This is a genomic window from Kitasatospora sp. NPDC004669, from assembly GCF_040609455.1.
Classification (GTDB): Bacteria; Actinomycetota; Actinomycetes; order Streptomycetales; family Streptomycetaceae; genus Kitasatospora.
Map to the genome: position 1 here is coordinate 1 of NZ_JBEXKB010000014.1, position 57,671 is coordinate 57,671.

Annotated in this window: 42 protein-coding genes (1 of these 42 running past the window's edge); 24 read left to right on the forward strand and 18 right to left on the reverse strand. The window is 71.5% G+C overall.

Annotated features, from left to right (window positions below; all coding sequences use genetic code 11):
• Nucleotides 1-113: 113 nt before the first annotated feature.
• Together ABZW30_RS14425 and ABZW30_RS14430 are read right to left on the reverse strand one after the other, a co-directional pair.
• A complete protein-coding gene (locus ABZW30_RS14425) occupies nt 114-2,114 on the reverse strand; it encodes a ricin-type beta-trefoil lectin domain protein (RefSeq protein WP_355671412.1) in 2,001 nt (666 codons plus the stop codon).
• Between the two features lie 144 nt (nt 2,115-2,258).
• Complete coding sequence (locus ABZW30_RS14430; protein WP_355671413.1) at nt 2,259-2,708, reverse strand: ATP-binding protein; 450 nt, start codon at nt 2,706-2,708, stop codon at nt 2,259-2,261.
• Between the two features lie 164 nt (nt 2,709-2,872).
• Between ABZW30_RS14430 and ABZW30_RS14435 the strand changes: the two genes are divergently transcribed.
• The 3 genes from ABZW30_RS14435 to ABZW30_RS14445 all read left to right on the forward strand — a co-directional run bounded on the left by ABZW30_RS14435 (nt 2,873) and on the right by ABZW30_RS14445 (nt 4,920).
• A complete protein-coding gene (locus ABZW30_RS14435) occupies nt 2,873-3,685 on the forward strand; it encodes a helix-turn-helix transcriptional regulator (protein WP_355671414.1) in 813 nt (270 codons plus the stop codon).
• The gene (locus tag ABZW30_RS14440) at nt 3,682-3,870 is read left to right on the forward strand and encodes a DUF397 domain-containing protein (protein WP_355671415.1); all 189 of its coding nucleotides are present in this window, start codon (nt 3,682-3,684) and stop codon (nt 3,868-3,870) included. The genes ABZW30_RS14435 and ABZW30_RS14440 overlap by 4 nt, the downstream gene beginning before the upstream one ends.
• A 210-nt stretch (nt 3,871-4,080) precedes the next feature.
• Entirely contained in the window at nt 4,081-4,920 is an 840-nt protein-coding gene (locus tag ABZW30_RS14445; protein ID WP_355671416.1) for a hypothetical protein, read from the forward strand.
• 296 nt (nt 4,921-5,216) lie between these two features.
• On the opposite strand, the gene ABZW30_RS14450 is transcribed toward ABZW30_RS14445, so the two are convergent.
• From ABZW30_RS14450 to ABZW30_RS14470, 5 genes are all read right to left on the reverse strand, one after another.
• Nucleotides 5,217-5,693 carry an ATP-binding protein gene (locus tag ABZW30_RS14450; RefSeq protein ID WP_355671417.1) on the reverse strand — a complete coding sequence of 159 codons (477 nt, stop codon included), beginning with the start codon at nt 5,691-5,693 and terminating at the stop codon, nt 5,217-5,219.
• A 220-nt stretch (nt 5,694-5,913) separates the two neighbouring features.
• Nucleotides 5,914-7,128 carry an Ig-like domain-containing protein gene (locus tag ABZW30_RS14455; protein ID WP_355671418.1) on the reverse strand — a complete coding sequence of 405 codons (1,215 nt, stop codon included), beginning with the start codon at nt 7,126-7,128 and terminating at the stop codon, nt 5,914-5,916.
• Between the two features lie 184 nt (nt 7,129-7,312).
• Nucleotides 7,313-8,572, reverse strand: a complete 1,260-nt coding sequence (locus ABZW30_RS14460; protein WP_355671419.1) for an Ig-like domain-containing protein — start codon at nt 8,570-8,572, stop codon at nt 7,313-7,315.
• Between the two features lie 185 nt (nt 8,573-8,757).
• The gene (locus tag ABZW30_RS14465) at nt 8,758-10,011 is read right to left on the reverse strand and encodes an RNA-guided endonuclease TnpB family protein (RefSeq protein ID WP_355671420.1); all 1,254 of its coding nucleotides are present in this window, start codon (nt 10,009-10,011) and stop codon (nt 8,758-8,760) included.
• A 177-nt stretch (nt 10,012-10,188) separates the two neighbouring features.
• Nucleotides 10,189-11,424 carry an Ig-like domain-containing protein gene (locus tag ABZW30_RS14470; RefSeq protein ID WP_355671421.1) on the reverse strand — a complete coding sequence of 412 codons (1,236 nt, stop codon included), beginning with the start codon at nt 11,422-11,424 and terminating at the stop codon, nt 10,189-10,191.
• A gap of 242 nt (nt 11,425-11,666) precedes the next feature.
• Here ABZW30_RS14470 and glgX point away from each other — a divergent pair, with 242 nt between their 5' ends.
• The 3 genes from glgX to ABZW30_RS14485 all read left to right on the forward strand — a co-directional run bounded on the left by glgX (nt 11,667) and on the right by ABZW30_RS14485 (nt 17,700).
• A complete protein-coding gene (gene glgX / locus ABZW30_RS14475) occupies nt 11,667-13,895 on the forward strand; it encodes a glycogen debranching protein GlgX (protein WP_355671422.1) in 2,229 nt (742 codons plus the stop codon).
• 122 nt (nt 13,896-14,017) lie between these two features.
• Entirely contained in the window at nt 14,018-15,856 is a 1,839-nt protein-coding gene (locus ABZW30_RS14480; RefSeq protein ID WP_355671423.1) for an ABC transporter ATP-binding protein, read from the forward strand.
• Nucleotides 15,853-17,700 carry an ABC transporter ATP-binding protein gene (locus ABZW30_RS14485; protein WP_355671424.1) on the forward strand — a complete coding sequence of 616 codons (1,848 nt, stop codon included), beginning with the start codon at nt 15,853-15,855 and terminating at the stop codon, nt 17,698-17,700. The genes ABZW30_RS14480 and ABZW30_RS14485 overlap by 4 nt, the downstream gene beginning before the upstream one ends.
• 135 nt (nt 17,701-17,835) lie before the next feature.
• Here the strand turns inward: ABZW30_RS14485 and glgP are convergent, their stop codons facing one another.
• Nucleotides 17,836-20,577, reverse strand: a complete 2,742-nt coding sequence (glgP, locus tag ABZW30_RS14490; protein ID WP_355671425.1) for an alpha-glucan family phosphorylase — start codon at nt 20,575-20,577, stop codon at nt 17,836-17,838.
• A 1,067-nt stretch (nt 20,578-21,644) separates the two neighbouring features.
• Between glgP and ABZW30_RS14495 the strand changes: the two genes are divergently transcribed.
• The 8 genes from ABZW30_RS14495 (at nt 21,645) to pyk (ending at nt 35,339) form a co-directional block, all read left to right on the forward strand.
• Nucleotides 21,645-23,600, forward strand: a complete 1,956-nt coding sequence (locus ABZW30_RS14495) for an alpha-1,4-glucan--maltose-1-phosphate maltosyltransferase (RefSeq protein ID WP_355671527.1) — start codon at nt 21,645-21,647, stop codon at nt 23,598-23,600.
• The gene (gene treS / locus ABZW30_RS14500) at nt 23,597-25,321 is read left to right on the forward strand and encodes a maltose alpha-D-glucosyltransferase (RefSeq protein WP_355671426.1); all 1,725 of its coding nucleotides are present in this window, start codon (nt 23,597-23,599) and stop codon (nt 25,319-25,321) included. The genes ABZW30_RS14495 and treS overlap by 4 nt, the downstream gene beginning before the upstream one ends.
• Nucleotides 25,322-25,575: 254 nt before the next feature.
• The gene (locus ABZW30_RS14505) at nt 25,576-27,066 is read left to right on the forward strand and encodes a phosphotransferase (RefSeq protein WP_355671427.1); all 1,491 of its coding nucleotides are present in this window, start codon (nt 25,576-25,578) and stop codon (nt 27,064-27,066) included.
• Nucleotides 27,067-27,130: 64 nt separating this feature from the next.
• A complete protein-coding gene (glgB, locus tag ABZW30_RS14510; RefSeq protein WP_355671428.1) occupies nt 27,131-29,587 on the forward strand; it encodes a 1,4-alpha-glucan branching enzyme in 2,457 nt (818 codons plus the stop codon).
• A 46-nt stretch (nt 29,588-29,633) separates the two neighbouring features.
• The gene (locus tag ABZW30_RS14515) at nt 29,634-30,317 is read left to right on the forward strand and encodes a hypothetical protein (RefSeq protein ID WP_355671429.1); all 684 of its coding nucleotides are present in this window, start codon (nt 29,634-29,636) and stop codon (nt 30,315-30,317) included.
• Nucleotides 30,318-30,452: 135 nt separating this feature from the next.
• Nucleotides 30,453-32,582: a phosphate acetyltransferase gene (gene pta / locus ABZW30_RS14520; RefSeq protein ID WP_355671430.1), complete on the forward strand. Its 2,130-nt coding sequence runs from the start codon at nt 30,453-30,455 to the stop codon at nt 32,580-32,582.
• Nucleotides 32,579-33,817: an acetate kinase gene (locus ABZW30_RS14525; protein WP_355671431.1), complete on the forward strand. Its 1,239-nt coding sequence runs from the start codon at nt 32,579-32,581 to the stop codon at nt 33,815-33,817. The genes pta and ABZW30_RS14525 overlap by 4 nt, the downstream gene beginning before the upstream one ends.
• A gap of 94 nt (nt 33,818-33,911) precedes the next feature.
• The gene (gene pyk / locus ABZW30_RS14530) at nt 33,912-35,339 is read left to right on the forward strand and encodes a pyruvate kinase (RefSeq protein ID WP_355671432.1); all 1,428 of its coding nucleotides are present in this window, start codon (nt 33,912-33,914) and stop codon (nt 35,337-35,339) included.
• Between the two features lie 75 nt (nt 35,340-35,414).
• Here the strand turns inward: pyk and ABZW30_RS14535 are convergent, their stop codons facing one another.
• From ABZW30_RS14535 to ABZW30_RS14550, 4 genes are all read right to left on the reverse strand, one after another.
• On the reverse strand, nt 35,415-36,893 hold the full coding sequence (locus tag ABZW30_RS14535) for a hypothetical protein (protein ID WP_355671433.1): 1,479 nt from the start codon (nt 36,891-36,893) through the stop codon (nt 35,415-35,417).
• Entirely contained in the window at nt 36,890-37,582 is a 693-nt protein-coding gene (locus tag ABZW30_RS14540) for a DUF6114 domain-containing protein (RefSeq protein ID WP_355671434.1), read from the reverse strand. The genes ABZW30_RS14535 and ABZW30_RS14540 overlap by 4 nt, the downstream gene beginning before the upstream one ends.
• A 154-nt stretch (nt 37,583-37,736) precedes the next feature.
• Complete coding sequence (locus ABZW30_RS14545) at nt 37,737-38,408, reverse strand: DUF6230 family protein (RefSeq protein WP_355671435.1); 672 nt, start codon at nt 38,406-38,408, stop codon at nt 37,737-37,739.
• A 736-nt stretch (nt 38,409-39,144) separates the two neighbouring features.
• Nucleotides 39,145-40,140: a tetratricopeptide repeat protein gene (locus ABZW30_RS14550; protein ID WP_355671436.1), complete on the reverse strand. Its 996-nt coding sequence runs from the start codon at nt 40,138-40,140 to the stop codon at nt 39,145-39,147.
• Between the two features lie 512 nt (nt 40,141-40,652).
• Here ABZW30_RS14550 and ABZW30_RS14555 point away from each other — a divergent pair.
• The gene (locus ABZW30_RS14555) at nt 40,653-41,204 is read left to right on the forward strand and encodes a TetR/AcrR family transcriptional regulator (RefSeq protein WP_355671528.1); all 552 of its coding nucleotides are present in this window, start codon (nt 40,653-40,655) and stop codon (nt 41,202-41,204) included.
• Nucleotides 41,205-41,293: 89 nt separating this feature from the next.
• On the opposite strand, the gene ABZW30_RS14560 is transcribed toward ABZW30_RS14555, so the two are convergent.
• The 3 genes from ABZW30_RS14560 to ABZW30_RS14570 all read right to left on the reverse strand — a co-directional run bounded on the left by ABZW30_RS14560 (nt 41,294) and on the right by ABZW30_RS14570 (nt 44,130).
• Entirely contained in the window at nt 41,294-42,979 is a 1,686-nt protein-coding gene (locus tag ABZW30_RS14560) for a methylmalonyl-CoA mutase family protein (RefSeq protein ID WP_355671437.1), read from the reverse strand.
• 199 nt (nt 42,980-43,178) lie between these two features.
• A complete protein-coding gene (locus ABZW30_RS14565; RefSeq protein WP_355671438.1) occupies nt 43,179-43,517 on the reverse strand; it encodes a DUF3817 domain-containing protein in 339 nt (112 codons plus the stop codon).
• 76 nt (nt 43,518-43,593) lie between these two features.
• Nucleotides 43,594-44,130: a MarR family transcriptional regulator gene (locus ABZW30_RS14570; RefSeq protein ID WP_355671439.1), complete on the reverse strand. Its 537-nt coding sequence runs from the start codon at nt 44,128-44,130 to the stop codon at nt 43,594-43,596.
• A gap of 497 nt (nt 44,131-44,627) precedes the next feature.
• Between ABZW30_RS14570 and ABZW30_RS14575 the strand changes: the two genes are divergently transcribed.
• Together ABZW30_RS14575 and ABZW30_RS14580 are read left to right on the forward strand one after the other, a co-directional pair.
• Nucleotides 44,628-46,256: a M4 family metallopeptidase gene (locus tag ABZW30_RS14575; protein ID WP_355671440.1), complete on the forward strand. Its 1,629-nt coding sequence runs from the start codon at nt 44,628-44,630 to the stop codon at nt 46,254-46,256.
• 471 nt (nt 46,257-46,727) lie between these two features.
• The gene (locus tag ABZW30_RS14580; protein WP_355671441.1) at nt 46,728-48,356 is read left to right on the forward strand and encodes a M4 family metallopeptidase; all 1,629 of its coding nucleotides are present in this window, start codon (nt 46,728-46,730) and stop codon (nt 48,354-48,356) included.
• A 115-nt stretch (nt 48,357-48,471) separates the two neighbouring features.
• Here the strand turns inward: ABZW30_RS14580 and ABZW30_RS14585 are convergent, their stop codons facing one another.
• Nucleotides 48,472-48,792, reverse strand: a complete 321-nt coding sequence (locus ABZW30_RS14585; protein ID WP_355671529.1) for a DUF3817 domain-containing protein — start codon at nt 48,790-48,792, stop codon at nt 48,472-48,474.
• Between the two features lie 287 nt (nt 48,793-49,079).
• Here ABZW30_RS14585 and ABZW30_RS14590 point away from each other — a divergent pair, with 287 nt between their 5' ends.
• The 5 genes from ABZW30_RS14590 (at nt 49,080) to ABZW30_RS14610 (ending at nt 52,789) form a co-directional block, all read left to right on the forward strand.
• Nucleotides 49,080-49,877, forward strand: a complete 798-nt coding sequence (locus ABZW30_RS14590; protein WP_355671442.1) for a DUF2127 domain-containing protein — start codon at nt 49,080-49,082, stop codon at nt 49,875-49,877.
• Between the two features lie 81 nt (nt 49,878-49,958).
• On the forward strand, nt 49,959-50,597 hold the full coding sequence (locus tag ABZW30_RS14595; protein ID WP_355671443.1) for an AIM24 family protein: 639 nt from the start codon (nt 49,959-49,961) through the stop codon (nt 50,595-50,597).
• Entirely contained in the window at nt 50,597-51,247 is a 651-nt protein-coding gene (locus ABZW30_RS14600; RefSeq protein ID WP_355671444.1) for an AIM24 family protein, read from the forward strand. The genes ABZW30_RS14595 and ABZW30_RS14600 overlap by 1 nt, the downstream gene beginning before the upstream one ends.
• Nucleotides 51,247-52,233 carry an AIM24 family protein gene (locus ABZW30_RS14605; protein ID WP_355671445.1) on the forward strand — a complete coding sequence of 329 codons (987 nt, stop codon included), beginning with the start codon at nt 51,247-51,249 and terminating at the stop codon, nt 52,231-52,233. Before ABZW30_RS14600 ends, ABZW30_RS14605 begins: the two co-directional genes overlap by 1 nt.
• Before the next feature lie 40 nt (nt 52,234-52,273).
• The gene (locus tag ABZW30_RS14610; protein WP_355671446.1) at nt 52,274-52,789 is read left to right on the forward strand and encodes a MarR family transcriptional regulator; all 516 of its coding nucleotides are present in this window, start codon (nt 52,274-52,276) and stop codon (nt 52,787-52,789) included.
• Nucleotides 52,790-53,005: 216 nt separating this feature from the next.
• Here ABZW30_RS14610 and meaB read toward each other — a convergent pair whose 3' ends face one another.
• Nucleotides 53,006-53,965, reverse strand: a complete 960-nt coding sequence (gene meaB / locus ABZW30_RS14615; RefSeq protein WP_355671447.1) for a methylmalonyl Co-A mutase-associated GTPase MeaB — start codon at nt 53,963-53,965, stop codon at nt 53,006-53,008.
• 118 nt (nt 53,966-54,083) lie between these two features.
• The gene (locus ABZW30_RS14620; RefSeq protein ID WP_355671448.1) at nt 54,084-55,277 is read right to left on the reverse strand and encodes an acetyl-CoA C-acetyltransferase; all 1,194 of its coding nucleotides are present in this window, start codon (nt 55,275-55,277) and stop codon (nt 54,084-54,086) included.
• A 246-nt stretch (nt 55,278-55,523) separates the two neighbouring features.
• Between ABZW30_RS14620 and mce the strand changes: the two genes are divergently transcribed.
• Nucleotides 55,524-55,967, forward strand: coding sequence for a methylmalonyl-CoA epimerase (mce, locus tag ABZW30_RS14625; protein WP_355671530.1), 444 nt, complete (start codon nt 55,524-55,526; stop codon nt 55,965-55,967).
• A 515-nt stretch (nt 55,968-56,482) separates the two neighbouring features.
• Nucleotides 56,483-57,671: the start of a hypothetical protein gene (locus tag ABZW30_RS14630; protein ID WP_355671449.1), read on the forward strand. 3,638 nt of this gene lie beyond the right edge of the window; the window shows 1,189 of its 4,827 coding nt (coding positions 1-1,189); the start codon lies at nt 56,483-56,485; its stop codon lies off the right edge, out of view.

Consider the following 57,671-nt stretch of genomic DNA (forward strand, 5'->3'; position numbering starts at 1 on the left):
GGGCCCCCCCCCCGCCCCCCGGCGGGGCCCGGGGCCGCGCGGCGGGGGGCGGGGGCCGGGGGGGGGGGGGGGGGGGCGCGGGCCCCCCCCCCCCCCGCGCCAGGAGGGGCCGATCAGCGGAGCTGGAAGGACCACTCCTGCTTCCAGCCGTCCTTGCAGGTCCACACACCGAGCTGCTTGAAGTCGGCGTCGTGGGCGAGGCAGTTGTCGTCGTCGATCTGGACCCGGTACTTACCGTCGCCGAGGCTGACGAACTGCCACTTCTGGTTGGGGGTGTCGCCCCACGCCTGCTGCTCGGCGACGTAGGTGTCGGGGTTCTCGGTGAGGTTGTACCCGAGGTCGTTGACGATCCGGTAGCGGTCCCCGCCCAGCGGCTTGATCGTCCAGGTGGACCCCTTGTAGCCCAGGATCCCGCCCACGATCGGCGAGCCCCAGGTGGCGGTCTCGTTGGGTGCCGTCGCGCCCAGCCCGTTGGACAGCTTCAGGAACAGCGGCCGCTCGGTCGGGACGCTGGCACCGCCACCACCACCGCCACCGCCACCGCCACCGGTCGTCGGGGGCTTCGGCTTCGTCGGCGTGGTCGGGTCGGTCGGCGTGATCACACCGCCGGAGGCACCCTCCAGCACCCACTCCTGCTGCCAGCCCGACTTGCACGTCCACACGCCGAGCTGCTTGAAGTCGGCGTCGTGGGCGAGGCAGTCGTCCTCGGAGATCCGGATCTGGTACTTGCCGTTGCCGACCGGGACGAGCTGCCACTTCTGCTGGGAGGAGTTGCTCCACGGCTGGAGCTCGGCCATGTAGTTGCTGTTCTCGGTGAGTTCCAGCCCGTACGAGCTGGTGATCCGGTAACGACCGCCACCCACCGGGGTGAGCTTCCACTTGGACTCGTTGCCACCCCGGATCCCGGCGACGACCGACGCGCCGGCGGAACCGTTGACCGGGACGGCGCCCAGCCCGTCGTCGAGCTTGAGGGTCACGTCGGCGCCGTTGCTACCGCCGCCACCGCCGGGCGTGGTCGGGTTGGTGGTCGGCGGGGTGCCGCCCCAGGCCCAGTTCTGGTTGGGCGCGTCCCGCTTGTCCTCGGAGCCACAGCCCCAGGCCACCACCGGGCTGCCGTTGGCGGTCTGGCCGCTGAAGTCGTCGATGCAGACGTCCTTGGACCGGTCCTCCTGGTCCACCAGGTGCCGGAAACCGCCGCTGGCCGACATGTTCCAGCGCTGCCCGGGGTTGTCCAGGCAGTCCCAGACCTGGAGCTTGGTCCCGTTCGCGGTGTTGTTGGCCGGCAGGTCCAGGCACTTGCCGTTGGCCGCCTGGAGCCGGTACCCGTTGTAGGTCCACTGCTGCGCGTCGCCGCCGTTGCACTCCCACATCTGCACGGGGGTGCCGTTCGCGGTGCCGTTGCCGCTGACGTCCAGGCAGGCGTGGTAGCCGGGGCGACTGGAGTCGGGGGTCAGGCTGCCGGTCCTGGTGCCGTAGCCGGACCGCCCCGGGAAGTGGATGGTGCGCACGTCACCGTCGCACTTGTAGGGCCGCGCGGTGCCCGACCGGCAGGTCCACGAATCCTTCTTGACGCTGTCGCCGTCGTTGCCGACGAACGCCCAGTTCATGAAGCCGCCGTCGGTCCGGTTGCGGAAGGTCGAGTCCCCCTGGAACACCCAGATCCGGAACACGTCGTAGCCGGACGGCTCCTTCTTCTCCTTGTCCATGAAATGGTTGAGCTTGTAGGTGGTGTCGAGCAGCACCCCCTTCATGTCGGCCTTGTACTCACCCTTGAACCATTCGGTGTCGTACAGGTCGGTGCCCACCGTCTTGTACACCATGACGTTGAACCCCGGGAACTTCTGGCTCAACTTCGTCGCGGTGCTCTGGGTGAACTCCGCGTTGTCCAGCTTGTTGCTGTTCGCGGCAGCGCGCATGCCCCTGATCATGTCGAAGGCCGAACTGATCAGCGCGGTCATGCAGTTGCCGCCACCCGGCGAGGCCGGGGTTCCGCAGGTCGTGTCCACGGGAGGTGCCGCCGACGCCGTCGGGGCCTGAACGACCAGGCCGCCGAGCATGGCGACTGCGGCGACCCCGCAGGCCAGGGCGCGTTTCAGGCGGGACAGGGGTTCCACGTCAAAACCATCCTTCTTCTCGGTAAAGATGGATGTTAGGGCCCGAAATCCCGCCACAGCGCGACCGTTGACGATATCCATATGGCCGGGACGAAACGGGCCCGACGCTTTTCCGTGCACCACCCGGAAAGCGCCTCGCGGTTATCACGAATTGATATCCCCTGAGGCGGGCCCGGCAGGCGCGGGGAGGGCGATTTCGAACCATACGGTTTTGCCGATGTAGCCCTCCCCGCGCGGGTGGGCGCCCCAGGAGGTGGCGAGGGCGGCAACGAGTTCGAGGCCCCGGCCGGACTCGTCGTCGGGGGCCGCGTGGCGGGCGACGGGGAGAGCGGGGCTCGCGTCGGAGACCTCGACGCGGAGGAGGGAGAGAGTGGGGAGGAGGAGGCGGACACCGATCAGGCGGTCGCGCGGGGCACAGGCGTGGTGGCAGGCGTTGGTGACGAGCTCGCTGAGGAGGAGCATGGCGGCCTCGGTGCACTCGTCGTGGATCTGCCAGTCGAAGGCCTGCCGGAGGAGACGGATGCGGGCACGGCCGGGTGTGCGGGGGTGGCGGGGGAGCATCCACTCGATGGCATCGACGGGCCGAGTGATCATCAGAGTCCTTGGGGGTGTTGACTTTCAGGCGTCACTCACAAGGGGCTGAGTTCGGCCATTTCACCCTTCAAGAGCCGGAAGCCAGGCATACCCTCAGTAGTCACACCGTTGGTACAGCGTGAGAGTCGACCGCTGGACGACCAGGGACGATGAGGGGGTTCGGGATGACCACGCCGAAGCAGAACCCGATGGCCTGGAAGTACTGCGGCGATCAGATCAAGCGGTGGCGGGAGCAAGCCGGGGTCACGCGCGAGGAGTTGTGCAAGGCGTCGAGCTACGACTACGAGAGCGTGCGGTCGATGGAGGCGGGGAGGCGGAAGCCGTCGCTCCAACTTCTCACGGTCGCAGATGAACTGTGCGAGGCAAGGGGGATGCTGCTCGGGGCGGTGGACTACTTGAAGCCCGAGAAGTTCCCGTCCTACTCGCAGGGCTACACAGATGCCGAGGTTGAGGCCATTGCGATCCACTCGTACGAAGCCCTGCTCATCCCCGGCCTACTCCAGACCGAGGAATACGCCCGAGAGCAGATCAGCCACTCGTACCCACCGCTGGATGACGAGACTGTCGAGGCTCGCGTGGCCAGTCGAATGCAGCGACAGGAGAAGCTGCGCCGCTCACCTACGGTGATGTTCGGATTCGTCATCTATGAGGCCGCATTCCGCGCACTCGTTGGCGACACCAGCATCATGAAGCGACAGCTTGAGCAGCTGCTTGACATTGGCAAGCTTCGAAATGTCACCATCCAGGTGCTGCCAGCCAACCGCGTGGCCCATGTCGCACTGGAGGGACCGATGGTAGTCCTTGAGACGCCCGAGCACGAGCTACTCGGATACGTGGAAGGACAGTACGCGGGGATCCTGTCTGCCGACCTCTCGCAGGTGAGCATCCTCGTACAACGCCATGGCATGATCCGCTCGCAGGCCCTCAGCATTGAGGAGTCGGCAGCGTTCATCAGAGCATTGGCGGAGGAACTATGAAGTGGTTCAAGTCCAGCTACAGCGATTCGCAGGGCGGCAACTGCATCGAAGTGGCCCCCTGCCTCTCCGCCGTCCACGTCCGCGACTCCAAGGACAAGGCCGGCCCGACCCTCGCCTTCTCCCCCGGCGCCTGGTCCGCCTTCGTCGCCTTCGCGGCCGAAGCTCAAGTCGCCAAGCCCGAGTGACCCCTTAGTGGAACGGGTGGGTAACCACCTTCCAACCACCCCAGTGCGCAGCAGATATGACTTATCGTCATGACTACGCCACAGTCGGTTCCTCCGTGTAGCGTGCGCACTAACGAAACAACCCCCGTCGGTGCTACCAACACCGAACGGGGGTCTGACCATCACGATCGAAGAGGACTCGATCCAGTGGCTACCCACGACTCTACCCCCATGGCCTCCCCCGGATACGGCAAGCAGACCGCCCCGGGGGAACTCCCTCCGGCTGCCGACGACTTCGCGCACCTCCCGGTCCGCGAGGCGTACCTCGCCAGCCTGATCAACCACCTCCCCGACGGCGCCGCGATGGACGTCAAGACCCTCGCCGTCTACCAGCCCCTCTTCGGGCAGATGGCCGTCCGTACGGCCCTCAACAACCTCTCCACCGCAGGTCACCTGCGTCGCGTCCGCGAGCGCGTGAACGCCGACCGGCCCCAGTGGGTGTTCCGCACCTACTTCTCCCGCACGCCCCGCAGCGACGCCTGGTGGAACCACTTCCTCGCCACCGGGGAGGCGCCAGGGGCGTCGGAGGCGTCAACGGATTCGACACCCGATCCCCCGGAGGAGCGAAGGGCCACCCCGCCCTCCTCCGCCTACGCCGCCCTCGCCGGCCTCGGCATCGCGGACACCCGCCTGGCCCTCTCCGCCGCCGACTGCGAGGCCCTCGAACCGCTCGCCGCCGAGTGGCTGGCCCGGGGCACCACCCCCGCCCTCTTCACGGCGGCTCTCACGGCGGGCCTGCCGACCCCGGTCCACAGCCCGGCGGCCTTCACCCGCCGCCGCCTGCTCGACAAGATGCCACCGGAACGCCCCACAGCCTCGCCCGTCACCCGCATCGCCGAGTGCACCGATTGCCGCACCCCCTGCCGCCCGCACGCCCTCCTCGGCGGCCTCTGCCGCACCTGCCGCGGCACCCCCAAGGCCCTACCGCCGCACCAACGCCTCTCCCCCGCCGCCGTTCGCGCACATGCTGCGCGCGCCCGCCAAGCGGTGATCACATCATCGCGATCATGAATATTCACAGGTTGCGGCGTTAACCTATGCAAAATCTAAAGGTGAAGTAGGTTACAAACCTTGCAATCCAAGACGCCTGGTTTGCCCATATGCTGAGATCCGTGCGATAGTCAAGGCATTGAACTTCGGCGGGCCCGACCTGGCACTGCCGACGCCCATCGCGCGGCACGCACCCCCTTGGCCGGCGCGATGACCTGCAGGGGCCCCCATCCGCCGGAACACGGCGAGCCCGGGGGCCCTGCGTGTATCCGGGGCCGAATCCGTCCGCTCGGTACCGTCCGCTCAGTGCCGCTCGCTCAGTGCCGCTCACGCACCCGCAGCTCGAACCAGACGCCCTTGCCGCGCGGCAGCAGGTCCGCACCCCACCGGTCCGCGAGGTCGTCGACGATCTTCAGCCCGCGGCCGCGCTCGTTCACCGGCTTGGCCTCGGCGAGGATCATGCAGGGCAGCGCGCGGGAGGAGTCGCGGACCTCGACCCGCAGCCACCCGGGCTTGCGGCTGACATGGAGTCCGATGGTGCGCCCGGCGGCGTGCCGCACCGCGTTGGAGACCAGCTCACTGGTGAGCAACTCCCCGGCCTCCAGGAGCCGGTGGAGGTCCCAGGACTCCAGGACGTCCAACACCAGCTTGCGGGCCACCGGGCCCGACTCCGGCCGGGAGGGCAACCGCACCTCGTTCGGCGCGGACTGATCGCACAGCCTGCCGGAATACATCGTCTGCAACTCCTCGGAGCTGAGCCGCTCCAGCGCCGAGAGCGCGCTCCGCACGTCCATCCACGACGACTCCGCGACCGCGCCGGCCCCGGGAACCGATGACTGATCTGTTTCGCCCCAACCCGCCATGCGGTCCATCATTGCGGAACGCAAGCGGCCGCGTACGGACAATGAGCAAACGATCTCCCCGGAGTTGGCATATGCCCGGGGCAGGAAAAGGGTCAACCCGGGCCTGCACTCGTCAAGCCCGGGTTGACCTCAAGACGCCGCTACCTGCCGGTTACCACTGGCTCCACGGCACGGTCCAGCCGCTCAGCCCGTTCGACGGGTCGAGCGTCTCCTTCTTGGTGGAGTTCTTCACGATCACCACGTCCCCGACGATCGAGCTGTCGTAGAACTTGCCCATCGAGGTGCCGTCCCCGCCGCCCTTGACGTCCTTGAGGCCCACGCAGCCGTGGCTGACGTTGTCCTCGCCGAAGGCGTCGCTCCAGTAGTTGCCGTGCACGTACGTCCCGCTGGTGGTCAGCCGCATCGAGTGCGGCACCTGCAGGTCGTACGGCGAGCCGGTCATGCCGGGCAGGGTGGTGGACTGCATCCGCACCGTGCCCTCCTTGGACATGACCACCATCGTCCCGTTCCAGGTGGGGTGTTCCTCCGAGCCGGAGGTGATGTCGATGTTGCTCGACTGCCCGTCCCGGACCACCGTCATCTTGTGCGTCGCGGCGTCAACCGTCGAGACCTGGGATCGCCCGATCGTGAAGGGCTCGTCCCGGTCGCTGCCGTACACCCCGGGGGCGATCTCCACGTTCTTCAGCCGGTAGTGCACGGTCACCTTGGTGCCCGGCTTCCAGTAGTTCTCCGGGCGGAAGTCCAGCCGGCGGTCGTCGAACCAGTGGCCCTTGACCGCGGTGCCGTCGCTGGTCTCGAAGGTGATCCCCTTCGCGACCGCGTCCTTGTTCTTGACGTCCTTGCTGAAGTCCACCGAGACGATCATGCCGACGCCGTAGGTGGCGTTGTCGTCCACGTTGTCGGCGGCCTTGGCCAGCGCCTCCGGGGTCAGCGTGGTGAAGCTGCTGTCCGCCGTGGCGACCACGCCGTTGGCGTCCGCGGCCATCGCGCTGACCTGGTAGGCGGTGCCCACCGAGAGACCGGTGGACGGGGTCCAGCTGGCACCGTCCGCGGCGATCGTGCCGGGGACCTCCTCGCCGGTCTTGTCGCTCACCTTGACGGTGGTGAGCTTGCCGCCGGCCGCTCCGATCTTGAGGGCACCCGGAGCCACGTCCACCGCGCCGGTCTTCGGCTCGATGCTCACCGTGGCCGCCGACACCTTCGGCGCCGAACTGGCCGTCGCGGCGCCGGGCTTGGAGGCGGCCGCACCGGCCCCCAGGTCGGCCTTCGCCGCGCTCCCGCCCCCGTCACCGCCGCCACAGGCCGCGGTCAGCGCCATCGCCCCGCCGACCAGACCGACGGCCACCACCCTGCGTATCGACCTCAACGTCGATTCCTCCCTCAGAACTCCCCGTGGCCCCCGACGCACCCGACCGACCGGAGGACCCGACCGCTACACGCGCCCGGCCATCGGAAAGGTTGCGCCATTCGAGGGGCTTCTTGCCCCGAAAACCGGGCGGCCCGACCCCAACGGGTGAGGTTCGGGCCGCTCGGCGATAAACCTGCCGGGCCTACCAGTTGGCCCAGGAGATGTTCCAGCCGCCCATCCCGTTGGAGGGCGCGACGGTCTTCTCCTTGGTGTTCACGATCTTCACGACGTCGCCGACCATCGAGTCGTTGAAGAACTTGCCCGCGACCGAGCTGTCACTGCCACCCTTCTCGTCCGCCATCGAGATGCAGCCGTGACTCTTGTTGACCTTGCCGAAGGGGGCGGGGTCGGCCCAGTAGTTGCCGTGCACGAAGGTGCCGGAGGAGGTCAGCCGCATCGCGTGCGGGACGTCCTTGATGTCGTACTCGCCGCCGAGGCCGACGGTGTGCGAGTCCATGTGGGTGACCTTGTCCTTTTCCATGATCACCATCGTCCCGCCCCAGGACGGCGTCGCGTCCGCGCCCGCGGTGATCGGCACGGTGGTGCTCTTGCCGTCCCGCTCGATGGTCATCTGGTGCGACTTGGCGTCCGCGGTGGAGATCTGTGAGCGGCCGATGGTGAACGGCTCGTCCTTGTCCACGTCCCCGTAGACGCCCGGCGCGATCTCGACGCTCTTCAGCCGGTACTTGAGGGTCACCTTGGTGCCCGGCTTCCAGTAGTTCTCCGGGCGGAAGTCCAGCCGGTTGTCGCCGAACCAGTGGCCCTTGACCGTGGTGCCGTCGCTGGCCTCGAAGGAGATGCCCTTGAGGACGGCGTCCTTGTTCTTGACGTTCTTGCTGAAGTTCACCGAGACGATCATGCCGACGCCGTAGGTGGCGCCGTCGCTGATGTTGTCGTTGGTGGAGACCTTCTTCTCCGGCGTGAGCGTGGTGAACGAGGTGGTCGACGCGGACACCAGCCCGGCGTCGTCCTTGGCCTGCGCGTTCACCTTGTACGCCATGCCGACCGCGAGCCCTGTCGAGGGCTTCCAGCCGGTGCCGTCCGGGGTGATCGCGCCCTCGACCGGCTTGCCGTTCTTGTCGGTCACCTCGACCGTGGTGAGCTTGCCCTTGGAGACGGACACCTGCAGCGCGTTCGGCGCGGCGTCCTGGGCGCCGTCCTTCGGCTCGACCGCGACCACGGCCGCCGAGGCCTTCGGCGCGGCCGCGTTGCCTCCCGGGGCGGCCGTCCCGTTCGCGTCCGCCGACGCCGTCGCGGCGGCGTCGCCCGACGTACCGCCCTTGTCGTCGTTGCACGCCGCGGTGAGCAGCAGCACTCCACCCATGACCAACGCCATCGCACCCCTGCGCCCGTAGCGGTTGCTGGTGCGTATCGCGGCGCCGGCCGCCTTACCCGTCTTCACGGATTCTCCCCTCCCGGTGTCCACTCTCTTGACGCGTTGAGTGCCCCCATGAGTTGCACCGGGCGCCGATCTTTCGCGCCGCTACTCGCCCACCCGCCTCCGGGGCGCTCGGACCCGGCGGCTCGGAGCGACCCCGACGCGCCGGAGCAGGATAACTGGGCCGTCCGATTGACATCCTCCCCGCCCTAATGGATGGGGATTCCTCCCGCGCCTGCGGCACGGGCACCCGTGGTCCGCTGGTCGCCGAGGTGGGTTCCCCGTTCGACGGGCCGTGCCTGGCGTGGGATCGCCACGCCAGGACTTGCCGGCCCTCCAGGGGCGTTTAGCCTGTCCGCCTGCCCGGCGGCCAGGATGTTGCGAGCAGCATTGAGGTCACGGTCATGCAGCACACCGCACGCACCGCAGGCCCACTCGCGGACCGCGAGCGGCTTGGGGCCGTCACGGTGCCCGCACTCCGAACACAGCTGGGAGGACGGGTACGCGCGGTGCACGATGCCGATGGTGCGCCCGTACCGAGCGGCCTTCTCTTCGAGGAGACGCCGGAAGGTGGACCATCCGGCGTCGTGGACGGACTTGGCCAGGCGGCCCCGGGCGAGGCCGCACACGTTCAGGTCCTCCAGGTACACCGCTTGGGTTTCACGGATGATCCTGGTGGTCTGCTTGTGCAGCCAGTCCATGCGGGTGTCGGCCACCTTGGCGTGCGCCTTGGCGACCTTGATGCGGGCCTTGGCCCGGTTCTTCGACCCCTTGGCCTTGCGGGACAGCTCCCGCTGCGCGGCCTTCAGCTTCTTCTCCGCCTTGCGCAGGAAGCGCGGGTTGTCGATCACTGTGCCGTCGGAGAGGACGGCGTAGGTGGTCAGCCCGAGGTCGATGCCGACCTCGGCATCGACCTCGGGCAGGTGGCCCGGTTCCACATCCACGACGAAACTGGCGCTGTAACGCCCGGAGGGGTCCAGCACGACCGTCACGGACGACGGGTCAGCGGGCAGTGCCCGCGACCACTTCACCCGCACATCCCCGATCCTCGCCAGGTTCAGCTTCCCGTTGGACCGGATGCGGAACCCGTTGCGGGTAAAGCGCAGCGACTGCCGGGTGTCACGCTTCGACTTGAACCGGGGCAGCCCAACCGGCCGACCGGCGCGCTTGCCGGACACCGAGTCGAAGAAGTTCCGGTAAGCCGTGTCCAGGTCCCGAAGGGACTGGATCAGCGGGTCCACCCCGACCGAGGCGAGCCAAGCCCGCTCGGCGGTCTTCTTCGCCGCCGTGATCACGACCTTCTGCAAGTCTGCGCTCTTGGGGTAGGGCTGGCCGCCCTTGCGGGCTTCCTTCCGCGCCGCGAGAGCGTCGTTGTACACCACCCGCGCGCACCCGAACGTCCGGGCCAGCAAGGCACGCTGACCCGCCGTCGGGTAGATGCGATAGGAGTACCTCAGGTGCACCCGATCAACCTACCGACAGGCACTGACAACGGCCCACGTCAGAACCTCCGAAGATCACTCCGCCGCTTCGCCGCTCCGCGCCAAGACCCCTCCCCCACCCTCCGGGCGGGGGACCCCCATCTCCCCGGCCTGAAGGCCGAGACATCCTGGGAGAAAACGGGTGAAGACGGCGAGCGGTCAGCGCAGGGCGCTCCCGGCCACCCACTGGTCCCACGGCACGTTCCAGTCGCCCAGCCCGTTCGACGGCGGCACGAAGTCCCCGGCCGAGGCCTTCACCTCCAGCACGTCCCCCGGGAGGGTGTGCTCGAACAGCCAGCCCGCCGGGGTGTCCTTGCTCGTGCCGCCCTTGGTGTCGGCCAGGCCGATGCAGCCGTGGCTGGTGTTGGCGGTGCCGAACACCCCCGGGTCGGCCCAGTAGTTGCCGTGCAGGAAGGTGCCGGAGGTGGTCAGCCGCATCGCGTGCGGGACGTCCTTGATGTCGTACTCGTCGCCCATCCCGACGGTCTGCGAGTTCATCCGGGTCAGCTTGTACTTCTCCGACACCACCATCACCCCCCGGTAGGTGGAGTGGTCGGGGCTGCCGCCGGACACCTTGAGCACCCGCACCACCTTGCCGCCCTGCCCGGCCCGGACGGTCAGGGTGTGCGCGTCCAGGTCGACGGTGGAGACCTGCGCCCGGCCGACGGTGAAGTGCAGGTCCCGACTCTGGGTGCCGAACTCGCCCGGCGCGCCCTGCACGTCCCTGAGCCGCAGCGCCACGGTGACCTTGGTGCCGGCCGCCCAGTACCGCTGCGGGCGGACGTCGAGGCGCTGGTTGCCGAACCAGTGCGCGGCCACCGGCACCGGCGGGTCGGCGGTGACCTGGACGGCCTTCTCCACCGCGGCCCGGTCGGTGATCGGGCGGCTGAAACGCAGCGAGACCGGCATCCCCACGCCGACCGTGGAGCCGTCCTCCGGGGTGAAGAAGGCGACGAAGGTGTGCGCCCGGGCGGCGGTCGAGAACGCCGAGTGCTGGGCCGCCCGCTGTCCCTGGTCGTCCTCGGCGACCGAGTCCAGGGTGAAGGCGGTGCCGAGCGGCAGCGGGCCGTCCGGCGCCCAGGCGGCGCCGTCCGGGCTGATGGTGCCGGGCAGCTCGACGCCCTTGGCGTCGGCCAGCCGGACCGAGACCAGCCGCCCCTGGGTGGCGTTCACCCGCACCGGGCCCTCCGGCGGCACGTCCTGGGCGCCGTCCGCGGGCAGCGCGGTGAGCACCGTCCGGGACGGCGGCGGGGGCGGGGTGTACGACGCGCCGGGCGCGGCCCGGTCCTGCGCCGGGGCGGCCGGGGAACCACCGCCGCGGCACCCCGTGAGCACCGCGAGGCACCAGCCCGCCACCACCGCGCGCCGCGCCCACAACCGAACTCGGCGCCGCATCACGGGGCCTCCCACTACTCGAGTCCGACGCCTGGAGCGTCCGACGCCGGGAACAACGAGGGCGAACCCGGCGGGGACACGCACAGCGGCACGGAATCGGGCCCGCTCCCCCGCCCACCCCGCACGCGACCCCCCGCCCGCCATCCGCCGGTAAGCCCCCGTTCAGCGGCTTCCTCCCCCCTCAATCCGGGAAAGAGAAGGTGAACGGGGTCCGGGACACCCCGTCCAGGGAGGGTGCGGCCATGGCGTCAGGGCAGGAGCTGGAAGCCGGGGTACGGCCGAACGGCGGTCCGGACACCGCCGAGCCACCGTGGCCCGGCAGCTGGCAGCCGCTCGGCGCCCGCTTCCGCACCGACCGAAGCGGCGGCCAGGGCACCAACTTCGCGCTCTGGGCGGGCGGCGCCGAAGCCGTCGACCTGTGCCTGTTCGACGAGGACGGCCGGGAGAACCGGCACCGCCTCACCGAGCAGGACTTCCAGATCTGGCACGGCTTCCTCCCCGGCGTACGCCCCGGCGCCCGCTACGGCTTCCGGGTGCACGGCCGCTGGGACCCGTGGACCGGCGCCCGCTGGAACCCGGCGAAGCTGCTGCTCGACCCGTACGCCCGTGCCGTCGACGGCTGTTACACCTCCCACGACGCCGCCTGCTCCGCCGTCCGCAACTGGCCGGAGGCCGACGTCGCCGACACCGTCCGGGACAACCGCGACTCCGCCCCCTACGTGCCCCGATCCGTGGTCGTCCACGATGACGACGACTGGCACGACGACCACCGTCCGAAGACCCCCTGGGCCGAGACGGTGCTCTACGAACTCCACGTCCGCGGCTTCACCATGCGCCACCCCGACATCCCGCCCCACCTGCGCGGCACCTACGCCGGCCTGGCCCACCCCGCCGCCGTCGCCCACCTCACCCGCCTCGGCGTCACCGCCGTCGAACTGCTGCCGGTGCACCAGTACGCCAGCGAGGACCACCTGCAGGCCCGCGGCCTGGTCAACTACTGGGGCTACAACACGATCGGCTACTTCGCCCCGCACGCCGGCTACTCCGCCTCCGGCTCCCGCGGCGGCCAGGTCGGCGAGTTCAAGCGGATGGTCCGCGCCCTGCACGCCGCCGGGATCGAGGTGATCCTCGACGTGGTGTTCAACCACACCGCCGAGGGCGCCGAACTCGGCCCGGCGCTCTCGCTGCGCGGCATCGACAACGCCGCCTACTACCGCCTCGCCCCGCACCGCCCGCGCGGCTACGCCGACTACACCGGCTGCGGCAACACCCTGGACACCCGCCGCCCGCAGGTGATCCGGCTGATCACCGACTCGCTGCGCTACTGGGTCACCGAGATGGGCGTGGACGGCTTCCGCTTCGACCTCGCCGCCGCCCTGGCCCGGGGCACGGACGGGGTCGACATGGAGCACCCCTTCCTCGCCGCCGTCGCCCAGGACCCCCTCCTCAGCCGGGTGAAGCTGATCGCCGAGCCCTGGGACGTCGGCCCGGGCGGCTACCAGGTCGGCGGTTTCCCCCCGCTGTGGGCCGAATGGAACGACAAGTACCGCGACACCGTACGGGACTTCTGGCGCGGCGCCCGCCCCGACGTACGCGAACTCGGCTACCGGCTCTCCGGCTCCTCCGACCTCTACCAGCGCGGCGGCCGCCGCCCGTACGCCTCCGTCAACTACGTGACCGCGCACGACGGTTTCACCCTACGGGACCTCGTCTCCTACGACCGCAAGCACAACGACGCCAACGGCGAGGCCAACCGGGACGGCACCGACGACAACCGCTCCTGGAACCACGGCGCCGAGGGCGAGACCACCGACCCCGAGGTCAACGCCCTGCGGCTGCGCCAACTGCGCAACCTGACGGCCACGTTGCTGCTCTCGACGGGCGTCCCGATGATCACCGCCGGGGACGAGCTGGGCCGCACCCAGGGCGGCAACAACAACGCCTACTGCCAGGACGGCGAGGTCAGTTGGCTCGACTGGTCACTGCTGGAGCAGCCCGGCTGGCGGGAGCTGTGCGAGCTGACCGCCCGGCTGATCCGCCTGCGCCGCGCCCACCCGGTGCTGCGCCGGCGGGCGTTCTTCTCCGGCCGGGCCAGCACCCCCGGCGGCCAGCCGGACCTCGCCTGGTTCACCCCGCTCGGTAAGGAGATGACCGAGGCGGACTGGTTCGCCCCCACCGCCTGCCTCGGCATGCTGCTCTCCGGCAGCGCGATGTCCGAACGGGACGAGACCGGGCGGCCGTCGTGGGACGACAGCTTCCTGCTGCTGCTCAACGCGGGCCGTGAACCGGTGGTGTTCACCCTGCCCGGCGAGCCCTGGGCGGCACCGGAGGCCGCGTACGAGACGGTGGTCGACACGGCCGCCGCAGGCACGGGCGAGCCGCACCCGCGGGGCGCGGTGATGCTCGGCGGGCGCTCGCTCCAACTGCTGCGCGCGCCCACCCACGGAGATCCGGATCAGCCGACGGCATGACCGGCCCCGCCCTGCTCCCCGCCCGCGTCCCGCCCATCCGGGTGGCCGATTCTCGCCGGACACCGCCGACAGGAGCGAAAACCGGATGAGAAGTGACGGGCTCTCTGCTTACCCTCACCGCGATGACCGAGAACCGACAAGACGATGACGTCGTGACCGGGAGCCACCGCTCCACGGTCCGCTCCCTGCTGCGCCTGTGGCCCTACGCCCGGGCCGTGCGCGGCCGGCTCGCCGTCTCGGTGTCGGCCGCCTCGCTCGCCATGCTCAGCACCCTCGCCGTCCCGGTGGTGCTCGGCCGGATCATCGACGGCCCGCTCGCCGAGCGCGACCTCGCCGGTCTCTGGCCGCCGGTCGGCCTGCTGCTGCTCCTCGGCATGGTCGAGGCCGCGCTGTTCTACACCCGCCGGGTGGTCCTCTCCCGCCCGCTGGGCCGGCTGGAGGCCGCCATGCGTGCCGACCTCTACGCCAAGCTCCAGCGGCTGCCGGTCTCCTTCCACGACCGCTGGGGCTCCGGCCAGATGCTCTCCCGGGCCACCACCGACATGAACGCCATGCGGCTCTTCCTGGCCTTCCCCCTGGTGTTCCTGGTCGTCAACTCGGTGACCTTCCTGGCCGGCACCGTGGTGATGTTCACCCAGGACTGGCGGCTCGCCCTGATCGTCCTGCTACCCGCCGCGCCGCTGTTCGTCCTCACCCGGCGCTTCGAGTCCCGCTACTCCGGCGCCGCCCGGCGCGCCCAGGACCAGAACGGCGACCTCGCCACCGTGGTCGAGGAGTCCATCCTCGGCATCCGCATCCTCAAGGCCTTCGGCCGCCACCGCTCGATGGCCGAACACTTCCGCGAACAGTCCCACCGGCTGCGCCGCACCGAACTGCGCAAGGCCCATCTGCTCGCCAACCTGTGGGCGGTGATCGTCGGCCTGCCGGAGCTCGCCCTCGGCTGCGCCCTGGCCGTCGGCGCCTACCTGGTCGCCCACGACGAGCTGAGCGCCGGCACCTTGGTCGCCTTCCTCTCCACCGCGCTCGCGCTGCGCTGGCCGGTCGAGTCGCTCGGCTGGCTGCTCGCCTACGCCAACGAGGCCGCCACCGCCACCGACCGCTTCTTCGAGGTCATGGACGAACCCGAGACCGAGGACCCGGGCACCGCCACCGAGCTCGGCGCTTCGGACGGCATCCGCTTCACCGGCGTCCGCTTCCGCTACCCCGACGCCCCCGTCGACAGCCCCGACCTGCTGGCCGGCATCGACCTGCACATCCGCAGCGGCGAGACGATGGCCCTGGTCGGCGCCACCGGCAGCGGCAAGACCACGCTCACCGCACTGCTTCCCCGGCTGTACGAGGCCACCGCCGGCCGCATCACCCTGGACGGCCGGGACATCCGCGAGCTGCCCCGGGAGAAGCTGCGCGAACTGGTCGCGGTGGCCTTCGAGGAGCCCACCCTGTTCTCCGCCACCGTCCGGGAGAACGTCCTGATGGGCGCCCCCGGCGCGGACGAGCGGCAGCTGCGCTCCGCCCTCACCACCGCCCAGGCCGGCTTCGTCGACAAGCTCCCGGCCGGGATGGAGACCGAGGTCGGTGAGCAGGGCCTGAGCCTGTCCGGCGGCCAGCGCCAGCGCCTCGCACTGGCCCGCGCGGTGGTCGGCGAGCCGGCCTTCCTCGTCCTGGACGACCCGCTCTCCGCCCTCGACGTGCACACCGAGGCGCTGGTCGAACGGGCGCTGCGCGAGGTGCTCGGCTCCACCACCGCCCTGGTGGTCGCCCACCGCCCCAGCACCGTGCTGCTCGCCGATCGGGTCGCGGTGCTCGCGGACGGCCGGATCGAGGCCGTCGGCACCCACCAGGAGCTGCTGCGCGACTGTCCGCACTACCGCGAACTGATGTCGGGCGGGGCCGCCCTCGTGCCGGACGGCCCCTTCGCCTCGGACGGCCTCTTCACCTCGGACAGGGGGCGCACCCGATGACCACCACTGCCAAGCCCGCCCAGGCCGAACCGGTCGAGCCGGTCGAGGAGGAGCTGCCCCCGCCCCCGGGCGACGAGGAGGACATCCCCGTCCCGCCCGGCGCGCCGAGGGCACTGCTGCGCTCGCTGCTCGGCCCGCACCGGGCCCGGATCGCCGCCGCGATGGTGGTGATCCTGGTCCAGCAGGCCGCGCTGCAGTCCGGCCCGCTGCTGGTCGCCGTGGCGATGGACCGCGGCATCCCGGCCCTGCGCGAACACGACTCCGGCCCGCTGGTCGCGGTGGTCGCCGGCTACCTCTTCTGCGCGCTGCTCAGCCCGCTGCTGCAGTGGGCGTTCATCAAGATCAGCGCCCGGATCAACCAGGACATCCTGCTGGAACTGCGCGGCCGGATCTTCCGGCACGCCCAGCGGCTCAGCCTGGACTTCCACGAGCGCTACACCTCGGGCCGGATCATCTCCCGCGCCACCAGCGACATCGACGCGCTGCGCGAGCTGCTCTCCGAGGGCCTCCAGGAGCTGCTGACCGTCTTCCTGTCGGTCTGCTACATCTCGGTGCTGCTGGTGGTGCTGGACTGGCGGCTCGGCCTGGCCTCGCTGCTCTCCATCCTGCCGCTGGCCCTGATCGCCCACTCCTTCCGCACCCGCTCCCGCCGGGTCTACCGCCGCTCGCGGACCGCCGCCGCCTCGATGATCGTGCGCTTCACCGAGACCATGAACGGCATCCGCCCGGTGCAGGCCTTCCGCCGCGAGAAGAGCAACGACGCCGCCTTCGCCGTGGTCAACTCGCAGTCCTCCACCGCCAACGCGGAGGGATTCCTGGAACTCGCCCGCTACGTCGGCCTCTCCCGCGCCACCGCCAACCTCTGGACCACCGGCGTCGTCCTGCTCGGCGCCTACCTGGTGGTGGACGACGCGCTGGAGCTGGGCGTGCTCACCGCCTTCGTGCTCTACCTGCGCCGCCTGTTCGACCCGATCGACCAGCTGGCAATGTTCCTGAACAGCTACCAGGCCGCCGCCGCGGCGCTGGAGAAGATCGCCGGCCTGCTGGCCCACGAGCCGACCGTCGCCGAGCCCGCCGAGCCCGTGGAGCTGCCGCAGGCCGTCGACAAGGGCCGCGAGGTCTCCTTCGAGCGGACCCGCTTCGCCTACCGCACCGGCAAGGAGGTGCTGCCGCCCTTCGACCTGCTGATCCCGGCCGGGCAGACGGTCGCGGTGGTCGGCGCGACCGGCGCGGGCAAGTCGACGGTCGCCAAGCTGCTGGCCCGCTTCTACGACCCGTCCGACGGCCGGATCCGGCTGGACGGGGTGGACCTGCGCGACCTCGCCACCCCCGAACTGCGGCGCGGGGTGGTGATGGTGACCCAGGAGTCCTTCCTGTTCTCCGGCACCGTCGCGGAGAACATCGCGATCGGCCGCCCCGGCGCCACCCGGGCCGAGGTCGAGCAGGCCGCCCGCGACATCGGCGCCCACGAGTTCATCACCGCGCTCCCGGACGGCTTCGACACCGATGTGCGCAAGCGCGGCGGCCGGATCTCGGCCGGCCAGCGCCAGCTGGTCGCCTTCGCCCGTGCCCTGCTGGCCGACCCGGCCGTGCTGATCCTGGACGAGGCCACCAGCTCCCTGGACGTCCCGGGCGAGCAGGCCGTCCAGCGGGCGATGCGCACCGTGCTGGCCGGCCGGACGGCGGTGATCATCGCGCACCGGCTCTCCACCGTGGAGATCGCCGACCGCGTCCTGGTGATGGACCAGGGCAGGATCGTCGAGGACGGCTCACCGCAGGAACTGATCGACGGCTCCGGCCGCTTCGCCGCCCTCCATCAGGCCTGGCGGGACAGCCTGGTCTAGTGCGTGTCGCCGGGCCCACGAATGTGCCCGGCCGGGTGCGCCGTCACGCACCCGGCCGGGCCGCCACCCCTTGGGGGCGCGGCCGGGCCGCCGTCCCTCGGCAGCCTCAGCGGACGGTGTCGGCACCCGCAGGTGTCAGCGCAGCAGCCCCGCGTCCATCCCCGCCGACTCCGCCGGGAGGGCGACCAGCCCCAGCTCGGCCGGGGAGGCCAGCCGGGGGTGCGCGGGCAGCACCCGGACGGTGTAGCCGAACGGGCCGGTGCGGCAGAGCTCCAGCGAGCCCTCGTAGCGGGTGCGGCCGTCCAGGTCCGGACCGCCGACCGGTTTGAGGGCGAGCACCGAGGCGTCCGAGATGCCGTCACTCTCGTCCACCCGGCCGGAGAACACCTGCACCTCGACGTCGCCCGGCTCCAGCGACCCGAGCGCGACCTGCACCCGCAGCGCCAGCGAACTGCCCAGCTCCTGCGCCTCGGCCGAGCAGTCGGCCTCGACGTGCTCGACCCGCACGGCCGGCCAGCCCTCCCGGACCTTCGCCTTCCAGAGCGCCAGCTCATGGGCGGCCGTGACTCGCCCGCTCGCCTCCGGGCGCTCGGACCCGGCGCCGACGCCTCCTTCGGCCCGGGGCGGGAGCTCCACCCTCAGCTCCCGCTCGGCCAGCGCCGCCGGGGCGTACAGCCGCTCCACGTACTCGCGCACCATCCGCCCGGCCAGCACCTTGGGACCGAGGGTGACCAGGGTGTGCCGGACCATGGCGATCCAGCGGTGCGGCAGCCCGTCCGTGCCACGGTCGTAGAACCGGCCGGCGACCTGCTCCTCGATCAGGTCGTACAGCGCGGCGGCCTCGATGTCGTCGCGCCGCTCGGCCTCGCCGCTCTCCGGGTCGAGCACGCCGCTTCCCTCATCGGCGGTGGGGATCGCCCAGCCGTTCTGGCCGTCGTACCACTCGTCCCACCAGCCGTCCAGGACGGACAGGTTGAGGCAGCCGTTGAGCGCGGCCTTCATCCCGGAGGTGCCGCAGGCCTCCAGCGGGCGCAGCGGGTTGTTCAGCCAGACGTCGCAGCCCGGGTAGAGGTGCCGGGCCATCGCCATGTCGTAGTCCGGCAGGAAGACGATCCGGTGCCGCACCGCCGGGTCGTCGGCGAAGGCGACCATCTGCTGGATCAGCCGCTTGCCGCCGTCGTCGGCCGGGTGGGCCTTGCCGGCGACCACGATCTGCACCGGCCGGGTGGGGTGCAGCAGCAGGGCGCGCAGCCGGTCCGGGTCGCGCAGCATCAGGGTGAGCCGCTTGTACGAGGGCACCCGGCGGGCGAAGCCGATGGTGAGCACGTCGGGGTCGAGCACCGAGGAGACCCAGCCGAGCTCGGCCTCGCCGGCCCCGCGCTGACGCCACGAGGCACGCAGCCGGCGCCGGGCCTCGTCCACCAGCTGGGCCCGCAGGCTGCGGCGCAGGTCCCAGATCTCGGTGTTGCCGATCCGCTCCAGGCCGGTCCAGCGCTGGGTCTCGCCGGTGGTCATCGCCTCCTCGGCGCAGTCGACACCGATCTCGGCGGCGCCGAGGCGGACCACCGCCGGGTCGATCCAGGTGGCGGCGTGCACGCCGTTGGTGACCGAGGTGATCGGCACCTCGGCTGGGTCGAAGCCGGGCCAGAGGCCGTTGAACATCGAGCGGCTGACCTCACCGTGCAGGGTGGAGACCCCGTTGGCGCGCTGGGCGAGCCGCAGGCCCATGGCGGCCATGTTGAACAGCTTCGGGTCCCCGCCGCGCCAGGTCTCGGCGCCGAGCCCGAGCACCGACTCGACCGGGACGCCGGGCAGCGCCGCGTCGCCGCCGAAGTGACGGGCGACCAGCTCGCGGTCGAAGCGGTCGATGCCGGCCGGGACGGGGGTGTGGGTGGTGAACAGGGTGCCGGCCCGGACGGACTCCAGGGCGGCGGCGAAGTCCAGGCCGGCGGTGTCGGTTTCGGCCGGGCCGGCGGCGACCAGTTCGCGGATGCGTTCGACGCCGAGGAAGCCGGCGTGGCCCTCGTTGGTGTGGAAGACCTCGGGGGCGGGGTGGCCGGTGAGCCGGCAGTAGGCGCGCACGGCCCGGACGCCGCCGATGCCGAGCAGCATCTCCTGGAGCAGTCGGTGCTCGCTTCCGCCGCCGTAGAGCCGGTCGGTGACGTCCCGTTCGGCGGGTGAGTTGGCCTCGATGTCGGAGTCGAGCAGCAGCAGCGGGACCCGCCCGACCTGGGCCTTCCAGATGTGGGCGGCCAGGGTGCGGCCGCCGGGCAGGGCGAGGTCGATCCGGCTGGGGGTGCCGTCGGCCTCCCGGAGCAGGCTGACCGCGAGTTCGTCCGGGTCCAGCAGCGGGTAGCGCTCCTGCTGCCAGCCGTCCCGGTTGAGGGACTGGCGGAAGTAGCCGTGCCGGTAGAACAGCCCGACGCCGATGATCGGCACGCCGAGGTCGCTGGCCGCCTTGAGGTGGTCGCCGGCCAGGATGCCGAGGCCGCCGGAGTACTGGGGCAGCGTGGCGGCGATGCCGTACTCGGGCGAGAAGTAGGCGATCGCGGCGGGTGGCGGGGTGGCGTCGGCCTCCAGCCGGGTCTGGTACCAGCGCGGCCCGATGAGGTACTCGCGCAGGTCGTCGGCGAGGTCGCCGAGTCTGCGCAGGAACCGCCGGTCGGCGGCGAGCGCGGCGAGCCTGGCGGCCGGGACCTCCCCGAGCAGTCGCACCGGGTCCTCGCCGGTCGCGGCCCAGACCTCCGGGTCCACGGACCGGAAGAGGTCCCTGGTCTCGGGGTGCCAGGACCAGCGCAGGTTGAGGGCCAGCTCGTGCAACGGCTGGAGTTGTTCGGGCAGGACGGTGCGGACGGTGAATCTGCGGATTGCCTTCACAGGCGTGAAGCGTAGCCTTCGGGATCGCCCTGTCAGTGGGTCAAGTGAGCTATTGGGCATCCGTTCGGCCTATTGATGAGATCGCATTCGGCGCACTGGTCTGCACAGGGGGCGCGCGAGGCGCACATTCCGGGGCGTCGCGCCACCAATACGTGAACTCTGTGGAACAGATCCATTTCCGGTGGCTCATCCACTCCGGACAAAGCCCGAAACTACTGTCGTACCGCTGCGAAAACCTCGTCCCCGATGCGAGGATGACCGAAGGTCGTCGGTGCTGCGGGGACGCCTCCCGTCGCCGTGAAGCAGCATGTCCGAATCCTTTTCGCGTTGATCGTTCCCCTTCTTCCTTAACCCGTTCGGCGCTCACCGCGCGATGACGCGTGTCCTCGCCCCCGGTCGGCTCGTTCACGGGTGGACCGGGCCGCCAGGAGCGTGCCCCTGGCGGCGTGCGCCGGGACGCGCACGGGCTCCGGGGTGTCCCGCCACCGGCGCGGCGGGCGCCGGGCAGGTTGCCGGGGACAGCGGCGCGGGCAGGATTCCGGTCGCACGTCCTCCCCACCCAGCAGTCCTCCCGGCACTCCCCTGGCCCGACCCCCCGGCCCGCGGGAGCTGCCGCCGATCTCGGGCAGGAGTTTGGCATGCACGGCGACACGCGGGACCAGTCCACACCGGTGGCCGAAACCCTCGACGCAGCGGTCGCGGAATCCACCGGACGGATGGATTCTGACACTCGGACAGACCCGGCGATGCCGTCGCCCAGGGTGTCCGTGGCGGTCGGTACCGAATCCTCCGAAGCCACAGCACAGCCCTCCGCAGCGGCCCGACAACCCGGGGCCGAGGAGGGCCGGACCGCGGCCCCGCGCAGGCGCACCACCACCACGCGCCGCACCGCCGCCACCGCGACGGCCACCACCCGCCGGGCCGCCGACCCCGAGGCCGCCGCCTCCACCGCTCCCGCCGCGAAGGCCGCTGCCCGCAAGGGCGGCGCGAAGAGCGGCACCACCAAGAGCAGCACCGCCAAGACCGCCACCAAGCCCTCCGCCCGCAAGACGACAGAGAGCGACACCGTGATCGGCCGCATCCCCGTCCTGGACGTCAGCCCCCTCATCGACGCCGGCCGCCGCCCGGCCAAGGCCGTCGTCGGCGAGACCTTCCCGGTGACCGCGACCGTCTTCCGGGAGGGCCACGACGTCGTCAACGCCAACGTGGTGCTGCGCGACCCGCGCGGCCGCAGCGGGCCGTGGACGCCGATGCGCGAGCTCGCCGAGGGCACCGACCGCTGGGGCGCGTACGTCACCCCGACCGCGCCCGGCCGCTGGTCGTACCTGGTGGAGGCGTGGAGCGACCCGATCGCCACCTGGCGCAAGGCCGCCTCGATCAAGCTGCCGGCCGGGATCGACACCGCGCTGGTGCTGGAGGAGGGCGCCCGGCTGCTGGAGCAGGCCGCCGCCGGTGTGCCGAAGAAGGACGGCCGGGCGCACGTGCTGGCCGCCGCCGACGCGCTGCGCGACCCGGGGCTGCCGCCGCTGTCCCGGCTGGCCGCCGCGCTCGCCCCCGAGGTACTGGAACTGCTGGCCCGCCACCCGCTGCGCGAGCTGCTCAGCGCCTCCCGTCCGCTGCCGCTGCAGGTGGACCGGGAGCGCGCGCTGTTCGGCTCCTGGTACGAGTTCTTCCCCCGTTCGGAGGGCGCGGTGGTGGACCCGAACGGGGTCGAGCCACCGCGTTCGGGCACCCTGCGCAGCGCCGCCGAGCGGCTGCCGGCGGTGGCCGCGATGGACTTCGACGTGGTCTACCTGCCGCCGGTCCACCCGATCGGACGAGCCTTCCGCAAGGGCCCGGACAACACTCTGACGGCCGGTCCGCACGACGTCGGCTCGCCCTGGGCGATCGGCTCCCCCGAGGGCGGCCACGACGCGGTCCACCCGGACCTCGGCACCATCGAGGACTTCGACCACTTCGTCGCCGAGGCCCGGGCGCTGAACCTGGAGGTGGCGCTGGACTTCGCCCTCCAGTGCTCCCCCGACCACCCGTGGGTGAACAAGCACCCGGAATGGTTCAGCCACCGCGCGGACGGCACCATCGCGTACGCCGAGAACCCGCCGAAGAAGTACCAGGACATCTATCCGATCAACTTCGATCAGGACATGGATGGAATCGTCAAGGAAACCATCCGGATCCTCCAGTTCTGGATGTCCCACGGCGTCAGGATCTTCCGGGTCGACAACCCCCACACCAAGCCGGTGATGTTCTGGGAGAAGGTGCTCGGCGAGATCGCCCGCACCGACCCGGATGTCGTGTTCCTGGCGGAGGCGTTCACCCGCCCGGCGATGATGCACACCCTCGCGAAGATCGGTTTCCACCAGTCGTACACGTACTTCACCTGGCGCAACACCAAGACCGAACTCACCGAGTACCTCACCGAACTCACCGGTGACGCGGCGGCCCACATGCGCCCCAACTTCTTCGCCAACACCCCGGACATCCTGCACTCCTTCCTGCAGCACGGCGGCCGCGCCGCCTTCGCGCTCCGCGCCGTGCTCGCCGCCACCCTCTCCCCCAGCTACGGCGTCTACGCCGGCTACGAGCTGGTCGAGAACGAGCCGGCCCACCCGGGCTCCGAGGAGTACCTGCACTCGGAGAAGTACGAGCTGCGCCCGCGCGACTGGAACCGCACCGACACCCTCGCCCCGCTGCTCACCGTGCTGAACCGGCTGCGCCGGCGCCACCCCGCCCTGCAGCAGCTGCGCGACCTGCGCTTCCACCCCACCGACAACGAGCAGGTGCTCGCCTACTCCAAGACCGCGACCACCCCCGAGGGCCTGACCGACCACGTGATCACGGTGGTCAACCTCGACCCGCACCACGTCCAGGAGGCCACCGTCAGCCTCGACGGCGACGGCCCGTACATGGTGCACGACGAGCTCACCGGCGCCGCCTACACCTGGGGCCGGCACAACTACGTCCGGCTCGATCCCTCAGCCGAGCCGGCTCACCTCCTCACGGTTCGGAGGAACCCAGCGTGACAGTGAACGAGCCCGTCCCCGACACCTTCCCCGAGACCTCGAAGAAGAACCTGGACCCCGAGTGGTTCAAGCGTGCGGTCTTCTACGAGGTGCTGGTGCGGTCCTTCCAGGACAGCAACGGCGACGGGATCGGGGACCTCAAGGGGCTCACGGCCAAGCTCGACTACCTCCAGTGGCTCGGCATCGACTGCCTCTGGCTCCCGCCGTTCTTCGCCTCGCCGCTGCGCGACGGCGGGTACGACGTGGCCGACTACAAGTCGGTGCTGCCGGAGTTCGGCGACATCGCCGACTTCATGGAGTTCGTCGACGCCGCGCACGCCCGCGGCATGCGCGTGATCATCGACTTCGTCATGAACCACACCAGCGACCAGCACCCGTGGTTCCAGGCCTCCCGCGAGGACCCGGACGGGCCGTACGGCGACTTCTACATGTGGGCCGACGACGACAAGCAGTACCCGGACGCCCGGATCATCTTCGTCGACACCGAGACCTCCAACTGGACCTACGACCCGGTCCGCAAGCAGTACTACTGGCACCGGTTCTTCTCGCACCAACCGGACCTCAACTACGACAACCCCCGGGTCCAGGACGAGATGATCGCCGGCCTGCGGTTCTGGCTCGACCTCGGCATCGACGGCTTCCGGCTGGACGCGGTGCCGTACCTGTTCGCCCGCGAGGGCACCAACTGCGAGAACCTGCCGGAGACCCACGAGTTCCTCAAGCGGCTCCGCAAGGAGATCGACGCCGACTACCCGGACACCGTGCTCCTCGCCGAGGCCAACCAGTGGCCGGAGGACGTCGTCGACTACTTCGGCGACTTCGCCGGGGGCGGCGACGAGTGCCACATGGCGTTCCACTTCCCGGTGATGCCGAGGATCTTCATGGCGGTGCGCCGGGAGTCCCGCTACCCGGTGTCCGAGATCCTCGCCAAGACCCCGCAGATCCCGGGCGGCTGCCAGTGGGGCATCTTCCTGCGCAACCACGACGAGCTGACCCTGGAGATGGTCACCGACGAGGAGCGCGACTACATGTACGCGGAGTACGCCAAGGACCCCCGGATGCGCGCCAACGTGGGCATCCGCCGCCGGCTCGCCCCGCTGCTGGAGAACGACCGCAACCAGATCGAGCTGTTCACCGCCCTCCTCCTCTCCCTGCCCGGCTCGCCGGTGCTCTACTACGGGGACGAGATCGGCATGGGCGACAACATCTGGCTGGGCGACCGGGACGGCGTGCGCACGCCGATGCAGTGGACCCCGGACCGCAACGCGGGTTTCTCCTCCGCCGACCCGGGCAGGCTCAGTCTGCCGCCCATCATGGACCCGGTGTACGGCTATCAGGTGACCAACGTCGAAGCGCAGCAGAGCAGTTCGAGTTCGCTGCTGCACTGGACGCGTCGCATGATCGAGATCCGCAAGCTCAATCCGGCGTTCGGCCTCGGCACCTACACCGAACTGCCGTCCAGCAACCCCGCCGTGCTGGCCTTCGTGCGCGAGTACGAGGGGGACCTGGTCATGTGCGTGAACAACTTCTCGCGGTTCGCGCAGCCGACCGAGCTGGACCTGCGGCGGTACGGCGGGCGGTACCCGGTCGAGCTGATCGGCGGGGTGCGCTTCCCGTCGATCGGTGAGTGGCCCTACCTGCTCACTCTGGCCGGGCACGGCTTCTACTGGTTCCAGCTCCGGCAGCCCCCGCGCCTGAGCGGGACCAGGCGCTCGAAGTAACGATCCGCCACGCCCCGCCGCACACCGGTCCACACAGCACCACCAGACCCTCCGGGGGCGCGAGTTGAACCCCCGCGCCCCCGGAGTTCTCTGCACCGCCGCGTACGGAGAACAGCCCAACGGCCACCCACACGAAGGCGTGACACCCGAGCCGTGCTCGGGTGTCGCGACCGCCGCGCCGCCGAAATCCGGAAGACTGACGGACCCGGCCACGACCCGTCGGGCAGTCCGCGTGCTTCCGGGGAAAGGGAGTCATGTCCGAAACCTCCCGTTCTCAAGCCCATGTGCAGCACGACGCCCCGGCCGGTTCCGCCGCGCCGGCGAGCGCGCGGGGCACCGGGGTCCGGAGAACCGCCCTGGGGGTCAGCGAGCTCGTCCAGGCGGCCCTGCCGCTGATCGCCGAGTGGCTCCCCACCCAGCGCTGGTACGCCGGGAAGGGACGGCCCATCACCGGACTCACCCCGGTGGTCGGAACCCCGCTACAGGTCGGCGACCCGGCCCTGCTGCACCTGCTGCTGCGGGTCGAGCACGCCACCACGGTCGGCGCCCCGCACGGCGACATCTACCAACTCCTGCTCGGCATCCGCTCACAGGGCCCCGTGGCCATCGAACCCAGCGCGGTGCTCGGCCGGCTCAGCCAGGGCCCGTACGACGGCGCCGCGCTCTACGACGCGGTGCACGACCCCGAGCTCACCGGCCGGCTGCTGGAACACCTGGCCACCGGCGACCGCTTCGGCTCGCTCTCCTTCCGCCGCACCCCCGGCTCCGGGCTGCCCGCCAACCTCCCCGGCCGCGCCTCCACCGCCGAGCAGTCCAACAGCTCGGTCATCTACGGCACCTCGTACATCCTCAAGCTGTTCCGGCGCATCCACCCCGGCACCAACCCCGACCTGGAGCTCTCGCTCGCCCTCTCCCGGGCCGGCTCCACCCGCATCCCCCGGGTCGCCGCCTGGTTCGAGAGCCGGATGGAACGCGCCGAACCCGCCACCCTCGGGCTGCTGCAGCGCTACCTGCCGGACGCCGAGGACGGCTGGGAGCTCGCCCTCGACCAGGTCGGCCGGCTCAAGGGCGACCGTTCCCCCGGCAACTTCGCCATCGAGGCGCACCGGCTCGGCCGGGCCACCGCCGAGGTGCACCGGGTGCTGGCCCGCTCGATGCCGGTCGCCCGGCTCGACCGCACCCAGACCGGCCGGCTCGCCACCGCGATGGCCGACCGGCTGGACAGCGCGGTCGCCGCCGTCCCCGGGCTGCTGCGGTTCCGGGCCGCGCTGCGCACCGCCTTCCAGCAGCTCGCCGACGCCCACCCGGACGGCCTGCCGGTCCAGCGCATCCACGGCGACCTGCACCTCGGGCAGGCCATGCGCACCCCGCACGGCTGGGTGCTGCTGGACTTCGAGGGCGAGCCGGCCAAGTCCGTCAACGAGCGCCGCGAGCCGCAGCCCGCCCTGCGCGACGTCGCCGCGATGCTGCGCTCCTTCGACTACGCGGCCGCCCACCTGCTGGCCGGCGGCCCGGTCGACCCGGAGCTGGCCCACCTCGCCGCCGCCTGGGCCCAGCGCAACCGCACCGCCTTCTGCGCCGGCTACACCGCCGGGGGTGGCGCCGACCCGGCCGCCTCGCCGGAGCTGATGCGGGCGCTGGAGATCGACAAGGCGGTGTACGAGGTGGTCTACGAGGCCCGGCACCGGCCCAGCTGGCTGCCGATCCCACTGGCCGCGATCAACCGGCTCGCCCTCTCCGTCTGACCCCGCGCTCCCCCCGCCCCGCCCGCCACGAGTTCGCCCACCCCCGCCGCAGGAGGACCACGCCGTGACGCCGCTCGACCCGACCGGCCGCCCCACCCGCCCCGCTCCGGCCACCTTCCCGGCCGGGGCCTCCGTCCCGCCCCGAGCCGAAGGGCGCGCCGGTGCCGAAAGCCTGGGCCTCTCCTTCCCGATGGCGGGCAAGGAGGGAGAGCAACAAGCGACCGACGCAGGAGGGAGTGCCGGAGCGAGGAGCGTCGGCGCCGGGTCAGAGCACCCGGAGGCGAGCGGGCGAGTCACGCCGCTTCCAGCGGACGCCCCCGTCGGGGCACTGCGCCTCCCCGAGGCGCCGCTGCCGCCGGCCGAGGTCGACCGGCTGGTGGGCGGGCAGCACCACGACCCGCACGCGCTGCTCGGCGCGCACCCGGTGCACGGCGGGACGGCGATCCGGGTGCTGCGCCCGTTCGCCGAGCGGGTGGTGGTGGAGACCGCCCAGGGCCCGGCCGAACTCACCCACCAGCAGGGCGGGTTGTTCACCGGACTGCTGGCGGGCGGCGAACTCCCCGACTACACCCTGCTGGCGACCTACCCCGGCGGCGAGCCGCTGCGCCAGTACGACGGCTACCGCGTCGCGCCCACCCTCGGCGAGCTCGACCTGCACCTCATCTCCGAGGGCCGGCACGAGCAGCTGTGGCGGGCGCTCGGCTCGCACGTGCGCACCGTCGGCGGCGTCACCGGCACCGCCTTCGCGGTCTGGGCGCCGAACGCCGCCGGGGTCCGGCTGATCGGCGACTTCAACCACTGGGACGGCACCGGGCACCCGATGCGCTCGCTCGGCTCCTCCGGGGTCTGGGAGCTGTTCGTCCCCGGCCTCGCCGAGGGCACCACGTACAAGTACGAGATCCACACCCGGCAGGGCTGGGTGCTCGACAAGGCCGACCCGCTGGCCCGGGCCGCCCAGTGCCCGCCCGGCACCGCCTCGGTGGTCACCTCCTCCGACCACCGATGGCAGGACGGCGAGTGGATGGCCCGCCGGGCCCGCGCCGCGCACCACCGCGCGCCGATGTCGGTGTACGAGCTGCACCTGGCCTCCTGGCGGCCCGAGCTCACCACCTACCGCGAGATCGCCGAGGAACTGCCGGGCTACCTCAAGGAGTTGAACTTCACCCACGTGGAGTTCATGCCGGTGATGGAGCACCCCTTCGGCGGCTCCTGGGGCTACCAGGTCTCCGGCTACTACGCCCCCACCGCCCGGCTCGGCGGCCCCGACGACTTCCGGTACCTGGTGGACACCCTGCACCAGCACGGCATCGGCGTGATCGTCGACTGGGTGCCCGCACACTTCCCCAAGGACGACTTCGCGCTCGCCCGCTTCGACGGCGAGCCGCTGTACGAGCCGGCCGACCCGCTGCGCGCCGAGCACCCGGACTGGGGGACGCTGGAGTTCGACTACGGCCGCAAGGAGGTGCGCAACTTCCTGGTCGCCAACGCCGTCTACTGGTGCGAGGAGTTCCACGTCGACGGCCTGCGGGTGGACGCGGTCGCCTCGATGCTCTACCTCGACTACTCCCGCGAGAGCGGCGCCTGGACGCCCAACCAGTACGGCGGCCGGGAGAACCCGGACGCGGCCGCGTTCCTGCAGGAGATGAACGCCACCGTCTACCGCCGCTGCCCCGGCGTGATCACCGTCGCCGAGGAGTCCACCGCCTGGGACGGCGTCACCCGCCCCACCGACGCCGGCGGCCTCGGCTTCGGGCTGAAGTGGAACATGGGCTGGATGCACGACTCGCTGGTCTACATGTCCAAGGAGCCGGTGCACCGCAAGTACCACCACAACGAGGTCACCTTCTCGATGGTGTACGCCTACTCCGAGAACTACATCCTGCCGATCTCGCACGACGAGGTCGTCCACGGCAAGCGGTCCCTGGTCTCCAAGATGCCCGGCGACTGGTGGCAGCAGCGCGCCAACCACCGCGCCTACCTGGGCTTCATGTGGTCCCACCCGGGCAAGCAACTGCTGTTCATGGGGCAGGAGTTCGCCCAGGGCGGGGAGTGGGAGCACGAGCAGGGCCCGCAGTGGTGGGTGCTCGACGAGCAGTGGCCGGCCCATCAGGACCACCTGGGCGTGCGCCGGCTGGTCCGCGACCTCAACCGGATCTACCGGGACACCCCCGCCCTTTGGGAGCTCGACACCACCCCGAACGGCTTCCGCTGGCTCGACGGCGGCGCCGCCGAGGACAACCTGCTCTCCTTCGTCCGGTACGCCGCCGACGGCACCCCGCTGGTCGCCGTCTGCAACTTCTCCCCGGTGGTCCGGCACGGCCACCGGGTCGGCCTGCCCGCCCTGGGCGGACGCGAGCAGCTCTGGGAGGAGGTGCTGAACACCGACGCCGAGACCTACGGCGGCAGCGGCGTCGGCAACTCCCACCCGGTCAAGGCCGACTCCGCCGAGTGGAACGGCCAGCCCCGCTCCGCCGAACTGGTCCTGCCCCCGCTCGCCACCCTCTGGCTCCGCCCGGCCTGAGCCTCTAGGCTCCCCGCCTGAGACTGATCGTCAGCAGGCGGGGGGCTTGCTCGTGTCGGAGTGGACGGTACTGGGGTGGGTCTACCTGCTGGTGCCCTTGGCCTGCTGGGCGGCGGTGGTCCGCACCCGGACGGTCGGGGCCGCGGTGTTCGGCGTCCTCGCGGGCCTGGCCACCGTCCTGGTCGGCCTGGAGCGCGAGTGGTTCTTCACCCGCGCCACGGCCGAAGTGGAGGCCGGGTACCCGTTCGCGGCGGGCCTGGTGGTCCTGGCCGGTGTGCTGGGCGAACGGCGGCTGCACGGTCCGCGGCCGGACACGGGGGCCGTGAACCCCGTCGGCGGCGCCGCCGTCGCGATCTGCGCCCACGCCCTGGTCGGGACGGCCATCGCGTTCCTCTACCAGCTCGTCGCCTACGACGCCTTCTTCCCGAGTCTCGCCGAGGTGCCGCTGCCACCCGGGCTGACCATCGAGCACGCCACCGGCACCAAGGGCGGCTGCGGCTCGAACTACTGCTCCCGGACCCTCACGATCGGCAGCACCACCGGCCTGCCGGCCGACCAGGTGGAGGCCCGTCTGCGGGCCGCGCTCGCCGCCGACGGCTGGACCCCCGGCCGCAGCGGCGCCCTCGTGCATCCGCACGGCTGGCTGGTGGACCGGCGCGTGTCGGAGGTCTTCGTCAGCGGGAGGACGGTGGAGCTGTCCGGCTCGGAGCTCGTCAACGCCCAGCCCTGACCTCCACCGCCCCGCTCCCGGCGTGACCTTCGCCCCTTGCCTCCCTTGTCCGACTCTGCTCGCGGACGGCCGTACGGGGCGCGAAGGTATGGTCGATATGACCACCTTCCGAGACGACGGGACGGAGAAACCCACGTGGCGCGCAGCGTGTACGTGACCGGTATCGACCGGGGGGACGGCCGGCAGGCGGTCGAACTCGGGGTCATGGAACTGCTCACCCGCCAGGTGGACCGGGTCGGGGTGTTCCGCCCGCTGGTGCACGCGGACGCCCCCGGCGAGCCGGGCTCGGACCACGTGGTCGAACTGCTGCGCGGCCGGTACCGGATCGAGTTGCCCGGCCCCGAGCTGTACGGGCTCACCTACGAGGAGGCCGCCGCGCTGCAGGCCGCCCAGGGGCAGGACGAGTTGGTCTCCACCCTGGTCGACCGCTTCCGCGCGCTGGAGCGGCGATGCCAGGCGGTGCTGGTGCTCGGCACCGACTTCGCCGACACCAACATCCCGGACGAACTGGCCTTCAACGCCCGCCTCGCCAACGAGTTCGGCGCCGCCGTGCTGCCGGTGGTCGGCGGCCAGGGCAAGGACCCGGAGGCCGTGATCGCCGAGGTCCTGGGCGCCCACCGGGCGTACACCGACCTCGGCTGCGAGACCCTGGCGATGATCGCCAACCGGACCGCGCCGAGCGCAAAGCAGCGGATCCAGCGCGCCCTCACCGAGAAGCTGCCGATCCCCGCCTACGTCATCCCGGAGGAGCCGGCCCTGGCCGCGCCGACCGTCGCCCAGCTGGTCGAGGCGACCGGCGCCGACGTGCTGCTCGGCGACGCCGCGGGCCTGGCCCGGGACGTGCGCGGCTTCGTGTTCGGCGGCGCCATGCTGCCCACCTTCCTGGACGCGCTGACCGAGGGCGCCCTGGTGGTCACCCCCGGGGACCGCGCCGACCTGGTGATCGGCTCGCTGGCCGCCCACGCGGCCGGCGCCCCGCCGATCGCCGGCGTACTGCTGACCCTCGGCCAGCACCCCGGCCCGAACGTGATGGCGCTCGCCGCGCGGCTCGCCCCCGGCACCCCGGTCGCGGTCGTCCCCGAGGGCAGCTGGCCCACCGCCGCCACCCTGACCCACCTGGAGGGCAAGCTCACCGCGGCCAGCCCCCGGAAGGCCGAGATCGCCCTCGGCCTGTTCGAACTGCACGTCGACACCGTCGAGTTGACGAACCGGATCGAGGTCGGCCGGTCCGAGCGGGTCACCCCGATGATGTTCGAGCACGAGCTGCTGGAGCGCGCCCGGGCCGGCCGCCGGCACGTCGTACTGCCCGAGGGCGCCGAGGAGCGGGTGCTGCGCGCGGCCGAGATCCTGCTGCGCCGCAACATCTGCGACCTCACCCTGCTCGGCGAGGTCGACGCGGTGCGCCGCAAGGCCGCGAGCCTGGGCATCGACCTCCCGCAGGAGGAGCCGGGCGCCGACCGCGCCCAGGTCCACCTCGTCGACCCGACCACCAGCCCGCTGCGCCGCCAGTTCGCCGAGGTGTACGCCCGGCTGCGCGCCCACAAGGGGATGACCGTCGAACTGGCCCTGGACGTGGTCACCGACGTCTCCTACTTCGGCACCCTGATGGTCCAGGAGGGCATCGCCGACGGCATGGTCTCCGGCGCGGCGCACTCCACCGCGGCGACCATCCGGCCCGCCTTCGAGGTGATCAAGACCTCGCCGGGCGCCTCGATCGTCTCCTCCGTCTTCTTCATGTGCCTGGCCGACAAGGTCCTGGTGTACGGCGACTGCGCGGTCAACCCCGACCCGGACGCCCAGCAATTGGCCGACATCGCGATCCAGTCCGCCGCCACCGCCGCCCAGTTCGGGGTGGAGCCGCGGGTCGCGATGCTCTCGTACTCCACCGGCACCTCCGGCTCGGGCGCGGACGTCGACAAGGTCCGCAAGGCCACCGAGCTGGTCCGCGAGCTGCGCCCGGACATCCTGGTCGAGGGCCCGATCCAGTACGACGCGGCGGTGGACGAGCACGTCGCCGCCACCAAGCTGCCGGGCTCGCCGGTGGCCGGGCGGGCGACCGTGCTGATCTTCCCGGACCTCAACACCGGCAACAACACCTACAAGGCCGTCCAGCGCTCGGCCGGCGCGGTGGCGGTCGGCCCGGTGCTGCAGGGGCTGCGCAAGCCCGTCAACGACCTCTCGCGCGGGGCGCTGGTGCAGGACATCGTCAACACCGTCGCGATCACCGCCATCCAGTCGCAGGACCGCAAGGAGTCCGTTGCATGAGTGAAGGTACGCGCGTTCTCGTGCTGAACGCCGGCTCCTCGTCGGTCAAGTACCAGCTGATCGACATGCTGGACGGCGCCAGGCTGGCCTCCGGGCTGGTCGAGCGGATCGGTGAGTCCAGCGGCCGGCTGGCGCACACCCCGCACTCGGGCGAGCGGCGCGAGGTGCTGCAGGTCTTCCCGGACCACTCGGCCGCGCTGAAGGCCGTCGCCGAGGAGCTGGCCACCGACGGCCTCGGGCTGGACTCCCCCGAGCTGGCCGCGATCGGCCACCGGGTGGTGCACGGCGGCAAGCGGTTCACCGAGCCCACCGTGGTCACCGACGAGGTGCTCAAGGAGATCCGCCGGCTGATCCCGGTCGCGCCGCTGCACAACCCGGCCAACATCACCGGCATCGAGGTGGCCCGCGCGCTGCGGCCCGACCTGCCGCAGGTGGCCGTGTTCGACACCGCCTTCCACTCCTCGATGCCCGAGTACTCGGCCCGGTACGCGATCGACAAGACAGTCGCCGACGAGCACCGGGTGCGCCGCTACGGCTTCCACGGCACCTCGCACCAGTACGTCTCGCGGGCCACCGCGCGGCTGCTCGGCAAGGACCCGGCCGAGGTCAACGTGATCGTGCTGCACCTGGGCAACGGCGCCTCCGCCTCGGCGGTCAGCGGCGGACGCTGCATGGACACCTCGATGGGCCTGACCCCGCTGGAGGGCCTGGTCATGGGCACCCGTTCGGGTGACATCGACGCCGGTGTGGTGTTCCACCTGCACCGGGTCGGCGGGCTGTCCGTCGACGAGATCGACGACCTGCTCAACCGCCGCAGCGGCCTGCGCGGCCTGTGCGGCGAGAACGACATGCGCGAGATCATGCGCCGCGCCGACGAGGGGGACGCGGACGCCCGGCTCGCCTTCGACGCCTACATCCACCGGCTGCGCAAGTACATCGGCGGCTACTACGCGGTGCTCGGCCGGGTGGACGCGATCGCGTTCACCGCGGGCGTCGGGGAGAACGCGGCGCCGGTGCGCGCGGCGGCCACCGCAGGACTGGACGAGCTGGGCATCGCCGTGGACCCCGAGCTGAACTCGGTGCGCTCCGGTGAGCCCCGGATCATCTCTCCCCCGTTCGCCCGGGTGGCGGTCGCGGTGGTGCCCACCGACGAGGAGCTGGAGATCGCCCGACAGGCCTTCGCCCTGGTGCACCGGGAGGGTGGGCGGTCCGAGAGCGGGCGGTCCGAGGACTGACACACCGTCGTCTCACTCCTCGGAATCCTTCGTCGGCGATTCTCCACGATTCGTGCCGAATGCACCTATAACACGAACGGATAGACTGACCGATATGCGCCGAGCGAAAATTGTCTGCACCCTGGGTCCGGCGACGGACTCCTACGAACAGCTGAAGGCCATCGTCGAGGCGGGCATGAACGTCGCCCGCCTGAACATGAGCCACGGCAACCACGCGGACCACGAGGAGCGGTACCGAAAGGTCCGCCAGGTCTCGGAGGACACCGGCAAGGCCATCGGCGTCCTGGCCGACCTCCAGGGTCCCAAGATCCGTCTGGCGACCTTCGCCAACGGTCCGGTGACCGTCGACAACGGCGACGAGTTCACCATCACCACCGAGGACGTCCCCGGTGACCAGCACATCTGCGGTACCACCTACAAGGGCCTGCCCGGCGACGTGAAGCCCGGCGACCCGATCCTGATCAACGACGGCGTCATCGCCCTGGAGGTCGTCAGCGTCGACGGCCCGCGGGTGAAGACCGTGGTGGTCGAGGGCGGCGTGCTCTCGAACAACAAGGGCATCAACCTGCCCGGCGCGGCCGTGAACGTGCCCGCCCTGTCCGAGAAGGACAAGGAGGACCTGCGCTTCGCGCTGCGTCTGGGCGTCGACATGGTCGCCCTGTCCTTCGTCCGCAACGCGGACGACATCAAGGACGTCCACGAGGTCATGGACGAGGTCGGCATCCGGGTGCCGGTCATCGCCAAGATCGAGAAGCCGCAGGCCGTCGAGGCCATGGAGGAGATCGTCCTCGCCTTCGACGCCATCATGGTCGCCCGCGGCGACCTGGCCGTCGAGTACCCGCTGGAGCGGGTGCCGCTGGTCCAGAAGCAGCTGATCACCCTGGCCCGCCGCAACGCCAAGCCGGTCATCGTCGCCACCCAGATGATGGAGTCGATGATCCACGCCTCGCGCCCGACCCGCGCCGAGGTCTCCGACGTCGCCAACGCCATCCTGGACGGCACCGACGCGGTGATGCTCTCCGCCGAGTCCAGCGTCGGCAAGTACCCGGTCGAGACCGTCCGCACCATGAGCCGGATCTGCGAGAAGGCCGAGGAGGAGCTGGTCTCCCAGGGCCTCCAGCCGCTCAACCCTGGCCGCAAGCCGCGCACCCAGGGCGGCTCGGTCGCCCGCGCCGCGTGCGAGCTGGGCGACTTCCTGAACGGCAAGGCGCTGATCGCGTTCACCAAGTCCGGTGACACCGCGCGTCGGCTGTCCCGCTACCGCTCGCCGATCCCGGTGATCGCGTTCACCCCGGACTCGGCCACCCGCAACCAGCTCTCGCTGAGCTGGGGCGTCGAGTCGTACGTCACCGAGCAGGTGGCCACCACCGACGCGATGGTCGCGCAGGTCGACCGTGAGCTGCTGAAGATGGGCGAGCTGACCACGGGCGACACCGTCATCGTCACCGCCGGCGTCCCGGTCGGCATCCCCGGCACCACCAACATGGTGCAGGTGCACCGCCTGGGCAGCCACGGCGAGTGACGCCCCGGTAGCACGAACGCCGGTGGGGCGGTCCTCCTTCACGGGAGGGCCGCCCCACCGGCGTTACGGCGTCGACTACTTGTCGCTGTAGGGCGCGTTGTCGTTGAACATGTGCATCCCGGGGATGTGCAGGGTGCCGCCGAACTGGCCGGCCTGCTTGGCGGTGACCTGGGTCAGCTCCAGGTCCAGCGGGATCGGGATGGCGCCGATCAGGTCGTACAGCCAGCGCGGCAGGGTGTCCGGGGTGAGGGTGATCTCGCCCAGGTCGATCGGGATCGGCAGGCCGAGCACCTTGGACAGGTGGCCGGAGAGCCGCTCCACGTACATGGTGACCGGGCCGTTGCGCATGGTCGAGGTCGAGCCCGGCGCGCCCTGGACGTGGAAGGTGACGCCGTTGCCCTCCAGTGTCGACATGTCGAGGTTGTCGATGTCCACGCTGTCGACCACGAACTTCAGCACCCGCTTGGTGCCGGTCGGGGTCTTCACGTCGTAGACGCCGTGGAAGACCGAGCCGTGCAGGGCCAGACGGCTGGTCTGCAGCGTCCAGTTCTGCTCCGGGACGACATGTCCGGAGGAGGCCGCGCCGGCGGTCAGACTCCGGGTGTCCACCGCGCAGTTGGGGTTCGCGGTGGGCGAGGCGGACGGCGTGCCGAAGGCGCTCGTGCTCGGCGCCGGGGTCGCCGAGGCGCCCGCCGAGGGGGTCGCGGACGGGGCCGCCCCGGAGCCGGCCTTGCCGGTCGGCGCGGCGGCGGCCGGCGAGGGCTGCCCGCCGGAGGGCCGGCCGCCCGAGGACTGCGCGGCGGGCGGCGCGGCCTGCTGGGCACCGGCGGCCGGGGCCTGCGGCTGGGCGGGCTGCGCCGGGGTGCCGACCCGCGGGGCCGGGGCGGCCGGGGCCTGGGTGGCGGTCGGCGCGGGGGTGGCGGTCGGCGTGGCACTCGGTGTCGGGCTGGCCGAACCGCCCGGGTTCAGCAGGTGGTTGATGCCGCCGACGATGTCGTCGATCAGCCCGGCCTGGGTCGCGGTGGCCGTCCCGGTGCCGGTGTCCTGGTAGACCGCGCTCACCGCGCCCGCGCCGGTGGTGTCGGCGGAGCGCACGACGGGCGGCTTCACCGGCGAGGTGGGCGTCGTGGCGGCCGGCGGCTTCACCGGCGAGGTGGTCGGCGCGGTCGTCGGCGCCTGGGTGGGCACCGAGCTCGGTCCGGTCGAGGGCGCGGCGGTCGCCCCGGAGGCCGGGGCCCCGGTCGGCGCCGCGGTGGGCGTACCGGACGGGCCGGGCGGCGGCTCGGGCAGCTCGCTCTTGGGGACCGGCGTCTCGATCGGCGCGACGTCCGGGACGGTGGCGGGCGCGGTGGGGCAGGGCTTGCCCGCCGCGGACTCGGCGACCGCCGGGTTGGGCGTGTAGGCGGCGGCCATCAGCAGCGCCGTCGGCACCGCGGCCATCGCCAGCGCGCGGCCTCTCAGTCGGACCCGGACCGGCGTGCGGGGCGCCGCGTGCCGGCCGGAGCGCTGCGCGGGGACGGCCGTGCCCTCTGCTTGCTCGGCCGACCCGGTCACCGCGCCTCCTCCTGGTCCCCGGCACCGCCCTGCTGCGGGACGGCGGCCTCGGCGGCGGGCTCGGCCGCCGCGGGCTCCTTGGGCGCGCCCTGGGCAGGCAGCTTCGCGGTGGGTGCCTCGGCAGCCTCGGCGGTCTCGGCCGTGGCGGTCTCTCCCGTGGCGGTCGCGGTCTCGGCGGTCGTGGTGGCGGTCTCGGCCGTGGCGACGCTCTCCGCCACCGCGTCGTCACCCGCCTTCTCGGCCCGGCGCACGCGCCGTCCCTTGGCCGTCTCGGCCTTCGGCTCCGGCAGCGGCGCCCAGGAGACCATCAGTCCGCCGCCGATCAGGCCCGGCAGCAGCGCCGTCCCGAAGCCCGCGAGGTTGGAGACCGGGATCGACACCAGGGTCAGCAGGATGGTCGCGATGCCACCGAAGACCCGCACGGCGGGCTGGAACCAGGCGGTCACGCCGAGGATGATCATCAGTACCCCGATGATCAGCGACCCGGCGCCCGCCGTGGTGGACATCGCGATGGTCAGCCCGCCGAACGACAGGTGCGCGTACGGGAAGTAGAGGATCGGGACGCCGGCGATCATGGCCAGCAGGCCGCCCCAGAAGGGCCTGGTGCGGCGGAATTCACGGAAGTGCCGCCAGAGCCACCCGATGGGGTTCTGCTGACGGGGCCGCGTCTCGACCGTTGCGCTGGACATGGTGCAACTCCTCGACGTCGCTACGAGGGAAGAACAAAAAAGGAGGGTGGGCCGGGAACGGCGGTCGCCCGCCGCCCCCGGCCCCAGGTGGACCCGTCGCCCCGGCGCGCCCGGAGGCGTGCCGTCGGACTCGGCCCGGAATGTCAGACGAGGCTCAGAAGCACTCGTTGCCCGCGCCGTCGCCGCTCTTCAGCGCGAGGTTCAGGCCGTTCAGCTTGAACGTGCCGGCCGAGGTGGCCCGCGCGGTCTGCTGAACGCTGCTCAGGTCGGCCTTCTGGGCGGCCTGGGCGAAGCCGGTCGGACCGGACGGCAGACCCGCGCCGCCGCCCGCCTTGGTGACGCCCGGGTGCGGGGCCCAGCCCTGGGTGGCCGAGCCGGACAGGGTGGAGGCGTCCTGACCGATGTTGATGTTGGTGAAGGTCGCGTCCGCCTTCAGCTGCTCGAGGTCGATCAGCAGGTTGTCGGCCTGAACCGGCTTGCCCGCCTCGGTGCCGGCGTGCAGCTGCAGGGTGATCTTGCCCAGGCCGAACGCGGACAGGTCGGTCACCACCGACTGGCACAGGTTGGTGATGTCGGCGTGGTCGAAGGCCGAGACCGCGACCGGGTGCGGCTTGCCGTTCGCCTCGATGTCGACGGAACCGAACTGGGCGAAGTTGGTGCCGTGCAGCTGGTCGGTGCTGACCTTGAACTGCTGGCCGGAAATGCTGAACGAGGCGGCGAGCGCGCTGTTGGCGATCGAGACGCCGACCATCGCGGTGGCCGCGACGCTCGGCACCATCACCAGGGCGAAGCGCTTCCAGCGGGTCTTGCCGTAGGTCTTGGACATGCGAGTCCTCCTTCTAGGACGTACATCTCCGGCTCCCCGGCGGCGCGTCCCGCGCCGGTGGGGGCCTGGGATGGGAGAGAGCTACGTCCTCGGTAGCGGAGAGCGCCTTGGGCGTCGTCGGACGCGGGAGCGGCCGGCACTATGCGGCACTCCCGTCCCGAAACCGGCCGTCCTTGCGGGACGACGGGTCGGACCGACGACATCGGCGATCACCCCCGAGCGACAACCAGCGACCGCGCAGGGCCGCGCGGCCGGTCGAGGACAGGAACCGCCGTGGGACCGCGGATACCCCCCTGCCCTCCCTACCGCCGACCGGGGTCGGCGGATCACCCGGTGGGGATCCCGCGCTCCGCGTTGGCCGACCGGCTGTCGGAGGGTGTGGAGTCTGGGACCGGGCGTGGCTGATCGTGCTTGAATCCCGGGCGAAGCACAAGGGGTGCCTTACTGACGGGTAATGCAACATCGAGTGGCGTTGATCATGAAAACGTACGAAATTGCACCCTGCGTGACATCTCGAAGGAAGTACGTCGGCGAAATCCGCCGGAAACACCGACGAAACACCCGTGGGTGGTCACTGAACGTGACCACCCACGGGTGAAATCAAGATTTGGTAAACGTCTGTCCGGTTGACCGGATTGTCGCCAAATCTCCAGCGACACCGCAGGTCATCCGCCGTGCCAGGCACGCGGTGCCAGGCACCCCGCCCGAACCCGGCGCGAAACGGCCGGAGCCGGGCTCAGAACAGCACGCGCGCCAGCGCCGTCCGGGCCGCGACGACCCGCGGGTCCTCGGCGCCGATCACCTCGAACAGCTCCAGCAGACGCAGCCGGGCGGTGTCCCGGTCCTCACCGAAGGTCCTGCCGACGGTGTCCACCAGGCGCCCGAAGGCGTCCTCGACATGACCGCCCACCAGGTCCAGGTCGGCCGCCTGCAGCTGGACCTCGACGTTCTTCGGGTCGGCCGCGGCCGCCGCCCGGACGGCCTGCAGGTCCAGGCCCTCGGTCCGCTGCAGCAGCTCGGCCTGGGCCAGGCCCAGCTTGGCCTCGGTGTTGCCCGGCTGCTCGGTCAGCACGTTCCTGTACGCCTGGATGGCGCCACCCAGGTCGCCGGCGTCCAGCGCGTCGTGCGCCGCGGACAGCGCCGGGTCCTCGGGTCGCTGCGGGGCGGCGGCCGGGGCCTCGCCCGGGGCGACCGCGCCGCCGGAGATGCCGAAGCGCTGCTCGGCGACCAGGATCAGCTGGTCCAGCACCTTGCGGATGTTGGCGGCGCTCTCCGCGCCCTGGAACAGCGGCACCAGCTGGCCGGCCACCACGGCCATCACGGCCGGGATGCCCTGGATGCCGAACTGCTGGGCGATCAGCGGGTTGGCGTCCACGTCGATCTTGGCGAGCACGAACTGGCCGGCGTACTCCTCGGCCAGGCCCTCCAGGATCGGGCTGAGCTGCTTGCAGGGGCCGCACCACTCGGCCCAGAAGTCGATGACGACCGGCACCTCGGTGGAGCGCTGGACGACCTCGGCCTCGAAGTCGTCCTCGGTGACGTCGATGACGAGCCGGTAGGCGGCGGACTGGGCGGGGGCGACTCCGGCCGCTTCGGCGGCGGCCGCCTGACGGGCCCGCTCGGCCCGGGCCTGCTCGGCCTTCTGGGCGGCCTCGCCGGCCGCCTTCACTGCGGCGAGGTCGACCGCACCGCGCAGGGCGGAGCTGTTGAGACGCGAATTCCGTGGCTGCATGGCACCATCCTCCCCCGTCCGCGCTGCTCGCGGGCACCAACCTCGGGAAAGTCGCCCCGCGCGGGCTGCGCGGCGACACGTTCCCGGACGGTGCGCCCCTCTTTCCGAAGCCCCCAGTAGCCATGAACCGTTCGGCGCGGATCCCCACCCGCACCCGCGCCGCCCCCGTCCCACGGGATGCGGCGCCTGGCTGTCACTGCTTTCGCTACAGGTCGTAGCGTAACTGGAGCCGGTGCCCCGGCCGCAAGCCCAACCGGCGGTTCGAGGACGTGACCTGCCCCACTTTCCCGGTCCGCCCGACTGCCCGAATCGACGAACAGTCGCTACCGTTACCTGCCCCACCCAAGTTACTTACCAGTAAAGCGCAAGGAGACCCGGTGCCGGCCGCCCAGCCCTCCGCGAGCCCGGACAGCACAGTCCCGGACAGCACAGTCCGGGGCGGCACAGTCCAGGAGGGGGCGAACGCGTTCCGGGCCAAGGGCCGCCCGCGCAGCGCCGCCGCCGACCTCGCGATCCTCGACGCCACCCGCGAAGCCCTCGCCGAACTCGGCTGGGGCGGACTGACCATGGGCCACGTGGCCACCCGGGCCGGGGTCGCCAAGACCACCCTCTACCGCCGCTGGCCGTCCAAGAACGAGCTCGTGGTGGACGCCGTCGCCAGCCTCTTCCACGAACTCGTGATGCCCGACCTGGGTAACCTGCGGGACGACATCGAGGCCGTGGTCGGCCAGTTCGCCGACCTGCTGGCCCGCCCGGAGACCCAGGCCTCGCTGCTCGCGCTGTTCGCCGAGGGCACCCGCGACCCGCAGCTGCGCCGCCGGATCCGCGAGGCGATCGTGGACCCGCAGAAGCGGCTGGTCCGGCAGGGCCGGGCAGCCGCCCAGGCGCGCGGCGAACTGGAGCCGGACACCGACGCCGAGTCGGCCCGCGAGGAGGTCGACATCATCTTCGACACCATCGCCGGCACGGTCGAGCACCGCGTCCTGGTCAGCGGCGAGCCGATCACCCCGGCGTGGACCCGCCGCTTCACCGACCTGCTGCTCGGGCCGCTCACCACCGGCTGAGGGCATGCCGAAGCCGCCGTACGGAACCCCGTACGGCGGCTTCGCCGCCTCACCCGTCGGCTCGGACGGTCAGGAGACGGTCAGGACGGTCAGAACGCCGCGTTCTCCTGGTACGTGCCCCACTCCTGCCGCAGCGCGTTGCAGATCTCGCCGAGGGTCGCCTCGGCGCGCACCGCGTCCAGCATCGGCGGGATCATCGACTCGCCCGAGCGGGCCGCCGCCAGCATGGCGTCCAGCCCGGCGCGCACCGCGGCCTCGTCCCGGGCCGCCTTGCGCTCGCCCAGCACGCGCACCTGCTCGCGCTCGACCTCGTGGCTGACCCGCAGGATCTCCAGGTCGGGGGTGACGCTGCGCGGGTGGCAGTTGACGCCGACCACGCGCTTCTCGCCCTTCTCCACCGACTGCTGGTACTGGAAGGCCGCCTCGGCGATCTCGCCGGTGAACCAGCCCTCCTCGATGCCGCGCAGGATGCCGGCGGTGATCGGGCCGATCTCGTGGTCCTCGCGGCCCTTGTCGAGGATCCGCTGGAAGATCGCCTCGGCCTGCTGCTCGATCCGGTCGGTCAGCGCCTCGACGTACCACGAACCGCCCAGCGGGTCGGCCACGTTGGTGACGCCGGTCTCCTCCATCAGCACCTGCTGGGTGCGCAGCGCGATCTCGGCGGCCTGCTCGGAGGGCAGCGCCAGGGTCTCGTCCAGCGCGTTGGTGTGCAGCGAGTTGGTGCCGCCGAGCACCGCGGAGAGCGCCTCGACGGCGGTGCGCACCACGTTGTTGTACGGCTGCTGCGCGGTGAGCGAGACGCCGGCGGTCTGGGTGTGGAAGCGCAGCCACTGCGCCTTGTCGGTCTTGGCGCCGAAGCGGTCGCGCATCCAGCGGGCCCAGATCCGGCGCGCGGCGCGGAACTTGGCGATCTCCTCGAAGAAGTCCAGGTGCGCGTCGAAGAAGAAGGACAGACCGGGTGCGAAGACGTCCACGTCCAGGCCTCGGGACAGGCCCAGCTCGACGTAGGCGAAGCCGTCCGCGAGGGTGTACGCCAGCTCCTGCGCGGCCGTCGCCCCGGCCTCGCGGATGTGGTAACCGGAGACGGACAGCGGCTTGTACGCCGGGATGCCCTTGGCGCAGTGCTCCATCAGGTCGCCGATCAGGCGCAGGTGCGGCTCGGGGGCGAAGAGCCACTCCTTCTGGGCGATGTACTCCTTGAAGATGTCCGTCTGCAGGGTGCCGTTGAGCACCGCCGGGTCGACGCCCTGGCGCTCGGCGGCGACCAGGTACATGCAGAAGATCGGGACGGCCGGGCCGCTGATCGTCATCGAGGTGGTGACCTCGCCGAGCGGGATGCCGTTGAACAGCACCTCCATGTCGGCGGCCGAGTCGATGGCCACGCCGCAGTGACCGACCTCGCCGAGCGACTTGGGGTCGTCGGAGTCGTAGCCCATCAGGGTGGGCATGTCGAAGGCGACCGAGAGGCCGCCGCCGCCCGCGTCCAGGATCATCCGGTAGCGCTCGTTGGTCTGCTGCGCGTTGCCGAAGCCGGCGAACTGGCGGATGGTCCAAGTGCGGCCCCGGTAGCCGGTGGGGTGCAGCCCACGGGTGAACGGGTACTCGCCCGGCCAGCCGATCCGCTCGAAGCCCTCGACGGCCTGCCCGGGGGCGGGCCCGTACACCGGCTCGACCTCGTCGCCGGAGAGGGTGGTGAAGTCCGCGTCCCGCTTGCGGGCCTTGTCGTACCGCTGCTGCCAGCGCTGCCGTCCGCGCTCGATCTCCTCGGCGTCCATGGGCCGAACTCCGCTCCGTACGGCCGCCACGGCACCGGGCGGCACAGCTATTAGGACGTCCTACTAATTTACTCGGACGTCCTAGCAGTTGTCGATGGCAGTGGGCAAGGGGCGCGCACCGATGGACGACCGCCCCGAAAACGCCGAGAGCGCCCCTCCCCCTGATCAGGGAAGGAGCGCTCTCGCGGAGCTTCTCGACTCAGACGCCGGCCGGCTGGCGGGCGTCGCCCGCCGGGAGGCGTTCGGCGGCCTCGCGGGCCACCCGGCGCTCGAAGACGAAGGAGAGGAAGGGGATGCAGCCCGCCGCCAGGGTCAGCACCAGCCGGCCGAGCGGCCACTTCAGCTTCTGCCCGAGCAGGAAGGTCACGATGAAGTACCCGATGTAGAGGTAGCCGTGCAGCATCGCGACGTAGGTGGTCACGTCCGCGGCCGTGTCGAAGCCGTACTTCGCCACCATGAATCCGCAGAACACCAGCAGTGCCACACCGGTCGCAATGGCCAGGCCGCGGTACCAGCCCAGCAGGGGGGTCGCCTTCATACTCTTCCTCGCCTCGCTCGGCAGTTTCGGCCGGTACGCCCGGATCCGCGCACCGCTCCCACGAGGGTAGCCGTCCTCACGGCCGCCCCTTCGCAGCCCCCTCGCCCGGCTCGGTGAAGTCCCCGGCCGCGATCCGCAACGGCTTGAGGAGCTCGAACACCTGGCGGCACTGCTCGGGGCCGTACTCCTCCAGCCCGAACTCCATCGCCATCAGCTCCCGGGTGGCCTCCTCGACCACCTCGCGGCCGCGCCGGGTGATCGAGGCGAGCACCCCGCGGCCGTCCAGCGGGTTGGGGCGGCGGGCGACCAGGCCGGCCCGCTCCAGCCGGTCGACGGTGTTGGTGACGCTCGTCGGGTGGACCATCAGCCGCTCGCCGATCTTGGACAGCGAGAGCTCGCCGGTCCGGCTGAAGGTCAACAGCACCAGCGCCTCGTACCGGGCGAAGGTCAGCCCGTACGGCTTGAGCACCGCGTCGACCCTGGAGAGCAGGATCTGGTGGGCGCGCATGATCGAGGTGATCGCCGCCATCGAGGGCACGGCGCCCCAGCGACGGGCCCACAGTTCGTCGGCGCGGGCGATCGGGTCGAAGTCGAGAGCGAGGGGCTTGGCCACCTCCTTACCGTACCGGCGGACGGGACGTGTGCTACCAGCCGTCCTGATGGTGGACAAGTGCGACGCGTGGCGGGATCCCGCCAACCGGACGGCCAGGTCCATACCTCGACATTGCGCCGGTGTGAACGCGCGGCAACAGCGTTCCGGCGTACGGGGGTTGACCACCGAAGGACCCAACACCGCGCTATCAGGCCCCGGTTCGGACCGTAACCCGCTGAAAGACCGGGCAAAAGGTCCCCTTTGTCCTTCCGTTCACATTCTCCTTTCTTGGCGGGACTTGGCCAATTCATGAAGAAGACCTGTCATTTGATTTGCTCGATTGTCATGCTTTCCGCCAACCCCGTTCGACAGCCACCACCCCCACCCGACAGGTGGCAGCCGCCCGACCGCTCGGGGTCCTCGCACGTCAGCGCCCGTTCCGCCCCTCAGGTGCCGACCCCGGCCCCCGGAACGAGGTGCGACCGCGCCCACACGCGGTTTCCCGGAAGGACTCGTCCGTGAAGCGAAAGCTCGCCGCAGTCGCCGTACTCTCCGCCACCGCCCTGCTCACCGGCGTCGTCCAGGTCAGCGCCGCCCAGGCGGATCCCGCCCCGCACTCCCGGACCGCGCAGCAGCGCGCCGACCTGATCGCCCTGGCCAACGGCCAGGCGGGCAAGGTGGCGCACGCCCTGGCCCTGGGCGGCCAGGAGCAGCTGGTGGCCAAGGACGTCGTGGTGGACGCCGACGGCTCCCGCCACTTCCGCTACGAGCGCACCTTCGCCGGACTGCCCGTCCTGGGCGGAGACCTGGTGGTGCACCAGAAGGCGGACGGCTCGACCACCGCCGTGGACAAGGCCGTCGGCGCGCAGCTCGCCCTGCCGAGCCTCACCCCGCAGATCCCGGCGGACAAGGCCGCCGCCCAGGCGACCGGCACCGTGCAGTCCACCGTCGGCATCACCGTCGACGAGGACGAGTCCCCGCTGACCGAGGTGCACCAGGCCGGCCAGGCCGAGCTGGTCGTCTGGGCCACCGACGGCAACCCGCGCCTGGCCTACCGCACCACCGTCGAGGGCCTGCGCGCCGACGGCACCCCGAGCAGCCAGCTGCTGGTCACCGACGCGGCCACCGGCCAGGTGCTCTCCACCCACGAGCAGGTGCAGACCGCCTCCGGCACCGGCAAGGGCGTCTTCGTCGGCAGCGTCCCGCTGACCACCGCCCAGAGCGGCTCCGCGTACCAGCTGAAGGACGCCACCCGCGGCGGCCAGTCCACCTTCAACCTGAAGAACAGGACCTCCGGCTCCGGCACCCTGGTCGCCAACACCACCGACTCCTTCGGCAACGGCCTGGTCTCCAACCCGGAGTCCGCCGCCGTGGACGCCCAGTACGGCGCCGCGGCCACCTGGGACTTCTACAAGAACACCTTCGGCCGCAACGGCATCAAGAACGACGGCGTGGGCGCCACCAGCCGGGTCCACTACGGCTCCAACTACGTCAACGCGTTCTGGAGCGACAGCTGCTTCTGCATGACGTACGGCGACGGCGCGAGCAACACCCACCCGCTGACCGCGCTGGACGTGGCCGGCCACGAGATGACCCACGGCGTCACCTCCGCCACCGCGGGCCTCAACTACTCCGGCGAGTCCGGCGGCCTCAACGAGGCCACCTCGGACATCTTCGGCACCATGGTCGAGTGGTACGCCAACCTGCCCGCCGACAAGCCGGACTACCTGATCGGCGAGCAGATCAACATCAACGGTGACGGCAAGCCGCTGCGCTACATGGACCAGCCGTCCAAGGACGGCCGCTCGGCCGACTACTGGTCCTCCTCGGTCGGCGGCCTGGACGTCCACTACTCCTCGGGCGTGGCCAACCACTTCTTCTACCTGCTCTCCGAGGGCAGCGGCGCCAAGAGCATCAACGGCGTCAGCTACAACAGCCCGACGTACAACGGCTCCACCCTCGCCGGCATCGGTCGGGACAAGGCCGCACAGATCTGGTACAAGGCGCTGACCACCTACTTCACCTCCACCACCAACTACGCGGCGGCCCGCACCGGCACCCTCAAGGCCGCGGCCGACCTGTACGGCGCCTCCAGCGCCGAGTACAACGCCGTCGCCGCCACCTGGAGCGCCGTGAACGTCAACTGACGTACGGCGCACGGCGAGCAGGACGCCCGGGGCCTCATCGGAGGGTAGGCCCCGGGCGTCCGCCCATGCCCACGCCAGGGCGCCGCGCGCCCCCATGCCCAGGGCGCCGCCCACCCCGAGCCCGGGACTCCGCCGGCCCCGGAGGCCGTCAAGGCCGGCCGGCTGGCGGAGTCCCGCCAGCGGGACGAACCGCGGATTCCGGGCAATGGGCGGCAGCCGAACCATCCGTACCGGCGCTGGCGACTCCTGGCCAATCCCCGGCGGCGCCCTGTCCTTCACCGCCACGGATTGTCATGCTTCTGACCAAGCCTCCGTCCGACGTCCCGCCACCCCCACCCATCCGGCGGCACGTCAGAATCCGCACGGGAGCGGCACGTCCGCGCCCTACCGCCCCAACGGCGCCAACCCCGGCGCCCCGGTACGCGGCGCACCCGCAGGAAAGCGCGGGTCTCGTGGAAGGAACCCCCGCACGTGAAGCGAAAGCTGACCCTCCCGGCCGTACTCTCCGCCACCGCCCTGCTGGCCGGCGTCGTCCAGATCGCCGCCCTCCCCGCCGCCCAGGCCGCCGTCCCCGCGCCCGACCAGTCGTCCGCCGCGCCGCTCGCGCTGGCCACCGCCCAGAGCGCCCCGCTCGCCCGGCAGCTGGCCCTCGGCGACCAGGAACGGCTGGTGGTCAAGGACGCCGTGGTCGACGCCGACGGCACGCGGCACCTGCGCTACGAGCGGACCTACGCCGGCCTGCCGGTGCTCGGCGGCGACCTGGTCGTCCACCAGCGCCCCGACGGCTCGGTGAGCTCGGTGGACCGCGCCTTCGCCGGCCGACTGGCACTACCCGCCGCGATCCCGGGCCTGACCGCCGACCAGGCGGCCGAGCAGGCCACCGCCGCGGTGCGGGCGACCGTGGGCCTGGCCGCCGACGAGGACGAGCCGGCGCTCAGCCGGGTGGACGGCGCCGGCGCCGCCGAGCTGGTGGTCTGGGCCACCGACGGCAGCCCGCGCCTGGCCCACCGCACGGTGGTGCGCGGCGAGCGGGCCGACGGCACCCCGAGCAGCCAGCAGGTGGTCACCGACGCGGCGACCGGCGAACTGCTCTCCACCCACGAGGAGTTCGAGACCGCGACCGGCACCGGCAAGGGCGTCAACGTCGGCACCGTCACGCTCACCACCACCCAGAGCGGCTCGACCTACTCGCTCAAGGACGCCACCCGGGGCGGCCAGTCCACCACCGACCTGAAGGGCGCCACCTCGGGCAGCGGCTCGCTCTTCACCGGCACCAGCAACAGCTGGGGCAACGGCCTGGCCTCCAACCGCCAATCCGCCGCCGTGGACGCCCAGTTCGGCGCGGCGGCCACCTGGGACTACTACAAGAAGACGTTCAACCGCAACGGCATCAAGAACAACGGCGTGGGCGCCACCAGCCGGGTGCACTACGGCTCCAACTACGTCAACGCGTTCTGGAACGACTCCTGCTTCTGCATGACGTACGGCGACGGCTCCGGCAACACCCACCCGCTGACCGCCATCGACGTCTCCGGCCACGAGATGACCCACGGCGTCACCTCCGCCACCGCCGGACTGATCTACTCCGGTGAGTCCGGCGGCCTCAACGAGGCCACCTCGGACATCTTCGGCACCATGGTCGAGTGGTACGCCAACCTGCCGGCGAACCCGCCGAACTACTGGATCGGCGAGAAGCTCAACCTCTTCGGCAACGGCAAGCCGCTGCGCTACATGGACAAGCCCTCCCTGGACGGCAAGTCCGCGGACTCCTGGTCCTCCGGCGTCGGCAACCTGGACGTCCACTACTCGTCCGGCGTCGCCAACCACTTCTTCTACCTGCTCTCCGAGGGCAGCGGCGCCAAGAGCATCAACGGCTACAACTACAACAGCCCGACCTCGAACGGCTCGAAGGTGACCGGCATCGGGCGGGACAAGGCGGCCGCGATCTGGTACCGCGCGCTGACCGTCTACTTCACCTCCGCCACCAACTACAAGGCCGCCCGCACCGCGACCCTGAAGGCCGCCTCCGACCTGTACGGCGCGACCAGCGCCGAGTACAAGGCGGTGGCCGCGGCCTGGAGCGGGGTGAACGTCAGCTAGGGCCCTGGGGCCCGGGGCCCGTCCTGGACCACTCCCGGTAAGAAACGGCGACAGGCTGCCGCGGCCCTTTGGGAGAGGAGGCCGTGGCAGCCTGTCGACCGTCCACGCGTTCGCGTCAGGCGGTGGCGGCGGCGGGCTCCAGCTCCCCGCGCTCCTCGCGGCCGAGCATCCGCTCGGCGACGAAGCCGCCGAACGGCAGCACCGAGAGCACGAACAGCAGGACGCCGCGCTTGGCGTCCCACTTCTGCGCCTGCCAGGCCTGGATCCAGAAGATCGCGTACAGGATGAACAGGATGCCGTGGACCATGCCCATCACCGGCACGGCGTCGAAGGACGTGGTCCGCTTCAGCACCGAGCAGATCAGCAGCAGGATGAAGGAGATCCCCTCGGGAGCGGAGACCAGGCGCAGGCGGTGGACGGCGCTGCTGTTCACGATGGATACCTCAATACGGGGGTCGAAGGCGCGGGGGCGCTTGTGAAGCGACTCACAAGCCTTCCGGCCATTATCACCGAGCACAGGTCCGAGCCCCGGACCGGGGGTGGCCACCGTGCCCGATCTCACAGCGGCCGCCCCACGAGCGCTCCCGACACGCCCGCGATGTCACAGCTGTGCGCCGGATTCGCGGCCGAGTGCGACGAACCGTCGCCCGTACCCCCTATCCTCTTGCCCGCGCGCCCACCGATCCGGGCGCGGAACACATCGCACACGGGGGTGGCCACACCATGTTCAAGCGGGACTGGGACCGCAGGACCTGCGCCAAGCGCGGGCACATCACCTACGCGCCGACCGAGCCCGAGCTGGCCTCCCGGCTGCACGCCGCCACCGCCGTCGGCGACGCCTGGCGCTGCCTGCGCTGCGGGGACTTCGCGCTGGGCGCCCCGCACGGCTCCGGCCCGGCCGCGAACGCCCCGCTGGTGCCGCGCGGCAAGGCCCTGCGGGACCTCTTCATCCTGCGCTTCCTGGCCGTCGAGCGCGTGCTGCGCGGCGTCATCATCATCCTGATGGCCTGGGGCGTCTGGAAGTTCTCCAACAGCCAGGAGGCCGTGCAGAAGGTCTTCGACCAGGACCTCACGGTCTTCAAGCCGGTCGCCGACCACTTCCACTGGGACCTCGACCACGCCCCGATCGTCGACACGATCCGCAAGACCTTCGGCTACCAGAAGAAGACCCTGCTGATCGTCGCGGGCGCGCTGGTGGCCTACGCGCTGATCGAGATCGTCGAGGCGGTCGGCCTCTGGCTGAACAAGCGCTGGGCCGAGTACCTCACCGTGGTCGCCACCGCGGCCTTCCTGCCGCTGGAGGGCTACGAGCTGCACGAGCACGTCAGCGCGGTGAAGATCTGCACCCTGGCCCTGAACCTCGCGGCGGTGCTCTGGATCATGCTTTCCAAGCGTCTGTTCGGCCTGCGCGGCGGCGTGGTGGCCTTCGAGGCGGAGCGCCACTCGGCCTCGCTGCTGGAGGTCGAGGAGGCGGCCGGCACCGTCCCGCACCACGGCCACGGGGCGCACGCCCGCGCCTGACCGGCGCGTTCGTCGCCGGGTTTGTCCCGGACACGTACCAGTTCGTCCCCGCCCCGCGCCCGCAAAAGCTAGATTGCGGCCGTGGCACAGTTCAGACTCCAGGGATCGCGGGTGCTCGCCGTCGAGTTGGCCGGCGACGCCGTCAAGGCCCGGCACGGCTCGATGGTCGCCTACACCGGCCGGATGACCTTCAAGAAGCTGACCGGCGGCGGGGACGGACTGCGCGGCATGGTCGCCCGCAGACTCACCGGCGAGCGGATGACCGTCATGGAGGTGAAGGGGCAGGGCACCTGCTACTTCGCCGACCAGGCCACCGAGATCAACCTGGTCCGACTGAGCGGCGAGGCGCTCTACGTCGAGTCGGACAACCTGCTCTGCACGGAGGCCGGCCTGCACACCGGCACCAGCTTCACCGGGCTGAACGGCGTCTCCTCCGGCAACGGCCTCTTCACCACCAAGGTGGAGGGCCACGGCTGGGCCGCCGTCACCTCCAACGGGCCCGCCGTCATCCTGCGGGTCGGCAAGGACATGCCGCTGCGGGTCGACCCGGGCGCCTACCTCGCGCACACCGGCAGCCTGCACCGCAGCCTCAAGTCCGGCGCGGGCTGGACCACGGTGATCGGCGAGGGCGGCGGCGAGGCCGTCCAGATCGAGTTCACCGGCGAGGGCCTGGTGTACGTCCAGCCCTCGGAGAAGGTCACCATCGGGGGTGACGTCTGATGGGCTTCACCCGGATTAACGGCAAGCTGGTCGAGGCCCGGGTGGTGCCCGGGCAGCGGCTGTTCAGCCAGCGCGGCGCGATGATCGCGTACACCGGCGACGTCCGGTTCACCCCGAACATCACCGGCGGCCAGGGCGGGGTGATGTCGATGATCGGCCGCCGGGTCGCCAACGAGGACACCCCGCTGATGACCGTCGAGGGCCACGGTCGGGTGATGTTCGGCCACGGCGGCCACCACGTCCAGGTGATCGACCTGGTCGGCGACACCCTGTTCGTCGAGGCGGACCGGCTGCTCGCCTTCGAGGGCACGCTGCGCCAGTCCACCGTGTTCCTGGGCTCCCAGGGCGGGGTGATGGGCATGGTCCGCGGCCAGGTCAGCGGGCAGGGCCTGTTCACCACCCGGCTGGAGGGCCACGGCTCGGTCGCGGTGATGGCCCACGGCGGCGTCTTCGAGCTGCCGATCACCCCGGACCGGCCGGTGCACGTCGACCCGCAGGCGTACGTGGCACACCGCGGCGAGGTGCGCAACAAGCTGTCCACGGCGATCGGCTGGCGCGAGATGATCGGCCGCGGCTCCGGCGAGGCGTTCCAGCTGGAGCTGTCCGGACAGGGCGCGGTGTACGTCCAGGCGAGCGAGGAGAAGCTCTGATGTCCCACCCGCCGCAGCCGCCGTACGGGCAGTCGCCGCACGACCAGCCGACCCAGCCGGGCTTCGCGGTGCCGCCGGTCCCGCCGAACTACGGCCCGCCGCAGGGCTACCCGCCGCCCGCGTACCCGCCGCAGCCCCCTCAGCGGGCTTACGCCGAGGAGCGGTTCGGCGGCGCGCAGGCACCACTGCCGACCACCCACGGCGGCGAGGGACCGGTGGTGTACGACGCGTACACCCTGCCGGCCAACGACAACGTCAACCCGTACGCCTTCGCGGTCGACCTGAACGGCTCCTACTTCCTGCAGAAGGGCAAGATGGTCGCCTACTACGGCGACATCACCTTCCGCGGCGTCGGCGCCGGGATGATCGACCGAGCGCTCGGGCAGCACTTCAACTCCCCGCTGCACGCGACGGACTGGGTGGTCGCCCAGGGCACCGGCAAGCTGCTGCTGGCCGACCGCGCCTTCGACCTCAACTCGTACGACCTGGACGACGGCAACCTGACCGTCCGCTCCGGCAACCTGCTCGCCTTCGACCCGACGCTGCGGCTCAAGCAGTCGATCATCCCGGGCTTCCTGACCCTGATCGGCACCGGCCGCTTCGTCGCCGCCTCCAACGGGCCGGTGCACTTCGTCGAGCCGCCGATCCGGGTGGACCCGCAGGCGCTGGTCGGCTGGGCGGACTGCCCGGCGCCGTGCCACCACTACGACCACGAGTACCTGCACGGGGTGGTCGGCGGGCTGCGGCGACTGACCGGCATCGGCGGCGCCTCCGGCGAGGAGCACCAGTTCGAGTTCATCGGCGCCGGGCAGGTGCTGATCCAGTCCAGCGAGAAGCTGCTGGCCGAGCGGTCGGTCGGCGTGGTGGACGCCGAGGCGGGCGTCCCGGTCGGCGGGGTGCCCGTCCAGCAGGCCCACGCCGGCGGGAACCCCAACGCGCCGGGCCTCGGTAACCTGGGCGAACTCGGACGGCGTTTCGGCCTGTAAACTTGTACAAGATTGAACTAAGTCGGCTATGCTGAGCCCCATGGATGCGCACACGATCGACACTGCGGACAGCCCTCCGTCGCCACCCGAGGAGGAGACTCCCTGGCTGACCGCCAGGGAGCAGCGGATGTGGCGCGCCCATCTGGAGGTCGCCAAGCTGCTGGAGTACCAGCTCAGCCGCGAACTCCAGCCCCACAACCTGGCGATCAACGACTACGAGATCCTGGTCGTCCTCTCCGAGGCCCCCGACCACCGGATGCGGATGACCGACCTCGCGACCGCCACCCTGCAGTCCAAGAGCCGCCTCTCCCACCAGATCACCAGGATGGAGAACGCCGGCCTGGTGCTGCGCCAGGAGTGCCCCGGCGACCGCCGCGGCCTCTACGCCCACCTCACCGAACAGGGCTGGGAGACCATGCAGCAGGTCGCCCCGGACCACGTCCGCAGCGTCCGGGCGCACTTCATCGACCGCTTCACCCCGGAACAGCTGGACGCCATGTACGCGGCGCTGGCCCCGGTCGCCGAACACCTCCGCGGCCTGCGCGGCCGCTCCTAGGCAACCGCTGTTTCCCTCCGCCGCGATCGTGATCGCGGCGGGGCGGAACGCATCGCGGGCCCCCTGCGCAGGAAGTCGACCTGACCGACTCCCTGCGCAGAGAGCCCGGACGACGCCGTCGTCGCTTCGGTCATGCCGAAGCGACGACGGGGGCGATCAGAGGAGGCGGATCACCGGGCGGGCTGCCGCACTCGGCTCTGCCTCAGATGCTCTGCCTCAGATGCTCTGCGTCAGACCGGCCACCAGTTCGTCGGCCGCCCCGTACGGGTCCAGTTCGCCCGCGACCACCCGCTCGGCCAGCCCGACCAGGTGGCGGTCCCCGGAGAGGTCGCCGATCCGGGCGCGCAGCTCGGCCAGCGCGATCGCCTCGATCTCCTGGGCGGCCCTGCGGCGGCGGCGCGCCGCCAGCTCGCCGTGCTCCTCCAGCCAGGCGCGGTGCTTCTCCAGCGCCTCGACCACCTCGTCCACGCCCTCGCCGCGGGCCGCGACGGTCTTGACGATCGGCGGGCGCCAGTCCCCCGCCTCCCGGGCCTCGCCGAGGCCCAGCATGTGGTTGAGCTCCCGGGCGGTGGCGTCGGCGCCGTCCCGGTCGGCCTTGTTGACCACGAAGACGTCGCCGATCTCCAGGATGCCCGCCTTGGCGGCCTGGATTCCGTCGCCCATTCCGGGGGCCAGCAGCACCACGGCGGTGTCGGCCTGGGCGGCGATCTCGACCTCGGACTGCCCCACGCCGACGGTCTCGACCAGGATCACCTCGCAACCGGCCGCGTCCAGCACCCGCAGCGCCTGCGGCGCCGCCCAGGACAGCCCGCCGAGGTGGCCGCGGGTGGCCATCGAGCGGATGAACACCTCGGGGTCGGTCGCGTGGTCCTGCATCCGGACCCGGTCGCCCAGCAGCGCCCCGCCGGAGAACGGCGAGGACGGGTCGACGGCCAGTACCCCGACCCGCTTGCCGAGCCGCCGGTAGGCGGACACCAGCGCCGAGGTGGACGTGGACTTGCCGACCCCGGGCGAGCCGGTCAGGCCCACCGTGTAGGCCTGCCCGGTGTACGGCGCGAGCGCGGCCATCGCCTCCCGCAGCTGCGGGGCGGCGTTCTCGACCAGCGTGATCAGCCGGGCGACCGCCCGCGGCCGGCCCTCCCGGGCCTGCTCGACCAGCGTGGCGACATCGATCATGGGGATCTCCTTGCGCAGATGCCGGCGGATGTCGGCACGTGCCGGCGGTAGTCGGCAGATGCCGAAGGGGCTGCGGACCACTCGTGGCGGTCCGCAGCCCCGGAAGTCAGGTCAGCGATCAGGCCTTCGGCACGCGCACGATCAGCGCGTCGCCCTGGCCGCCGCCGCCGCACAGCGCGGCCGCGCCGACGCCGCCGCCGCGGCGCTGCAGCTCCAGCGCCAGGGTCAGCACCACGCGGGCGCCGGACATGCCGATCGGGTGGCCGAGGGCGATCGCGCCGCCGTTGACGTTGACGATGTCGGCGGAGACGCCCAGGTCCTTCATCGACTGGTGGGCGACGGCCGCGAAGGCCTCGTTGATCTCGATCAGATCGAGGTCGGAGACCTCCAGACCCTCCTTGGACAGCGCGTGCTTGATCGCGTTGGACGGCTGCGACTGCAGCGAGTTGTCCGGGCCGGCCACGTTGCCGTGGGCGCCGATCTCGGCGATCCAGGTCAGGCCCAGCTCCTCGGCCTTGGCCTTGCTCATCACGACCACGGCGGCGGCGCCGTCGGAGATCTGCGAGGAGGTGCCGGCGGTGATGGTGCCGTCCTTGGTGAAGGCCGGGCGGAGCTTGGCCAGGCCCTCGACGGTGGTGTCGGCGCGGATGCCCTCGTCCTGGCTGAACAGCACCGGCTCGCCCCTGCGCTGCGGGATGGCGACCGGGACGATCTCGGCGTCGAAGACGCCGTCGGCCTGCGCCTTGGCGGCCCGCTGGTGCGAGGCGGCGGCGATCTCGTCCTGGACCTCGCGGGCGATGCCCAGGCGGGTGTTGTGCTTCTCGGTGGACTCGCCCATCGGGATGTTCTCGTAAGCGTCGGTCAGGCCGTCGTGGGCCATCGCGTCGAGCATCCCGATCGCGCCGTACTTGAAGCCCTCGCGGGACTTCGGCAGCAGGTGCGGGGCGTTGGTCATCGACTCCTGGCCGCCGGCCACGACGATGTCGAACTCGCCGGCCCGGATCAGCTGGTCGGCCAGCGCGATGGCGTCCAGGCCGGAGAGGCAGACCTTGTTGATGGTCAGCGCCGGGACGTTCATCGGGATGCCGGCCTTGACGGCGGCCTGACGGGCCGGGATCTGACCGGCGCCGGCCTGCAGCACCTGGCCCATGATCACGTACTGGACCTGGTCACCCGTGATCCCGGCCCGCTCCAGCGCGCCCTTGATCGCGAAGCCGCCGAGCTCGGCACCGGAGAAGCCCTTGAGAGAGCCGAGCAGGCGACCCATCGGGGTCCGCGCACCGGCGACGATCACAGAGGTGGTGTTGGTCATGGGACGGGCCCCTTCGCACGTCGTGGCCAGGTGAGGATGCGCTCAATGTACTGACCTGTTTTCCGCCCGTCACCGGAGCGACGGTGTGATCGAGCGCACTGGCACCATCCAGTCAACACCGTGTCAACACGATCCGGGTGAACCCTGCCCCGTGTGAGCAGGCTCGCATCCTGGGCGCTGGCGCGGCTTGAGGCCCGTACGCTGCACTGGGTGCCACCTTCATCCCTACCTGCCCCGGAGGTCGCCGTGCTGACCCGTATCGACCACATCGGCATCGCCTGCCGAGACCTCGACAAGACGGTCGAGTTCTACCGCGCCACCTACGGCTTCGAGGTGTTCCACAGCGAGGTCAACGAAGAGCAGGGCGTCCGCGAGGCCATGCTCCGGATCAACGGGACGGACGACGGCGGCGCCTCGTACCTCCAGCTGCTGGAGCCCACCCGGCCGGACTCCACCGTCGCCAAGTGGCTGGAGAAGAACGGCGAGGGCGTGCACCACATCGCCTTCGGCACCGCCGACGTCGACGGCGACGCCGAGGCCATCCGGGGCAAGGGCGTCCGGGTCCTCTACGAGCAGCCGCGGATCGGCTCGATGGGCTCGCGGATCACTTTCCTGCACCCCAAGGACTGCGGCGGCGTGCTGACCGAGCTGGTCACCTCGGCCGATCCGGGCGCCCACGACGGGCATTGAGACCCCACGAAGGGCACTGATGAGCCCGCGCGGTGCCGCCCGCCCCGGGGCGGCACCCCCGGCGTCGACCCTAGCGACCCGTCAGTAACCTCGTCCGACGGCCGGAAAACCCCCACGCGGCCATTCCCCCGCACCGCGCTCCCACTACAATGCCCAGGTGCGCGAGGACTCCGGGTGACGGAGGAGACGAGCACGGCCGAAGACAGGCCCGTCCGCCCTCCGGTGGTCGGCCCGTCGCAGGGGAGTCCAGTTCGCGGGCACGGCTGAACAGTCGCAAGACGGATCTGTCACCATTCTCCACAGGCAACAGTTCGCCCAGGAGTCCACCCGGACGGGGGAACGCGGCACCCCCGCGCTCCCGCACCGAGGATTCCGACGACCGCGGCGGACGGCACCGGCTTGGCCGGGGGTCGTCCATGGCTGCGGATGCAAGGACCAGTCGGACCGGCGCCCCACACGGGAGCCCGGGACCGGCCGGGTCGAGGACGCAACCAGGAGATGGATGGGACCGCGGAGTGCGGGGCAACGACCGCTACGAGGTTGACGATCACCTCTCCCAGTTCGAGGCCGAGATGGGTCGGACTCGGAAGGAGCGGGACAAGGCAGTCGAGCATGCCGAGGACCTCGCCTACCAGGTGGAGGTACTCCGGGCCAAGCTGCACGAGTCCCGCCGCATGCTCGCCCAGCCGCGCGCCTTCGACGCCGTCTCCGGCCAGGCCGAGCAGATGCTCCGCACTGCCGAGATGCAGGCCCAGCAGCTGCGCGCCGACGCCGAGCGCCAGCTGCGCGACTCCCAGGCCGCGACCCAGCGGATCATGGCCGAGGCCGCCGAGCGCACCGCCCGGCTGGAGGCCGAGCTCACCGCCCGCCGCCGGCAGCTGGAGGAGGAGCTCGCCGAGCTGCGCCGCTCCGCCGAGCAGCACGTCAACGGCTGGGCCGAGCAGACCCGGACCGGCTCCGAGCAGGAGGCCCAGCGCCTGCTCCAGGAGGCCCGCGCCGAGGCCGAGCGGATGGTCGCCGCCGCGCGCGCCGAGGCCACCGCGCTCGCCGACCAGGCCCGCGCCCAGACCGCCGCCGACGTGGACGCCGCCCACGGCGAGGCCCAGGCCGCCGCCGAGGCCGCCCTGCAGCGGGCCCAGAGCGACGCCGAGCGCCTGCTGCGCGCCGCCTCCGAGCACGCCCAGCAGGCCGGCGCCCAGGCCGCCGCCGACGTGGACGCCGCCCGCGGCCAGGCCCAGCAGGAGCTGGCCGCCGCGCACGCCGCCGCCGAGCAGCAGCTGGCCGTCGCCCACACCGAGATCAGCCGGCTCAAGGAGCAGGCCGCCGCCGAGCAGGCCCGCGCCGAGCAGCAGCTCGGCGCCGCGAAGGCCGAGATAGAGCGGCTGCGCGCCGAGGCGATCGCCGAGGCCGAGCGCACCCGCCAGGAGGCCGCCGAGCTGCGCGTCCAGGCCGAGCAGGCCGCCGAGCAGCTCCAGGCCGACGCCGAGGCCGCCGCCGAGCGCAAGGTCGCCGACGGCGAGGCCGCCACCGAGCAGCGTTCGCAGACCGCCCGGGCCGAGATCGCCCGGCTGGTCGCCCAGGCCACCAAGGAGTCCGAGGCCATCCGCGCCGAGGCGGAGGCCGCCCGTGCCGTGGCCGCCACCAGGCAGGCCGAGGCGGACGCCGCCAAGGCCGCCGCCGCCGAGGAGGGCGAGCGGCTGCGGG

Bases quoted from the DNA above. Each gene is read 5' to 3' on its own strand.
- ABZW30_RS14430 (WP_355671413.1), bottom strand. From the start codon at position 2,708: ATGATCACTCGGCCCGTCGATGCCATCGAGTGGATGCTCCCCCGCCAC.
- ABZW30_RS14435 (WP_355671414.1), top strand. From the start codon at position 2,873: ATGACCACGCCGAAGCAGAACCCGATGGCCTGGAAGTACTGCGGCGAT.
- ABZW30_RS14440 (WP_355671415.1), top strand. From the start codon at position 3,682: ATGAAGTGGTTCAAGTCCAGCTACAGCGATTCGCAGGGCGGCAACTGC.
- ABZW30_RS14445 (WP_355671416.1), top strand. From the start codon at position 4,081: ATGGCCTCCCCCGGATACGGCAAGCAGACCGCCCCGGGGGAACTCCCT.
- ABZW30_RS14450 (WP_355671417.1), bottom strand. From the start codon at position 5,693: ATGGACGTGCGGAGCGCGCTCTCGGCGCTGGAGCGGCTCAGCTCCGAG.
- ABZW30_RS14470 (WP_355671421.1), bottom strand. From the start codon at position 11,424: ATGCGGCGCCGAGTTCGGTTGTGGGCGCGGCGCGCGGTGGTGGCGGGC.
- glgX (WP_355671422.1), top strand. From the start codon at position 11,667: ATGGCGTCAGGGCAGGAGCTGGAAGCCGGGGTACGGCCGAACGGCGGT.
- ABZW30_RS14480 (WP_355671423.1), top strand. From the start codon at position 14,018: ATGACCGAGAACCGACAAGACGATGACGTCGTGACCGGGAGCCACCGC.
- ABZW30_RS14485 (WP_355671424.1), top strand. From the start codon at position 15,853: ATGACCACCACTGCCAAGCCCGCCCAGGCCGAACCGGTCGAGCCGGTC.
- ABZW30_RS14505 (WP_355671427.1), top strand. From the start codon at position 25,576: ATGTCCGAAACCTCCCGTTCTCAAGCCCATGTGCAGCACGACGCCCCG.
- ABZW30_RS14525 (WP_355671431.1), top strand. From the start codon at position 32,579: ATGAGTGAAGGTACGCGCGTTCTCGTGCTGAACGCCGGCTCCTCGTCG.
- pyk (WP_355671432.1), top strand. From the start codon at position 33,912: ATGCGCCGAGCGAAAATTGTCTGCACCCTGGGTCCGGCGACGGACTCC.
- ABZW30_RS14540 (WP_355671434.1), bottom strand. From the start codon at position 37,582: ATGTCCAGCGCAACGGTCGAGACGCGGCCCCGTCAGCAGAACCCCATC.
- ABZW30_RS14545 (WP_355671435.1), bottom strand. From the start codon at position 38,408: ATGTCCAAGACCTACGGCAAGACCCGCTGGAAGCGCTTCGCCCTGGTG.
- ABZW30_RS14550 (WP_355671436.1), bottom strand. From the start codon at position 40,140: ATGCAGCCACGGAATTCGCGTCTCAACAGCTCCGCCCTGCGCGGTGCG.
- ABZW30_RS14560 (WP_355671437.1), bottom strand. From the start codon at position 42,979: ATGGACGCCGAGGAGATCGAGCGCGGACGGCAGCGCTGGCAGCAGCGG.
- ABZW30_RS14565 (WP_355671438.1), bottom strand. From the start codon at position 43,517: ATGAAGGCGACCCCCCTGCTGGGCTGGTACCGCGGCCTGGCCATTGCG.
- ABZW30_RS14590 (WP_355671442.1), top strand. From the start codon at position 49,080: ATGTTCAAGCGGGACTGGGACCGCAGGACCTGCGCCAAGCGCGGGCAC.
- ABZW30_RS14600 (WP_355671444.1), top strand. From the start codon at position 50,597: ATGGGCTTCACCCGGATTAACGGCAAGCTGGTCGAGGCCCGGGTGGTG.
- ABZW30_RS14605 (WP_355671445.1), top strand. From the start codon at position 51,247: ATGTCCCACCCGCCGCAGCCGCCGTACGGGCAGTCGCCGCACGACCAG.
- ABZW30_RS14610 (WP_355671446.1), top strand. From the start codon at position 52,274: ATGGATGCGCACACGATCGACACTGCGGACAGCCCTCCGTCGCCACCC.
- meaB (WP_355671447.1), bottom strand. From the start codon at position 53,965: ATGATCGATGTCGCCACGCTGGTCGAGCAGGCCCGGGAGGGCCGGCCG.
- ABZW30_RS14620 (WP_355671448.1), bottom strand. From the start codon at position 55,277: ATGACCAACACCACCTCTGTGATCGTCGCCGGTGCGCGGACCCCGATG.